The 57,671-nt window shown below is 45.0% G+C and carries 45 protein-coding genes, 1 tRNA gene and 1 CRISPR repeat array; of the genes, 21 read left to right on the top strand and 25 right to left on the bottom strand.

Annotation, left to right across the window (positions count from 1 at the left end; all coding sequences use genetic code 11):
• Positions 1-491: 491 nt before the first annotated feature.
• The 4 genes from QZ938_RS20570 to QZ938_RS20555 all read right to left on the bottom strand — a co-directional run bounded on the left by QZ938_RS20570 (position 492) and on the right by QZ938_RS20555 (position 2,517).
• A complete protein-coding gene (locus QZ938_RS20570; RefSeq protein WP_293353063.1) occupies positions 492-1,556 on the bottom strand; it encodes a folate-binding protein in 1,065 nt (354 codons plus the stop codon).
• A 218-nt stretch (positions 1,557-1,774) separates the two neighbouring features.
• Positions 1,775-2,173: a hypothetical protein gene (locus QZ938_RS20565; RefSeq protein WP_293353061.1), complete on the bottom strand. Its 399-nt coding sequence runs from the start codon at positions 2,171-2,173 to the stop codon at positions 1,775-1,777.
• Between the two features lie 38 nt (positions 2,174-2,211).
• A complete protein-coding gene (locus QZ938_RS20560) occupies positions 2,212-2,367 on the bottom strand; it encodes a hypothetical protein (protein ID WP_293353059.1) in 156 nt (51 codons plus the stop codon).
• Positions 2,368-2,445: 78 nt separating this feature from the next.
• Positions 2,446-2,517 (bottom strand) — tRNA-Val (locus QZ938_RS20555).
• Positions 2,518-2,588: 71 nt separating this feature from the next.
• Between QZ938_RS20555 and QZ938_RS20550 the strand changes: the two genes are divergently transcribed.
• Positions 2,589-3,179, top strand: a complete 591-nt coding sequence (locus QZ938_RS20550) for a metal-binding protein (protein ID WP_293143470.1) — start codon at positions 2,589-2,591, stop codon at positions 3,177-3,179.
• Between the two features lie 237 nt (positions 3,180-3,416).
• A complete protein-coding gene (mazG, locus tag QZ938_RS20545; RefSeq protein ID WP_293143469.1) occupies positions 3,417-4,244 on the top strand; it encodes a nucleoside triphosphate pyrophosphohydrolase in 828 nt (275 codons plus the stop codon).
• A gap of 378 nt (positions 4,245-4,622) precedes the next feature.
• Here the strand turns inward: mazG and QZ938_RS20540 are convergent, their stop codons facing one another.
• Positions 4,623-5,762, bottom strand: coding sequence for a transposase (locus tag QZ938_RS20540; RefSeq protein WP_293353057.1), 1,140 nt, complete (start codon positions 5,760-5,762; stop codon positions 4,623-4,625).
• 551 nt (positions 5,763-6,313) lie between these two features.
• On the bottom strand, positions 6,314-6,799 hold the full coding sequence (locus QZ938_RS20535) for an allophycocyanin subunit alpha-B (protein WP_293143458.1): 486 nt from the start codon (positions 6,797-6,799) through the stop codon (positions 6,314-6,316).
• 469 nt (positions 6,800-7,268) lie between these two features.
• Between QZ938_RS20535 and rlmD the strand changes: the two genes are divergently transcribed.
• The 7 genes from rlmD to QZ938_RS20500 all read left to right on the top strand — a co-directional run bounded on the left by rlmD (position 7,269) and on the right by QZ938_RS20500 (position 18,870).
• Complete coding sequence (rlmD, locus tag QZ938_RS20530; protein WP_293353055.1) at positions 7,269-8,693, top strand: 23S rRNA (uracil(1939)-C(5))-methyltransferase RlmD; 1,425 nt, start codon at positions 7,269-7,271, stop codon at positions 8,691-8,693.
• 492 nt (positions 8,694-9,185) lie between these two features.
• Positions 9,186-10,235, top strand: a complete 1,050-nt coding sequence (locus QZ938_RS20525; protein WP_293353052.1) for an aldo/keto reductase — start codon at positions 9,186-9,188, stop codon at positions 10,233-10,235.
• Between the two features lie 1,144 nt (positions 10,236-11,379).
• Positions 11,380-12,681 carry a glycosyltransferase family 1 protein gene (locus QZ938_RS20520; protein WP_293353050.1) on the top strand — a complete coding sequence of 434 codons (1,302 nt, stop codon included), beginning with the start codon at positions 11,380-11,382 and terminating at the stop codon, positions 12,679-12,681.
• A 113-nt stretch (positions 12,682-12,794) separates the two neighbouring features.
• The gene (gene glf, locus QZ938_RS20515) at positions 12,795-14,036 is read left to right on the top strand and encodes a UDP-galactopyranose mutase (protein WP_293353048.1); all 1,242 of its coding nucleotides are present in this window, start codon (positions 12,795-12,797) and stop codon (positions 14,034-14,036) included.
• Between the two features lie 233 nt (positions 14,037-14,269).
• A complete protein-coding gene (locus QZ938_RS20510) occupies positions 14,270-14,626 on the top strand; it encodes an STAS domain-containing protein (RefSeq protein WP_293143439.1) in 357 nt (118 codons plus the stop codon).
• A gap of 701 nt (positions 14,627-15,327) precedes the next feature.
• The gene (locus QZ938_RS20505; RefSeq protein ID WP_293353046.1) at positions 15,328-17,208 is read left to right on the top strand and encodes a glycoside hydrolase family 2 protein; all 1,881 of its coding nucleotides are present in this window, start codon (positions 15,328-15,330) and stop codon (positions 17,206-17,208) included.
• Positions 17,209-17,751: 543 nt separating this feature from the next.
• The gene (locus QZ938_RS20500) at positions 17,752-18,870 is read left to right on the top strand and encodes a beta-glucosidase (RefSeq protein ID WP_293353044.1); all 1,119 of its coding nucleotides are present in this window, start codon (positions 17,752-17,754) and stop codon (positions 18,868-18,870) included.
• A gap of 148 nt (positions 18,871-19,018) precedes the next feature.
• On the opposite strand, the gene QZ938_RS20495 is transcribed toward QZ938_RS20500, so the two are convergent.
• Both QZ938_RS20495 and QZ938_RS20490 read right to left on the bottom strand, forming a co-directional pair.
• A complete protein-coding gene (locus QZ938_RS20495) occupies positions 19,019-19,294 on the bottom strand; it encodes a colicin immunity domain-containing protein (RefSeq protein ID WP_293353042.1) in 276 nt (91 codons plus the stop codon).
• Between the two features lie 67 nt (positions 19,295-19,361).
• A complete protein-coding gene (locus QZ938_RS20490; RefSeq protein WP_293353040.1) occupies positions 19,362-19,694 on the bottom strand; it encodes a colicin D domain-containing protein in 333 nt (110 codons plus the stop codon).
• A gap of 373 nt (positions 19,695-20,067) precedes the next feature.
• Between QZ938_RS20490 and galT the strand changes: the two genes are divergently transcribed.
• Both galT and QZ938_RS20480 read left to right on the top strand, forming a co-directional pair.
• Positions 20,068-21,153, top strand: a complete 1,086-nt coding sequence (gene galT / locus QZ938_RS20485) for a galactose-1-phosphate uridylyltransferase (protein WP_293353037.1) — start codon at positions 20,068-20,070, stop codon at positions 21,151-21,153.
• 201 nt (positions 21,154-21,354) lie between these two features.
• Positions 21,355-22,455 carry a M24 family metallopeptidase gene (locus QZ938_RS20480; protein WP_293353035.1) on the top strand — a complete coding sequence of 367 codons (1,101 nt, stop codon included), beginning with the start codon at positions 21,355-21,357 and terminating at the stop codon, positions 22,453-22,455.
• Between the two features lie 141 nt (positions 22,456-22,596).
• On the opposite strand, the gene QZ938_RS20475 is transcribed toward QZ938_RS20480, so the two are convergent.
• Positions 22,597-23,043, bottom strand: coding sequence for a clan AA aspartic protease (locus QZ938_RS20475; RefSeq protein ID WP_293353033.1), 447 nt, complete (start codon positions 23,041-23,043; stop codon positions 22,597-22,599).
• Between the two features lie 221 nt (positions 23,044-23,264).
• Positions 23,265-24,293, bottom strand: coding sequence for a pyruvate dehydrogenase (acetyl-transferring) E1 component subunit alpha (gene pdhA, locus QZ938_RS20470; RefSeq protein WP_293143419.1), 1,029 nt, complete (start codon positions 24,291-24,293; stop codon positions 23,265-23,267).
• Between the two features lie 277 nt (positions 24,294-24,570).
• Between pdhA and QZ938_RS20465 the strand changes: the two genes are divergently transcribed.
• Positions 24,571-26,895 (top strand): IMS domain-containing protein, encoded by a 2,325-nt coding sequence (locus QZ938_RS20465; protein ID WP_293353031.1) that lies wholly within the window; start codon positions 24,571-24,573, stop codon positions 26,893-26,895.
• 308 nt (positions 26,896-27,203) lie between these two features.
• A CRISPR array of direct repeats spans positions 27,204-31,840; the repeat unit is 37 nt; unit sequence GTTTCAATCCCTAGTAGGGGTTTAGTTTGATTGCGGC.
• Positions 31,841-32,094: 254 nt separating this feature from the next.
• On the opposite strand, the gene cas2 is transcribed toward QZ938_RS20465, so the two are convergent.
• From cas2 to QZ938_RS20420, 9 genes are all read right to left on the bottom strand, one after another.
• The gene (gene cas2, locus QZ938_RS20460) at positions 32,095-32,367 is read right to left on the bottom strand and encodes a CRISPR-associated endonuclease Cas2 (protein ID WP_293353029.1); all 273 of its coding nucleotides are present in this window, start codon (positions 32,365-32,367) and stop codon (positions 32,095-32,097) included.
• A 16-nt stretch (positions 32,368-32,383) separates the two neighbouring features.
• Positions 32,384-33,388 carry a type I-D CRISPR-associated endonuclease Cas1d gene (gene cas1d / locus QZ938_RS20455; protein WP_293353027.1) on the bottom strand — a complete coding sequence of 335 codons (1,005 nt, stop codon included), beginning with the start codon at positions 33,386-33,388 and terminating at the stop codon, positions 32,384-32,386.
• 22 nt (positions 33,389-33,410) lie between these two features.
• Positions 33,411-34,004 (bottom strand): CRISPR-associated protein Cas4, encoded by a 594-nt coding sequence (gene cas4, locus QZ938_RS20450; RefSeq protein ID WP_293353025.1) that lies wholly within the window; start codon positions 34,002-34,004, stop codon positions 33,411-33,413.
• A gap of 367 nt (positions 34,005-34,371) precedes the next feature.
• Entirely contained in the window at positions 34,372-35,211 is an 840-nt protein-coding gene (cas6, locus tag QZ938_RS20445) for a CRISPR-associated endoribonuclease Cas6 (protein WP_293353023.1), read from the bottom strand.
• A 42-nt stretch (positions 35,212-35,253) separates the two neighbouring features.
• Positions 35,254-37,977: a CRISPR-associated helicase Cas3' gene (cas3, locus tag QZ938_RS20440; protein ID WP_293353021.1), complete on the bottom strand. Its 2,724-nt coding sequence runs from the start codon at positions 37,975-37,977 to the stop codon at positions 35,254-35,256.
• Positions 37,970-38,794 carry a hypothetical protein gene (locus QZ938_RS20435; protein WP_293352984.1) on the bottom strand — a complete coding sequence of 275 codons (825 nt, stop codon included), beginning with the start codon at positions 38,792-38,794 and terminating at the stop codon, positions 37,970-37,972. The genes cas3 and QZ938_RS20435 overlap by 8 nt, the downstream gene beginning before the upstream one ends.
• A gap of 3 nt (positions 38,795-38,797) precedes the next feature.
• A complete protein-coding gene (locus QZ938_RS20430) occupies positions 38,798-39,739 on the bottom strand; it encodes a hypothetical protein (RefSeq protein ID WP_293352982.1) in 942 nt (313 codons plus the stop codon).
• Between the two features lie 2 nt (positions 39,740-39,741).
• A complete protein-coding gene (locus tag QZ938_RS20425) occupies positions 39,742-42,201 on the bottom strand; it encodes a hypothetical protein (protein WP_293352980.1) in 2,460 nt (819 codons plus the stop codon).
• Positions 42,202-42,286: 85 nt separating this feature from the next.
• Positions 42,287-42,451 (bottom strand): hypothetical protein, encoded by a 165-nt coding sequence (locus tag QZ938_RS20420; protein WP_293352978.1) that lies wholly within the window; start codon positions 42,449-42,451, stop codon positions 42,287-42,289.
• A 415-nt stretch (positions 42,452-42,866) separates the two neighbouring features.
• Between QZ938_RS20420 and QZ938_RS20415 the strand changes: the two genes are divergently transcribed.
• Entirely contained in the window at positions 42,867-43,736 is an 870-nt protein-coding gene (locus QZ938_RS20415; RefSeq protein ID WP_293352976.1) for a WYL domain-containing protein, read from the top strand.
• 373 nt (positions 43,737-44,109) lie between these two features.
• Here QZ938_RS20415 and QZ938_RS20410 read toward each other — a convergent pair whose 3' ends face one another.
• Positions 44,110-44,319: a hypothetical protein gene (locus QZ938_RS20410; RefSeq protein ID WP_293143386.1), complete on the bottom strand. Its 210-nt coding sequence runs from the start codon at positions 44,317-44,319 to the stop codon at positions 44,110-44,112.
• 256 nt (positions 44,320-44,575) lie between these two features.
• Here QZ938_RS20410 and grxC point away from each other — a divergent pair, with 256 nt between their 5' ends.
• Positions 44,576-44,890, top strand: coding sequence for a glutaredoxin 3 (grxC, locus tag QZ938_RS20405; protein ID WP_293143384.1), 315 nt, complete (start codon positions 44,576-44,578; stop codon positions 44,888-44,890).
• Between the two features lie 175 nt (positions 44,891-45,065).
• On the opposite strand, the gene menD is transcribed toward grxC, so the two are convergent.
• Together menD and QZ938_RS20395 are read right to left on the bottom strand one after the other, a co-directional pair.
• Positions 45,066-47,225: a 2-succinyl-5-enolpyruvyl-6-hydroxy-3-cyclohexene-1-carboxylic-acid synthase gene (gene menD / locus QZ938_RS20400; protein WP_293352974.1), complete on the bottom strand. Its 2,160-nt coding sequence runs from the start codon at positions 47,223-47,225 to the stop codon at positions 45,066-45,068.
• A gap of 272 nt (positions 47,226-47,497) precedes the next feature.
• Positions 47,498-48,928 carry an isochorismate synthase MenF gene (locus QZ938_RS20395; protein WP_293144007.1) on the bottom strand — a complete coding sequence of 477 codons (1,431 nt, stop codon included), beginning with the start codon at positions 48,926-48,928 and terminating at the stop codon, positions 47,498-47,500.
• A gap of 568 nt (positions 48,929-49,496) precedes the next feature.
• On the opposite strand from QZ938_RS20395, the gene menA reads away from it, so the two are divergent.
• From menA to QZ938_RS20370, 5 genes are all read left to right on the top strand, one after another.
• Positions 49,497-50,393 (top strand): 2-carboxy-1,4-naphthoquinone phytyltransferase, encoded by an 897-nt coding sequence (gene menA / locus QZ938_RS20390; protein WP_293352972.1) that lies wholly within the window; start codon positions 49,497-49,499, stop codon positions 50,391-50,393.
• Between the two features lie 147 nt (positions 50,394-50,540).
• On the top strand, positions 50,541-50,786 hold the full coding sequence (locus QZ938_RS20385) for a hypothetical protein (RefSeq protein ID WP_293143353.1): 246 nt from the start codon (positions 50,541-50,543) through the stop codon (positions 50,784-50,786).
• 25 nt (positions 50,787-50,811) lie between these two features.
• Entirely contained in the window at positions 50,812-51,612 is an 801-nt protein-coding gene (gene menH, locus QZ938_RS20380; protein ID WP_293352970.1) for a 2-succinyl-6-hydroxy-2,4-cyclohexadiene-1-carboxylate synthase, read from the top strand.
• A gap of 200 nt (positions 51,613-51,812) precedes the next feature.
• Positions 51,813-52,811: an o-succinylbenzoate synthase gene (locus tag QZ938_RS20375; RefSeq protein ID WP_293352968.1), complete on the top strand. Its 999-nt coding sequence runs from the start codon at positions 51,813-51,815 to the stop codon at positions 52,809-52,811.
• Positions 52,812-52,939: 128 nt separating this feature from the next.
• A complete protein-coding gene (locus QZ938_RS20370; RefSeq protein ID WP_293352966.1) occupies positions 52,940-54,523 on the top strand; it encodes a 2-succinylbenzoate--CoA ligase in 1,584 nt (527 codons plus the stop codon).
• A 308-nt stretch (positions 54,524-54,831) separates the two neighbouring features.
• Here QZ938_RS20370 and QZ938_RS20365 read toward each other — a convergent pair whose 3' ends face one another.
• Positions 54,832-55,803, bottom strand: coding sequence for a putative 2-dehydropantoate 2-reductase (locus QZ938_RS20365; RefSeq protein ID WP_293143341.1), 972 nt, complete (start codon positions 55,801-55,803; stop codon positions 54,832-54,834).
• On the opposite strand from QZ938_RS20365, the gene QZ938_RS20360 reads away from it, so the two are divergent.
• Entirely contained in the window at positions 55,790-55,975 is a 186-nt protein-coding gene (locus QZ938_RS20360; protein ID WP_293143338.1) for a hypothetical protein, read from the top strand. The genes QZ938_RS20365 and QZ938_RS20360 overlap by 14 nt on opposite strands.
• A gap of 340 nt (positions 55,976-56,315) precedes the next feature.
• On the opposite strand, the gene QZ938_RS20355 is transcribed toward QZ938_RS20360, so the two are convergent.
• Complete coding sequence (locus tag QZ938_RS20355; RefSeq protein ID WP_293143335.1) at positions 56,316-56,729, bottom strand: thioesterase family protein; 414 nt, start codon at positions 56,727-56,729, stop codon at positions 56,316-56,318.
• A gap of 155 nt (positions 56,730-56,884) precedes the next feature.
• Positions 56,885-57,331 (bottom strand): tellurite resistance TerB family protein, encoded by a 447-nt coding sequence (locus tag QZ938_RS20350; RefSeq protein WP_293144004.1) that lies wholly within the window; start codon positions 57,329-57,331, stop codon positions 56,885-56,887.
• Between the two features lie 31 nt (positions 57,332-57,362).
• On the opposite strand from QZ938_RS20350, the gene QZ938_RS20345 reads away from it, so the two are divergent.
• The gene (locus QZ938_RS20345) at positions 57,363-57,539 is read left to right on the top strand and encodes a hypothetical protein (RefSeq protein WP_293352965.1); all 177 of its coding nucleotides are present in this window, start codon (positions 57,363-57,365) and stop codon (positions 57,537-57,539) included.
• The last annotated feature ends 132 nt before the right edge of the window (positions 57,540-57,671 follow it).

Here is a 57,671-nt window from a genome sequence, read left to right as displayed (position 1 = left end):
AGACAATATTATTTTACTATTTCAGCCTCCTCATTGTTCTGAAGTAAATCCAACAGAAAGAGTGTGGGAATACATCAAAGAATTTTAAGCGAAAGTTAGTTTTTAGTGATCTTGACAAACTCCGCGTAAAAGTTCAGGAAATCTTAGCATCTTTAACGAATCATGTCATTGGTTTTCTCACAGGATGGTCTTTGATTTTACATTATTTATCTCTAGTACATCTTTAAAAAAAAATCGTATTACGCGACAAAAAAGCAGGATATCTAAGCACTTGAATCACATCTGAAAGCTTATCGGGAAGGTTTTATTAAACATATTGACACTTATTACAGCGACCCTGTAGAGCCGGAACCGCAGGTTAGTGAAGCTGTTTTAAGGGAGGGATATGTCATTATTTAATGTCCACTAAAACAGGCGCTCTGGGTTCGTAGTGAGGACTTCAGTCCGCATAAATTCAGAGGACTGAAGTCCTCACTACGAACCTATGCTGATTAACTTAAATAAGGTAGGTTTACTACTTCTCCGGCAATTTCTCCTAGCTGCACTTTCAGTCCTTCGCCTCCGGCTTTGGTGCGGATGTAAGCAAGTCCAAAATAGCCGGATTCGGTTTTGACAAAACTGGTGAGTTTGCCGACTTTTTCTTCTCCAATTGTGATGAGAGTTCCGGGTTCAACGGGGCCGCTCAATTGCACGCCCCAAAGTTCTTGTTTGACTCCTTGGTAGGTGTTCAACCGGGCAATTGTTTCTTGGCCGATGTAGCAGCCTTTGTCATAGGTAATTGTGTGTAAAAGGCGCGCTTCTAGGGGGTTGTAATCGTCTGTGAGTTCAAAATCGGGTGCGGGGCGTCCTTGTTCGATTCTCAGTTGTTCCCAAATTCGATCGCCCATTGGTACGGCCCCAGCTTTAACTAACTCAGTCCACAAGCGGGCTGCGTCGCTGGCTGGCGCAATTAACGTGTATCCAGGAGTTGCTAAACCGCTACCAACAGCAACTCGAACCTCCCCTTCATCCGCCGAAAGAGGGGGGGTTTTTATCGATTTGTGAGTAGCGTAGGATTGATTGTCTAGTTCGGTAACTCCGAGTTTTTCTAGTAGTTGAGTGCTTTCGGGGCCGAGGAGACTGAAAGCAACGGTTGTATCGGTTATATCTGTTAATTCTACGCGATCCATTGGGAAAATATAGCGATCGAGCAATTCGAGCAATTGGTGGCGGCGGTTAGCTGAAACTAGCAATATTACGGCATCTTCTGTAGCATAGGCTGTCGCGAGGTCGATCGTCCGTGCGGTGGATGTGACGAACACGGTGTCGCAACCTTGACCGGGTTTGAGTATGTTAAAGTTATTGGTACTTTGATTGTGCAAGAACCGCAGGCGATCGCTATCGGAGATTTGAATGCGTCCCCAGTGAGTGCGATCGCACAAAGCCACACCTTTTTTAGTTGCTGCGATGGCGGCAGCGTCGTTACCAAAACTGATAGGGACTGTTTCTGTGGTTGCTAACTCTGCAAAAGTAGCGCCTGCTGCGGCTTGAATGTCGTGCAATTCTTGAATTAGCATAGGATTTGAGATTTGAGATTTAAGCTTTCAGCGTGTATTGAATTATTAATGCTTGGTTTTGAGTTTGCGATCGTACTCCGAGGCCGAGAAACCGGGTTTTTTACATAATCTTCTGCTGTAACGCGTTTTGTCATGAAAAAACCCGGTTTCTGACTACCCATGACAACTGTCAACTTACAACTAAGAGGGCTCTCCCGGGGGCACTGCCCCTACAACTGTCAACTGTCAACTGTCAACTGACTCAAATTAGCAAAAACTTCTTGTATTAATTGACTCGCTTTGGCATCAAGACGATTCCAGTCTACATCGCCAGTGTCCTCGTCTATTAAAAAAGTGTCAATTACAACTTCTTGGCTTTGCATTGGAGTGTGGGCTGGCTGGTAGTTGACAAAGCAGACTCGATAGCAAAGTTCCCAAATATCGACGGATCTGCGATCGCCTTGATGCTCTAAAATTAGTTGATAGCCGGGAATCGGAACCTGCACTTCTTGATAAGTTCCTGTCCAGACTGACTCCTCTAGTTGTTTGCGGATGTTGTCTAGCACTCGGATCATCGCCGGCTGCATGAGAAGTTCAGCTTGTTTCCAGGCGATCGGGCTAGTTATTTTAGGCTTCATATATCTGACGATGTTAAAAAGGAAAATCAATCAATAGATTAATTTTCCAGCATTGAGTGCCTACTTGTGGGACATCCGCCACAAAATGTTAAGTTTGGTCGATCGCACATCTTGCACCATTCCCAATAAGTTTTTTTAACAACAGGCTGTCCGGCCTGTTCCACAACAGATTTAATTTCTTGTGGAATAGGCATCTTGCCTGTTCCTAAGGAAAGGCCCAGAGCCAATGGTTTAAAAATTCAAGGCTTTGGTAATAGCTTTTCAATTGGATATGGGCGATGTAGGATTTGAACCTACGGCATCCTGCGTGTAAAGCAGGCGCTCTACCACTGAGCTAATCGCCCAATTGCGCTTACAGGGACTTATCATATCACAGTATCCCAGAAAGATCAACTAAAAAAATCATAAACTTTTAATGCCCTCTGGCCGCACGCACGATCGAATCACCCTATGGTGTTTGCCCCTAGTGGCAGGCGTCACCTTTGGCCACACTCAAAACAGCAACCTGACTTTGCTCGTTTCCGGCAGCTTCCTAGTCGGCGGACTGATGTTTGGCCCGGATTTAGATATTTACTCCTGTCAGTACCAGCGCTGGGGATGGTTCAAATTTATTTGGCTTCCCTACCAAAAAAGCCTGCGCCACCGATCTTTTTTGTCCCACGGGCCTCTGATCGGCACGGCTTTGCGAATCTTGTACCTCGCTACCTGGATCGCCGTTATAGGAGTCTTGGGATTGACGATCGCCGAAAAAATTGGCAACTTAGCCGGAAATTGGCAGGAAGCGGTTTTGGGTTACGGTCGATCGCTCTTGGAACACTATATCGAATTTATAGCCATCTACGTCGGTCTGGAATTGGGCGCGATGAGCCACTATCTCAGCGATTGGGGCGGTTCGGCTTACAAACAGTTCAAAAAGAAAGGATTGAGCGGGTTACACCCTCCTAAGACTATTAAGAGGCGCAAAAGCAAATCTCCCCGCCGCACGTCTAGCAAATCTAAGAGGTGAACAAGTAAATCCACCTAATAAAATGTAAAATATCGCTCGCGATCGAGCTGGCTGTCTATGTATTCCTTCTTCCTTCTTCCTTCTTCCCTCTTCCTTCTTCCTTCTTCCCTCTTCCCTCTTCCTTCTTCCTTCTTCCTTCTTCCTTCTTCCTTAGGAGTGACATCCGTGACATCCGTTACATCCGTTACAGAATCCGTTGCCGAACTTCCTTCTTCCTTCTACTTAAGGTAAATTCTCATGTCTAATTCCCACAGTCGATCGCTCGTAGCACTCGAAAACCTGATAGAAGTTGTAGCATCATTGCGATCGCCCGACGGCGGATGTCCTTGGGATTTAGCCCAAACTCCCGAAACTCTGATTCCGCATATCATCGAAGAAGCCTATGAAACCGCCGACGCGATTCGTAAAGGAGACAAAAGTGCGATCGTTGAAGAATTGGGCGACTTATTATTACAGGTAATTTTGCAAGCTCAAATTGCCAGCGAATCCGAACAATTTACCTTCGCCGAAGTCGCTGCGGGAATCACGGAAAAACTGATTCGGCGCCATCCCCACGTCTTCGGAGATGTAGAAATTAACAGTGTCGATGAAGTTAACGAAAACTGGGAAAAAATCAAAGCAGCAGAAAAGGGCATAACTGCGGAAAAGCCACCAACTTTAGCCTCAAAAATGAGCCGTTATGCTAGCACTTTGCCGCCAATTACTGCCGCTGCAAAAATCTCTCAAAAAGCTGCGGAGGTGAGTTTTGATTGGGACAGTGTAGACGGCGTTTGGGATAAGTTTCACGAGGAAATGGCGGAATTTGAACACGCTCTCAAACACGAGGATAAGGCCGCCCAGCAGTCGGAATTGGGAGATATTATGTTTGTGTTGGTTCAATTGGCTCGCTGGTACGACTTAGATCCGTCGGCTGCTTTGCAGGGAACGAACGATCGCTTCGTGCAGCGGTTTGCTAAAGTTGAGGCTGCGTGCGATCGACCTTTGTCGGATTATCCGCCCGAAGAGTTAGACACTTTGTGGCAAAAAGCTAAGGCTTTACTGGCCAAGCAAAAGAGCGATGATTAACATCAAATCCGTTAGTATCAGAACGATCGCTCTCTCTCTTTTCTCCTCCTCTGCGCCCTCTGCGCTCTCTGCGGTTAAAAACTCCAAATCTAACTAATTTGGTTTAATAAGTTCAGATATCAACTACTCATAGAGCTTCGCATCGTTATACGGCGGATGTTCGCAGGCGATATAGAGAGCGTTTGTCGGTTCGAGGGGTTGATTTGTCACAGGATCGAGCGGCTTTAGGACAAAGCATAACAGAGAGAGCGATCGCCAATCCAAACTTTCTAGCTTTCCGTTCTATGAAACCTACTCAAATCTACTCATAGCAGATTTGATGTTCACTTCCTGCTTCCACCAAGGGAGTCGGCTCGCAACTTGTCCACAGGCTTAACTTCAGACCGAACTGGCCTTACCAGAGAATGAATAATGAGCCAAGTTAATCGCGGCATTTAAGTCACGATTAATAATTGCACTACAATTTTGACAATAAAAAACTCGTTCTTTCAGCGGCATTGACTGAATATTACCACAATTTGAACAAGTTTTTGATGACGGATACCAACGGTCAACCAATTCAACTATCGTACCGTACATGGCCGACTTATATTCCAGCTCGCGCCGAAATTCAAAGAAACCGCAATCTGAGATAGCAGCCGCTAATTTATGGTTGGCTATCATCCCACTTACGTTCAAATCTTCGATGCGAATGTGGGCATATTTTTTGCTAATTTCTGTCGTGGTTTTCTGCAAGAAGTCTCGACGTTGATTAGCAGTCTTCCCATGAATTTTGGCGATTCTACGATAATGTTTCTGGGCGTTATTGGATGCTTTTAGACCCAACTTTCTCTGGCCCAATTGCTTGTTGCGATTTCTCCACTGTGTTTTACTCAGCTTGGTTTTCGCTTTGGTGAGCGGACGGGGAGATTCGTAATAATTGCCATCGGAAAGAGTAGCAAAAGTTGACACACCCAAGTCAATACCTACCGTTTCAACAACGGGGTGAAACAAAGGTGGAATCTTTTGGGCTTTGATAGCGAAGGAAACATACCATTTATCGGCGGTTCTGGAGACGGTAAATGTCTGCGCCATACAAGGAAACGGGATAGCTTCTTTCAGTCTAAAAGTTCCTAAGGTGGGAATTTTAATTGACTTTTGCGGTTTGAGCAAAATTGCATGATTCCAGTCAGCAGTATCCACCGTAAAAGAGTCGCCATCTTTTTTCCTTTTGAACCTGGGGAATTTTCCTAATCCTTTAAAACATCGGGATAGTGCTTCACCGAAATGCCGGAATGTGGTTTTATAAACTCTGGAAGACAGAGTGGTAGTCCACTGATATTCGGGTAATTTCTTGACATGGTTGGTAAAAACTCGTTCAATTGCCGCCACTTTTTTACTACTAGCGCCTTGGAACTCTTTAACTCCTTGGTAAAGAGATAGGGCGTAGTTATAGCAAAATCTAGCATAACCAGAATGTCTTGCCATCAAGGTACGTTCTTTATGATTAAGTTTTAGTTCTCGCTTGATGGCGTACATAGCTGATTAAAATTTGTGAACGATTTCTTTAAGTTCGGCTGCTTCCGAAGGGGTTCACTTGCTCATTTAACCATCAAGTGCACACTTAATGGGCAAATTTAGTAAGATTTAGGTATATTTTTGTGAACTGTTCTTACCCCATCAAATCCAAACCTGCCCCACCCTTCCCCAACTCTCGCAACTCAAAACATCGATTCAGTACGACAGTCGGAAATTCAACAAACAATATCTCCGAAAAACTCTTGACTTTTTAATTGAAATGTGCATAGAAAGACAAGACATTTTAGAAATCTGGGAAAGTTCAAACTGCATTGCTTCATAGGAGAAATCAGGCAGATTTCCTAAATTTAAGAACCGCATCCGACGGTGAGAACGCTGTTAATTGCTCAACCCATTGCCTTCAATTCAGTCAACTGTCAACTGTCAACTGTCAACTGTCAACTGTCAACTGTCAATTGAAGCGAAACATTTGCGAGCAATTGCGAGATGAAATCACCCCAAAATCACCCGCGAATGCTCCGCCACATCCACAAAAGCGATCGCCTCTTCAATTAAGACATTGCTTGAGCGATATAATCAAAATAAGGAGCAGCTTCCCTAGCATCATCCTGATTGAGCAAAGCCAAAGAAGCTTCCTTCAAACAGCGAATAGCTTCAACCATGCCAGGAACAGGAACGCCCAGAGAATTGTACATTTCCCGAACGCCAATCAAACCGATACTTTCGATCGGTTCCTTGTCACCGGCCAAGATACCGTAGGTAATCAGGCGCAAATACCAGCCGTAATCGCGCAGGCACAAAGCCCGTTCGCGCTGGCCGTAAGCATTGCCCCCTGGGGAGATAAAATCAGGGCGTTTTTTCCAAAGTTTTTTGCTAGCTTCTTCAACAATTTTTTTCTCACTGTCAGACAGCGCAGTAGCAATACGCACCCGCTGTTCTCCCGTCTTAAAAAAATCATTGATGCTTTGGAGTTCGCCGGTACTGGGATAACGAAGTTCGTCATCGGCTTGGAGAATAAATTGGCTAACTACGCTCATTGTTATTCAAAATTTGAGGATATTTGAGGAAAAGATTGATTGACATTCCCATCTTTTTAAGATGAGATTCTTGCTGGGGCGACTTACCTTGCTGCTAACATTAATCGATCTTAGAAGCAGGCGGTCAACCTCCGCAAGCGTTATGCTTAGTCACTAAGCCAGTTTCCTTGTGTCCCAAGGTACTCTGGGAAAAATTCAAAAACTGCGATCGAGAGTTTGGATGTCGGCAGACATTTAGACTGTTTCACGAGTTTTAGCCCATCAAGCCCCCATAGCATATCGCACAGGCTCGATCGAGGACAATGTTCTCTTATGCAAGCTTTGGCTGTAGCAGAAAGGGGTTCGGAAGCAGGAAGACTGCCTGCACTTGAGCTTGAGTGCGATGGCTTGCGCCTCGCTTCGCTACGACTCATCAGAAACAAGAGAGAGCGATATTGCATTACCATATTAAATCCTACCACGACTACTTGTGAGCAAATCTAAATTCCCCACCCGAAACTCGACGAAAGTGGCAAACCCTTGCCAGCAAGGTCAACTGATTGAGATAGAGATTACCGACTTGACAGACACCGGAGACGGAGTTGGTCGTTTTGGTGAGTTAGTGGTGTTTGTGCCCGATACCGTCACGGGCGATCGCATCCTCGTGCGCCTCATCCAAGTCAAATCCAGCTATGCTACAGGCAAGCTGGACACACTTCTGGAAGCCTCCGAACACCGCATCCGAGCCAACTGCATTGTCGCCGACAAGTGCGGTGGCTGTCAGTGGCAGCACGTAGACTATCAATACCAACTTGCAGCCAAGCAAAATCAAATCATTCAAGCTTTAGAACGAATTGGCGGATTTAGCGATGTGCAAGTCGATGAAATCTTAACGGGAAAAATCGAAGGATTTCCCCAATTTTTGGGATACCGCAACAAAGCGACTTATCCGGTAGCAATTTCTGCGACTGGTCAAGTGCAAGCAGGTTACTATCAAAAAAGCACCCACAAATTAGTCAATCTAAATCAGTGTCCGGTGCAAGATCCGCGCCTCAATCCTTTGTTGAAAGAAGTCAAAGAAGACATTCACTGGCGGGATTGGCCAGTCTATGACGAAAAGAAACATACAGGAGAATTGCGTCATTTATCCTTGCGAATCGGACGGCGCACAGGAGAAATGTTGCTAACTTTAATAGTTCGCACGGGAGAGTTGCCGGGAATTGAAGCACAAGCCGCTGAATGGCTGAAACAATATCCTCAACTTGTAGGTGTTTGTTTAAATGTGAATGCAGCTCAAACTAATGTAATTTTTGGTGCAGAAACTCGCTGCATTGCTGGCCAGTCTTATCTGCGAGAAAAGTTTGCAGGATTGAATTTTCAGCTAAGAGCAGATACTTTCTTCCAGGTAAACACAGAGGCTGCTGAGGCTTTGTTGGAGGTGATTGTCGGGGAGTTGAATTTGCACGGAAGCGAGGTTTTGGTTGACGCTTACTGCGGAATTGGGACTTTTACTTTACCGCTGGCAAAACAAGTCAAAATAGCGATCGGTTTAGAAGTGCAACCTGCGGCGATCGAGCAAGCCAAATTAAATGCTGAGTTAAATGATTTGAAAAATGTCGATTTTCAGGTGGGAACTGTAGAGAGTTTGCTGCCTGCTTTGGGATTGACACCGGATATTGTGCTGCTCGATCCGCCTAGGAAAGGGTGCGATCGCGCGGTGTTGGAAACAATCAAGGAAATCAAACCGAATCGCATTGTTTATGTTAGCTGCAAACCTGCGACTTTGGCTCGCGACTTGAAGATTTTGTGCGAAAATGGGGATTATAAGTTAGCGCGGGTGCAGCCGGCAGATTTCTTTCCTCAGACTTCTCATGTTGAGTGTGTGGCGTTTTTGGTGAAGCTATCCCCTGTATGATTCGGCGATTGACATCCTTGTCGCAAGTCAAACTCTCGTCCGCCGATATCGCGCTTAGCGCTGGCTGCGCCGATCTCGCGGACTAAGAGATCGAGGGTAATGTTTCACGGGGTGACAGACTTCGCATTTTACGCCGATCGAAAAGGTTAAAGAAGATTAATTATCTCGCAGTCCAGTTGCGTGCATCTGATTTTGCAGTGCCAGCATTAATTGCGATCGTCCAATCAGTAAGTTATATCATCTCCCCTCAATTACCATAACAATGAAAGTCCGCAAAAGCGGACTTCAGTCCGCATAATGCGGACTGAAGTCCGCACTACGAACCGCAATCTGTATCGCTTCAGTTATTTAATTGCAATTCCTAAATTGACAAAAGATTCAAAATCCAACTGGGAACTCTTGGCACTCCCAAAACTCCTCACCTCCGACTGATGCGTACACAGCAAATTCAGATATATACTCTTAAGCGCAATGAACTAACAGATAGGTGACATGAGATACAAACTACTAGGTCACAGCGGACTTCGCGTTTCCGAAATCTGCCTCGGAACCATGACTTTTGGTGAAGAATGGGGTTGGGGCGGTTCCTACGACGAAAGCCGGAATATGTTCGACGCCTTTGCAGAAGCGGGCGGCAATTTCATCGATACCGCGAATCTCTACACCAACGGTACCAGCGAAAAATATGTCGGTGACTTCATCGGGGGCGATCGCGAAAAATGGGTAGTTGCCACCAAATACAGTCTTAACATGAAAAATGGCGAAATCAACGGTTTCGGCAACCACCGCAAAAATATGGTGCAAGCAGTAGAAGCCAGTTTGAAGCGATTGCAAGTTGAATACATAGATTTGCTGTGGCTGCACGCTTGGGATTTTACGACACCCGTCGAAGAAGTAATGCGCGCCTTTGACGACTTGGTACGCGCCGGCAAAATTCTTTACATCGGCATTTCCGATACACCGGCTTGGATTATTTCTCAAGCAAATACGATCGCCAACCTGCGCGGCTGGACACCATTTATCGGCTTGCAAATCGAGTATTCTTTAAAAGAGCGAACTCCCGAACGCGATTTGCTCCCCATGGCAAAAGCCTTCGATATTGGCGTCACAGCTTGGAGCCCCCTAGCAGGCGGTTTGCTAACCGGAAAATACAACATTTCAGAAACCGCAGGCGAAGCTAAACGGCTTAATTCATCTGAATCTGGAAAAATTAGCGAACGAGACCTCAATATTGCGGCTGAAGTTAGTAAAATAGCAGCCGAAATTGGCAAACCTAGTTCTCAAGTAGCCCTGAATTGGTTGCGACAACAGTCAGTCGATGTGATTCCGATTGTTGGTTCCCGCAAACTCTCGCAACTTCAAGAAAATCTGGCTTGTTTGGAGTTTGAATTAACTTCCGAACAAATGCAGCAGCTAGACAAAGTAAGTGCAATTGAATTGGGTTTTCCCCACGATTTCTTAAAGAGTTCGATGGTGCAAGATTCTGCCTTTGGAGGGGGAATCGCCAAAATTGACAGCCGCCGACTTTCAGTTGACAGTTGACAGTTGACAGTTGACAGTTGACAGTTGACAGTTGTAGGGGCAGTGGATGGTGCGGGCCTGCCCTCTTAGTTGACAGTTGACCAATTGAGGGCTACCTCTCCATAAAAGTCCGAGGATTGAAACAGTGAATAATTTTGTTTTATTTCCCTCTAGCTAGAAGGAAGAGGCTTTAAACCCATTCTTATTGGTAAATTTCCTGCTATCTTCTAGTCGCGGGTTTGCGTCGATATTTGGTGCGGGAATCGCAGATATTGACAAATCCGCCCTGAGACGGATGATGGAGATTGGTGCTGTAGGTGTCAGTTTAACCTCACATCTTGCACCAATCTCGTCACCTTGGTTTCTTGTAGCAGACTCGCGTAAAATCCTAGGTTTCTCGTCGCTGTTACCTGGTTTCTCCGGTATAGTTGAGAAGGGTACTAGATGTGGGTTCAACCCAAATACATAAACTGTCAATTGTTAATCTATCGGAAGTCATAAATGTCGGCAAAGCAATTGTATATGAAGATACAAATTTTGTAGGTGTGCGATCGCATAAGTTGAAAAAATGCGAAGTTTGTTAAAGCAAATAGCAACAAAAACTCGATGGCAAATTTTCTCTACTCTCCAAATAAAAACATAAAACTCCCTCAGTTTTAACACCTGTTTAAAAACACAATGCAACGGTAGGCAAGCTTCAAACCCTTAATTCATAAGTCATTCCCAATTATTCAATCTCAAACCTCAAATCTCAAATCTCAAATCCTAGAGCCCTGTACCTGCCAGTTAAGAGTCATTTTACAAGAGCGATCGCCATTTTAAACGCTTTTGAAAAGCGTGCAAGCTAGGCACAGCGCTCGAAGTCATCCTTCAGATAGAAGTAATCGCAGAAAAACTGAGTTAGATTTAACAACAATAGCAAGTCTAAGAATATTAACTTATCTCCAGTTTCACTTCTGAAAAAAGCAGATAAGCGTGTTTTTCCGCACCTAAGCAGTTGCTTTGTTTGAGCCAATAAATGCGGCGCTTGCTCGTCAACTAAAAATTCTCAGATTGATGCTTGCGAATTTCAGTAAGACACTGCTGAGAAGGATATTTTATTGACAAATTTTCACTAACCAATTTTCATTAACAAATTTTCATTGACAAATTCCAGAGGCTAATTATGTCCCCCCCAGAAAACTCAGCAAACAAAAATTATAGCAATAAAGGTCGAGCATGGGAGATCCGATTTACCTCGATAGATCCCGCAAAATCTCCCTCTCAATTCGCACCCTCACCCGCATTGCGCGCTAACTTATCAAAACCTGCTGCTTTAGATGCACCGGATTTAGTTTGCCTGTCTCATTTGCGGTGGAATTTCGTCTATCAGCGCCCGCAACATCTCTTGGGCCGCTGTGCCAAAAATCGCCGCGTATTTTTTGTAGAAGAACCTGTTTTTAGCTCGGCTACAGATTGGCGGCTTGATGTCAGCATTCACGAAACCGGAGTCTGGATAATAGTACCGCACCTGAGCGAAGGAATCAGCGAAGAAACTGCACAAACTGCTCAGCAAGCCATGCTTGATGATTTGTTTCAAGCAGCAGAAATTAGCCAGTACATCCTCTGGTATTACACACCAATGGCTGTCAGTTTCACAAACCACTTAAAGCCGCTAGCTGTAGTCTACGACTGCATGGATGAACTGTCAGCATTTCACGGCGCGCACCCGGATTTAAAAGCAAATGAAATCCAATTATTAAAGCGGGCAAACGTCGTATTTACAGGCGGGCACAGCCTCTACGAAGCAAAACAGCAGCAGCATCCAAACATTCATGCTTTCCCCAGCAGCATCGAAAAAGAACATTTTGCTATAGCGAGAAATCTTTCAGAAGAACCGACCGATCAAAAAGATATTCCTCACCCGCGTTTGGGATTTTTTGGGGTTATAGACGAACGCATGGATATCGAACTGCTGCGCGGCATTGCCGAAGGGAAGCCGGACTGGCATTTAGTCATAATTGGCCCGGTGGTGAAAATCGACCCGGCTACTCTCCCAACTCACCCAAACATACACTATCTCGGCGGCAAATCTTATCAAGAACTGCCAGCGTATCTGGGCGGATGGGATATAGCAATGCTGCCTTTTGCGATTAACGAATCGACTAAATTTATTAGTCCGACGAAAACTCCCGAATACCTCGCTGCCGGCAAACCGGTGATTTCTACTCCGATCCGCGACGTGGTGCGCCCCTACGGAGATAACGGCTTGGTTCGGATTGCGAGCAATGTTGCAGAATTCGTTGCTGCTGCTGAAGAAATCATGGGCGAAACTTCGGAAGCTCGGGCCAAGTGGGTGAGCGAAGTTGACGCCTTTTTAGCAGACAATTCTTGGGACAATACCTGGAGCGAAATGCTGGGGTTGATCGAAAGTGCGATCGAAAGTAAGAAGTCAGTTGGCAGTTGGCAGTTGGCAGTTGGCAGTTGACAGTTGATAGTTGGTAGTTTGGAGTTGCTACCAATAACTAATAACTAATAACTAATAACTAATAACTAATAACCATTCCCCATTCCCCATTCCCCATTACCAGAGGTGTTTTAATGTTTGACTATTTAATTGTCGGAGCAGGATTTGCAGGTAGCGTTATTGCCGAAAGACTAGCAACTCAGGCGGGAAAAACAGTCTTGATAATTGATACCCGCAACCACATAGGCGGCAACGCATACGACCATTACGACAATCACGGCATCCTCGTACACAAATACGGCCCCCACATTTTTCACACCAATTCGCGCCAAGTTTTCGAGTACCTTTCGCAGTTCACCGAGTGGCGGCCTTACGAACACCGCGTCCTTGCCAGTGTTGACGGTCAACTGCTGCCAATTCCGATAAATCTCAACACCGTCAACAAACTTTACGGACTGAATCTGACATCATTTGAAGTTGAAGATTTTTTCGCGAAGGTAGCGGAACCAAAGGATTACATTCGCACTTCCGAAGATGTCGTTGTCGGCAAAGTCGGCCGCGAACTTTACGAGAAATTCTTCCGCAACTACACTCGCAAACAGTGGGGAATGGATCCGTCGGAACTCGACAAATCAGTGATTGCGCGCGTGCCCACCCGCACTAACCGGGACGACAGGTATTTTACCGATACCTATCAAGCAATGCCACTCCACGGCTACACTCGGATGTTTGAAAAGATGCTGTCTCACCCAAACATCAAGGTGATGCTGAATACCGACTACCGCGAGATTGAGGGTTTTATTCCTTACGGGGAAATGATTTACACCGGGCCGGTGGATTCCTATTTCAATTATTGCTATGGAAAACTGCCTTACCGTTCCTTGGAATTCAAGCACGAGACGCTGAACGTACCCGTACACCAAGCTGCACCGGTGGTAAATTACCCGAACGAGCATTTATATACTCGCTGCACGGAGTTTAAATACCTCACCGGACAAGAGCATTCAAAAACGAGCATTGTCTACGAATATCCCCAAGCTGAGGGAGACCCTTACTACCCGGTTCCGCGTCCGGAAAATGCGGAAATTTACAAGAAATATAAGGCTTTGGCTGATGCGACTCCCGGAGTTTCTTTTGTGGGAAGGCTGGCGACTTACAGGTATTACAACATGGATCAAGTTGTCGCTCAAGCTTTGACAACTTATACTCAAATTACGACAAATCCGGTGATTGAATTGGCGGCAAATCTTAACGATGCTGCCTCTAATTTGAGTTCGTCGAACCCAGTTGCTGAACTCCCAGCCGCTGCTTCTCTAGAAGTTGCTGCGGTCAACGGCAATGGCAAATCTGCTAGCAAGTATAACAGTCCCAAATGAGTCTTCAACAGTTGACAGTTGACAGTTGACAGTTGACAGTTGACAGTTTGAGAGCGAACTCTACCCTTAAGTCCGAGGATTGGGGTAATGAATCGTCTGATTTTAATTTCTTGCGATCGGGCTTGGGGCTTTCAACTAATTTTTTTCTGGTAAAAATGTAAGGTGCGCGCTCCGCACTTTACTCTGCTTTTCTCAAAAGTTATTAAACAATTCAAACAAGGGTTAAGGTGAACATGAGCACTATCGTTAAAACTGTTTTGTCTCATCAGGTTTTGGAAGGTTCTCAATTTCCTCAGTTTCAGAAAGAAATAGAGCGCCTAATTGAAAGGGGTGGCAAAATTCTGATGCTCGATTTCTCAAATATCATTTTCCTTAAAAATTCGGAATTAATGGCTGTAGTGGCGATTATGAAATTAGTTAGAGACAGCGGATGTATACTTTTGATATCTGCCATGAGCGAACAAGTTAGAATGCTATTTGAACTCACGGGACTAGAACAGATATTTCAGTGTTTGCCACCTCCGGAAGAAGTTCCTTTCACAGGTGACCTAACTGAACCTTTAGAAGGTTTGCAAAGTGTTGCTAACTAGGAGAGAGTGGGAGTATTTCTAGGGTACATCGAAGCCAGACAATCCCTATGGCATTTTTCAGATATAGCCTTTCTCAAAAAGATGAGGTATGGCTGACAGCTTACATAACCGCTTAAATCAAGAGGGCTCTCTTCCCAACAACGTCCGCTAATCTTTGTGAGAACCGCTATAGATGAGGCACGCTTATGATAATTGGTAATTGGTGAGGGGCTTCTGGGCTTTTAAACCTGAAGCTTTTTTATAATTGCCGATTTTCTTTTAAATTGATTACTTGAAAAACAGGCATATAGCCTTTCTCAGATAGATGAGGTATGACTGTAAATGGAGTTGTTAGGTGCATATCTTGCTATACAACAAATTCAAAGAGGGCTGAAGCCCAACAACATACCTCATCTTTTTGAGAAAGGCTATACCTTATCTTTTTGATCGAGGCTATAATTGTGGGATTTTTTGGTACGAACTATTCAAGAAATCAGGTGCGTCGCTACTCGAAAAGTCGATTTTTTTTAGGGATTTTTAACGGATCCGCACCCTACGACTTAATAATTTGTTCGCTTAAGGTTCAGTTTGTTTGATTTAAAGTTCAGGCTGTTTGAAGTGAAAATTTTTAATTATTGAGGGATAAATTAGATTGCAAAAAACTTGTCAAAGTCGCGGGAATAGTCGCTAACCTATACATATAACTTCGGGTAGATGTGCCGATGAGTTGGTTAGGTAGAGAACTAGAAAATTGTGATATAGAAGAGTCTTCCACTCTAGACAATAAGGTGACTGTTCAAGGGCGGAAAACAGGTTATCCGCGCCCCCAATTGCGCCGCAGCAACTGGATTTGTCTGAACGGTAAGTGGAGGTTTGCTTATGATGACGCGGGACGCTGCGTGCAGCCGATCGACATTACGGACTGGAGTCACACTATAGAAGTGCCGTTTGTTCCCGAATCAATCAAAAGCGGGATCGGCGACACGAATTTTCACGCTAACTGTTGGTACGATCGCGAATTTGACGTGCCCCACACAGAAAGCAGAGTTCTCCTCCACTTCGGCGCCGTAGACTACCGCGCCCGCGTCTGGGTAAACGGTCAGTTTGTCATCGAACACGAAGGCGGGCACACTCCTTTCACGGCAGACATTACAGCAGTTTTAAACCCCGCGGGGCCGCAGCGAATTACCGTCTGGGCCCAGGACGACCCGCAAGATTTGGCAAAACCGCGGGGGAAGCAAGATTGGCAAGTTGAACCGCACAGCATTTGGTATCCGCGCACAACTGGCATTTGGCAGACGGTGTGGGTAGAATTGGTGCCTCATACTTATATCGATCGCATCCGCTGGACTCCGCAGTTTGAACGCTGGGAAATCGGTTTTGAGGCGTTTGTGGCGGGCGATCGCCAATCTGGGATTCAAATTAAGGTTAAACTGTCGATCGGCTGTATCCTGCTCGTCAACGACACCTACGAAGTCATCAACGGCGAAATCCACCGCCGCATCGCCCTTTCAGATCCGGGAATCGACGACTACCGCAACGAACTGCTGTGGAGTCCCGAAAAACCTACATTAATTAACGCACAGGTGGAGCTCTGGGCCGACGGCAAACTGCTTGACGAGATTAAATCCTACACCGCGATGCGGACTGTCAGCATTCAGCGCGATCGCTTCATGCTGAACGGCCGCCCCTACTACCTGAGACTGGTACTCGACCAAGGTTACTGGCCCGATACCCTGATGACGGCCCCTTCCGACGAAGCCTTGCGCCTGGATGTCGAATTAGTCAAAGCAATGGGTTTCAACGGCGTCCGGAAACACCAGAAAATCGAAGATCCGCGATTTTTGTATTGGGCCGACGTGTTGGGGCTGTTAGTTTGGGAAGAAATGCCCAGCGCCTACCGCTTCACTCCCAAGGCCGTTGACAGGTTGACGCGGGAGTGGACGGAAGCGATCGATCGCGACTCCAGCCATCCCTGTATCGTAGTCTGGGTGCCGTTCAACGAATCTTGGGGAGTTCCGAATTTAGTCGAAGCGGCAGCCCACCGCCACTACGTGCAAGCCCTATATTTTTTGACCAAAACCCTCGATCCGACTCGCCCCGTAATTAGCAACGACGGCTGGGAAAGCACAGATACCGACATCCTGGCGATTCACGACTACGACAACAACCCGCAAACTGTGGCAAAACGCTACGGGCCGGAAGTCCAGTTAGCCGATTTGTTCGATCGCGGGCGTCCCGGCGGGCGAGTTCTCACCCTCGACGGACACCCACATCAAGGACAGCCCGTGATGCTGACAGAGTTCGGCGGCATCGCCTGCGCCGGCCGCGAAAACCCAGATTTTCAGAGGGTTTGGGGCTACGTGCGCGCGTCAGACACCTCTGAATTGCGACACCGCTACAGCGCGCTGCTGAAAGTGGTAAACCAAGTGGAAATGTTCAGCGGATTTTGCTATACACAGTTGACCGATACTTTCCAAGAAGCTAACGGTTTGCTGTATGCCGATCGCACTCCTAAATTTCCCATAGAGGCGATCGCGGCGGCAACTCTCGGCTGGGATATTCCGGAAGAAAGTGCACAGCAAACTGCGACTCAGTGCTAAATAGACTTATGGCGATCGGGTTTGTAGTAAGGACTTTAGTCCTTTCTTAGATTAAGGACTAAAGTCCTTACTACAAACCTTATAGACAGGTTTGTAGTAAGGACTTCAGTCCTTTCTTAGAGATACAACGTATTCCAGGTTAGTAGGGACACCGCACCGTGCTCATTAGTGTCAGTTTAAGCTCAAACCCAGTCACAGATTGCTGTTTAACTATTAAAGCCCGATCCCCCCTAGCCCCCCTTAAGAAGGGGGGGACAAGAGTCTTTTCAAAGTCTCTCTTCTTAATGGATTATTTAGCCTCCTGCTTTGGTGTTTATGCGGGTGATATTGCAGGAGACAAGAGTCTTTTCAAAGTCCCCCTTTTTAAGGGGGATTTAGGGGGATCTAGACAAGAAATGAAAACGATATTTATCAAGTCTTTCAGGCTTAATTTGACACTCCTTGGCTTCTTGGAGTGTCTCTACTACAGGGATTTCCTTCTTAAACTACGAACCTTAAAAACTCGCTGTCAACTGTCAACTGTCAACTGTCAACTGTTTAACCATGTTTCAAAGTTTTTTCATGGGCGGTTTTGAATGTTCCACCCACAAATTGCGATCGGGAAAACGCCTCGATGTCACAGCCGCCACCGGCCACGATAAATTTGCAGCAGCCGACTACCAACGCTTGCAAGAACAGGGCATTTACACAGTCCGCGAAGGCCTCCGCTGGCATTTGATAGAACAGACTCCCGGAAAATACGATTTTTCCAGTTCCCTACCAATTATCCGCGCCGCCCGCGACACCAAAATGCAGGTAATTTGGGATTTGTTTCACTACGGCTGGCCCGACGATATTGATATTTTCAGCCCCGAATTCGTGACCAGGTTTGCCAATATGGTGCGTGCTTTTATGCAAGTGCTAACGGAGGAAACAGACCAAACACCTTTCGTGACACCTGTCAATGAAATTTCATTTATTGCTTGGGCCGGCGGCGATGTTGCTTATATCAATCCGTTTGCAAAAGGGCGGGGAGACGAACTCAAAATCCAGTTGATCAAAGCGTCGATCGCAGCGATAGAATCAGTTTGGGAAGTCAATCCCAGCAGCCGCATCGTTCAAATCGACCCGGTAATTAATATTATTGCCGACCCCGACAAACCGGAGGATAAAGACGCGGCGGAAGGCTATCGTTTATCTCAATATCAAGCTTGGGATATGTTAGCGGGACGTTTTCGCCCCGAACTCGGCGGCCAGGAAAAGTATCTCGATATTATTGGGGTGAATTATTACGATCGCAATCAGTGGATTCACAATGAAAATCCGATGAAATACACCGATCCGCTGTACCGCCCGTTTAGCGAAATGCTGCAAGAAGTGTTCGATCGCTACGGCCGGCCCTTATTCGTTGCAGAAACAGGTACTGAAGACGATTTTAGACCTGTCTGGTTCAATTATGTGTGCACGGAGGTAGCGGCGGCGATCAAAGCCGGAGTTCCGGTGGATGGAGTTTGTTTGTATCCGATTGTCAACCATCCTGGTTGGGATGACGATCGCCACTGTTACAATGGTCTGTGGGATTATTGCGATGAAAAGGGCGATCGGGAAATTTACCAGCCTTTGGCGGATGAATTGCAGTTTCAAAGGCAGCAGATTGAACCGTTGATGAAGTTGCAGGATTGACAATCTGGGCGATCGGCGATTTAAAAATAGGCGATTTCAATCGGCGATTGAAATCGCTTCTATACAAACGAAGTCCGCCTTCGCGGACTAAGAGATTGAGGGGGTATTTAAGCCGGATTTGGGATTAGATATAAAAGACAGTGCCGAATCACATATCCGTTTTCGCAAACTCTTCTTCTAAGGCATTTAATGCTTGTTGGACGGATAATCTTAGTTCAGCTTCATCAATATCAAATTCAGAATCGAATAAATCAGAATCCCCGCAATAAGCATCTACGTCACCAAACAACTTGTCTAAAATTTGGAACTCTCTTTCTGAGTCGAAAAGTTTTTCGTTTTGAAAAATCTCCAGAAATTGGGACTCAAATTCATCGCTGCTGATTTTATTATTAACAAAATCTTTTAGCAATCTAATATATTTCATATGGAGCAATTTCATACAATCTAGTATTCTTAGAAGGGCAGGAAACAAATTCCCGCCCTTTTTATGATTATGAGCCTCCTCCAATATTACCAGTATCTATAATCGCCTTAAGTTGGCTTTCATTAAGTTTCCAGCCACTTACAAAATATCCCTTATCATCAAAAATTACTTTTAAAGCTGTTTGCGGATCAAAATAACTAACTACTGACCTTCCTCTGAAATTTTCTCTTCTCACTTTCGTAGTGCTACTTTGTAAATGATTTTCAATAGCCATTTTAAATTTTATTATATTGTCTAAACTATAACTTCCTCGGATGCCAAAAGCACTAGCGTGCTTAAATTTTCTTTGAAGTTGCTTCTCTTGAATAATATATACGGGTAATTTTATACAGCTTATCATTTGAGTTCCTTATCAACGACTTTTAAACCTCAATATTAAAAAAATATTATTTTGGTAAAAAACTTGCTGTACCATTTGGCAGTTTTGAGGCTTGCGGGCCATCGGAATAGCTCCGGTGTCTGCGGCATCAGCAGTTTGCCCTCTGTCTATCCAGATCGTTTTATTCGATTGTTCTCTATTATTAAGGTAGCACATGAAAAACACCATGTCAAATAGAAGCTGGGGTTGAAACCCCTGGCGGACTGTCGGCTTACGTTGCTACTCCGAACTACACTTTTTAACATAATTTGCGACTTTAGGTAGGGGCGAATTCTCCAAGCACAAAGTTATACTCCTAACATCTATTAAAAGCGATCGCCCGCCCCAACAAAAAATGTACGTCCAAACATTGCAAAAACCCGACGGCCGCCCACTGACACTCTACAGCCGCTACCCAATCCCAGAAGGTATCGCGGCCGTAAGTCCCAGCAATGAACCCGTACAAGCAAACCCGCACTTTCGCTGGCATCCTTTGCGCGGGGAATGGGTAGCATACGCCAGCCACCGTCAGGGAAGAACTTTCATGCCGCCGCCGGAATACAACCCGCTGGCTGCGACAATTAATCCCAAATTTCCGACAGAATTGCCGCCGGGAGATTACGATGTCGCAGTGTTTGACAATCGCTTTCCTTCGATGACTTTGCAGGCGAACAACGCACCTCCAAATATTGTCGAAACTCTGCCAGCTAAGGGCATTTGCGAAGTCGTTGTTTTCACTCAAGATCCGCAGGCTTCCCTCGGTTCTTTAGAGTTATCTCACTTAGAATTGCTGTTAGAAGTATGGGCCGATCGCACTTCAGCAATCGGCAGCAATCCCGAAATTCAATACGTCTTGCCTTTTGAAAACCGCGGCGTCGAAGTTGGAGTAACTTTGCACCATCCCCACGGTCAAATTTACGCTTATCCCTTCGTGCCTCCGGTGCCCGCGCGGATGTTAGAATGTCAGTCGGTTTACTATCAAAAAAACAGTTCCGGTTTGCTGCAAGATTTGATTCAAAAAGAGATTGCTGACAAACAGCGAATTCTTTATTTGGATGAAGAGGCGATCGCCTTTGTCCCCGCTTGCGCCCGCTACCCCTACGAAGTGTGGATTGCGCCCGTAACTCCTGCTGCCACATTCATCGATCTTACCGAAAAACAACGTCAATCCCTCGCTAAAGCCTTAAAAACAGTCACCCTCAAATACGACGGTTTGTGGCACCGCCCGTTTCCTTATTTGATGGCTTGGTTTCAAGGCCCGACAGACGGGAAACCGCATCCCGAAGCGCATTTGCACGCTCAATTTTATCCGCCCTATCGATCGAGCGATCGGCTAAAATATCTAGCAGGAACCGAACTCGCCGCCGGAATGTTTGCCAACGACGCATTACCCGAAGAAAAAGCCAAAGAATTGCAAGCCGTAGCCGTAAATCTATTTTAATAAAACAGGTTCGTAGTAAGGACTTTAGTCCTTTCTTCAGAGAGGACTGAAGTCCTCACTACGAACCTTTTAGAGAGGACTGAAGTCCTCACTACGAACCTTTTAGAGAGGACTGAAGTCCTCACTACGAACCTTTTAGGAAGGACTGAAGTCCTCACTACTAACCTTTAGGAAGGACTGAAGTCCTCACTACTAACCTTTATGATAAACTCATTAAACCCAGAAGTCGATCGCAAACTCGAATTCATCCGCCAAACCTTAACAGAAACCGGATCGAGCTCCCTGCGCTTGCGCGGTACAGACTGGTTTGCTTGGGCTACAGCGGGCGCTTCCAACACAGTATTGCTAACCGCAGAAACTGGAGTTGCAGAAATATTAATTACCGCCGATACAGCTTGGGTACTGACAGATGAAATCGAAGCCCAACGCTTGCAAGATGAAGAATTGCCAGCCAACTTTCAAATGCACATCTATCCTTGGGCGGATGTTGCACAGCGCGAAGCTTTTGTCAAAGAAATCGCTGGTGGCGGTAACGTGATGTGCGATCGACCAATTCATCATAACGAAACTGCGATCGTCACATCTTTACAGTCTCGCAAACAGACAATGATGTCAAGCGAATTAGAGCGGTATCGGCGAGTCGGGCGTTTAGCCAGCGAAGCGATGACAGAGGTACTTTCGGCTGCTAAACCAACCTGGACAGAATATCAATTAGCGGGTGCCGGTGCAGAAGCTTTGTGGGCGAGAGGTTTGCATCCAGCCCTGACGTTAGTGGCTGGAGAAAGGCGTTTGCCGCTATACCGCCACGCCACCGCTACCGCCGAACAAATCGGGAAGCAAGCGATGTTAGTATTTTGCGCGAGAGGATGGGGTTTGTATGCAAATTTGACCCGATTTGTCTGTTTCGATTTTCTGGACGCAAAGGATGAGGAATTGCACCAAACAGTCAGAGAAATTGAAGCCGCCGCGCTGAATTCATCCCAGCCTGGAGTATCGCTAAGTGCTGTTTACGATACGCTAAAAACTGCTTACGAACAGCACGGATATCCTGAGGCAATTCGGGAACACCATCAAGGCGGAACTACCGGATATTTGGCGCGGGAAATTGTGGCTAATCCGGCTACTTCGGATATTTTAGCAGAAAATACGGCTGTGGCTTGGAATCCGAGTTTGTCGGGAGCAAAAATTGAAGATACGTTTGTAATTGGTAGCGATGGAACTTTGGAAAATTTGACATTCGATCGCAATTGGCCGAGTGTAGAAGTAGATGGCCGGTTGCGCCCGGTGCCGCTGGAAATATAGCCGAAGGAAGAAGGAAGAAGGAAGAAGGAAGAAGGAAGAAGGAAGAAGATAAATGCAATTCCCGCAATGATTGCAGCAATTAATCAGGTTATAAAAACCGAGAATGTTTCTATATCTGTAAACCCGCCCGGAATGTTGTTTTTATACTCTCAATACAGCTCTTTCGGGATTTTCAGGATTGGGAACTATACGCTGATTCTTGCAATCTACTAGCAAATCTAATGTTTCTAACACGGTTTGACCGATTAACACCATATCCCCTAAAACCATTGCCGCCTCAATCGTCTCGCGCCCTTCCATTTCAATAATCATAGGTTCAGTTAAGCCCACTGTTTCTTGTCGGCCATCAGCATACTTTGCTATTTCCTGACTCCGAATTCTTAAACCTAGGTGTTCGCAAACTTCTACAGGAATTGCTGTGCGTACTGCACCAGTATTTATCACTGCTTCTGCTTCGCAAACGCGCACAAAATTCGGTTTGAGCAATCCTCGATTAACCAAGCCTTCATCAATTGCATTCGTGAGCTTGACTTTGACTCGAACTGCAACCTTATTTTTATTAATCTGAATTCGATCGCAATTTATCATAAAAATTGCCTCTTTTTTCGTCTCCAAAGTCTACCTTTAATTTTAGCTTTAAATTCGTGCAGCCACAAGTTAGAACCTGTGGCTGCAACCGCACCCCAAATATAGCCTTTCTCAAAAAGATGAGGTATAACTGACAGCTTATATAACCACTCTACTCAGAGGGCTAAAGCCCAACAACGTACCTCATATGAGAGCTCGATCGACTATATCTCTAAAAATTACTAATCTTCAGCATAGATATACCGATACAATTCGCTCGGATCTGGCTCGGGGCTTTTCTCCGCAAACTCTACTGCATCATCAATTACAGCTTCGATCTTTTTGTCGATCGCCTTTAATTCCTCAGCAGTAGCCAAAGTGCGATCGATCAAATCAGCAGCCAACTTCTTAATCGGATCGCGGGGGAACCAATATTCCTTCTCTTCCTTCGATCGCAATTCGTCAGGATCTGCCAAGGAATGGCCGCGAAAACGATAAGTCAAAGCCTCGATCACAGTCGGCCCTTCGCCGGCCCGCGCCCGCGCTACAGCTTCCTTCGCGACTTCCCGCACCGCCAAAACATCCATCCCGTCAACCTCAAAACCGGCCATGCCAAAAGCATGAGCCTTCTTGTAAATCAGCGGGTCAGAAGTAGCTCGCTCGTGGGCCATGCCGATCGCCCATTTGTTGTTTTCGATAACATAAAGAATCGGCAATTTCCACAAAGCAGCCATGTTCAAACACTCGAAAAACTGCCCGTTATTCGCAGCACCATCGCCAAAGAAACAAGCAGTCACGCCATCGGAACTTTCATCCCCCAAAGCTTCGCGCCGGTACTTCGATTGAAAAGCCGCCCCCGTAGCTACAGGAATCCCCTCAGCCACAAAAGCATAGCCTCCCAAGAGCCGGTGTTCGGCTGAAAACATATGCATCGAACCGCCGCGGCCCTTCGAGCAACCAGTTTCCTTCCCGAACAACTCCGCCATTACTTCCCGCGCCGGTACGCCCGCGCTCAAAGCGTGAACGTGATCGCGGTAGGTGCTGCTGACGTAATCCGTACTATCCCGACGCATCGATCGAATTACGCCAGTCGAGACTGCTTCCTGCCCGTTGTACAAGTGGACAAAACCAAACATTTTGCCCCGGTAGTACATTTCAGCGCACTTGTCTTCAAAGTAGCGCCCCAAAACCATATCCTCGTAGAGCATTAAGCCCTCATCCCGAGAAATAGTTACGCTTTGTGCGTCAAAAACTGGTAAAGTCCGTTCCATAAAAAATTAATACCCGATCGGCTTCTTAGACAGGTGATATCTTGCAATACTCAACTCAATGTAAACCGAGAGTGGACACAACCGCAGCAGAAAACGATCGCACATTTTCTGTGCAGCCGATAGTTCGTTGTTAAAATGAACTTTGGGGTGTCAAAGGTGAGTAGGGGGAGAACCAACCCCATCAAAACCCGATTAAGTTGTCAGCAATGCTTTTGTTACAAACCAACCTTAGCTAAGATAGGCTAATTCAGTTGCTAGCGCTTTGGGGAAGTGGACAGTGCTCATTCCACTAGATTACTACCGTATTTTGGGTCTACCGATTCAAGCTACTGCCGAACAGTTGCAGCAGGCTCACCGCGATCGAACTTTACAGCTTCCACGCCGGGAGTATTCCGAAGTTGCGATCGTCGCCCGCAAACAACTGATCGATGAAGCCTGCGCCGTTCTGTCAGACTCAGACGGGCGCAAAGCTTATGATGCCAGTTTTTTAGCCAAAACTTACGATCGAGAGTCGGAAGCAGCCTTGGCTGCCAAGCAGAGGTCGAAAACCTCTACTGGGCCGGCCACAGTCCTGCAAGATGCAGGAGAAACCGTTGCGGCAGAGTCTAAGGCTTTAGACGCTGCTCCTGACCCCCACACTCCAAGTATTGAAATCGATGACAACCAATTCGTAGGAGCCCTGCTCGTACTGCAAGAACTGGGGGAATACGAACTCGTACAGAAGCTGGGGCGCCCGTATCTCAACAATGGCAGCATCGCGATCGACGAAGGCCGCTTCGGCGACCCGCAGCTCGTGCGGCCCGATATCGTTTTAACCGTAGCCCTGGCCTGCCTAGAACTCGGCCGCGAACAGTGGCAGCAAGGTCAATACCAAAATGCGGCAAAATCACTAGACGCAGGTCAAGAACTGCTGCTGCGCGAAAGCTTATTTCCAAGCGTGAGGGGTGAAATGCAAACCGATATATACAAACTCCGTCCGTACAACATTTTAGAATTACTATCGCTCCCCGAAGAAAAAGTCTCCGAGCGCCGCCAGGGACTGCAAATCCTGCGAGAAATGCTGGAGGAACGGGGTGGCATCGATGGCTCGGGGGACGATCGATCGGGTTTAGGAATAGAAGACTTCCTCCGCTTCGTCCAGCAACTCCGCAAACACCTAACCAGTAGCGAGCAGCAGACCCTATTTGAAGCTGAAGCCGGCCGCCCCTCCGCAGTGGCCACTTACCTCTCGGTCTACACTCTGTTAGCCCAAGGATTTGCCGCCAGACAGCCTTCGATGATCCGCCGCGCCAAGCTGATGCTGATGCAGCTCGGCCGCCGCCAAGACGTTCACCTCGAAAAAGCCGTGTGTTCGCTGCTGCTGGGCCAGACAGAAGAAGCCAGCAGATCTCTCGAACTCAGTTCGGAAAAAGAACCCCTCGCTTTCATTCGCGAACATTCCCAAGATTCTCCCGATTTGTTGCCGGGACTCTGCTTGTACGCCGAACACTGGCTGCAAGAAGAAGTGTTTCCTCACTTCCGCGACTTGGCAAACCAGTCAGTCTCTTTGAAAGATTATTTTGCCGATCCCAAAGTCCAAGCTTACCTAGAAGCTTTGCCATCGGATGCCGAAACTGCCAACGAATGGGTCGTCGTGCAACCGAGATCGGGCAAACCTCAGGGGAAACTGCAACCACCGGGCGATCGCCCGCCTGCACCTCCTCTGCCTCCGGCAGCCAAACAGGCAGCCAGTAGTCTCACCTTGACCCCCGTACCGACTGACAGCTCCAGCGCAGCTTCAGCGCCGAAATATCAGGCAACGGCGGCAGGAATCGGGGCGGGGGCGGCGGCGGTCTCTCTCCCGACAGCTACGGCGGGACGGCCTGCCGCCTCGACCTCAAAACCGCGCAGGAGCCCGAGTTCGAGCCGACGCAGCGGAGCGATCGGCCAGGGGTTAACAGGTTCTTTTGCCGATCGGGCGCGCACCCTAGGATCCCAAATTTCCGCCCAAGTCAAGTCCCTGCCACCAAATAAACTGGCTCTGCTTGTCGTCGCAGCCGTCCTGAGCCTGTTAATTCTGTGGTTAATACTCAGTCTGTTTTTGAGTGCCTTGCAAGCCCTCTCAGGCCCATCTCTCGAAGGAGAACAAGCCCGCGTCAGCCTGGATGCACCGCCCATAGAAATCCCCGCACTAGCCCCGGCCCCAGAGCCTGGTGCCCCGGCCCCCGCGCCTGTGTCGGGAGCAATGACGGAAGAAGGAGCCAAACAAATAGTTCAAGACTGGCTGTCAGCGAAAGCAGCGGCCTTGGGCCCCAATCATGCTGTCGAAGAATTACAGAAAGTTCTCACAGAACCGGCTTTGTCTCGCTGGCAATTGATGGCAGATGCCCAACAGAAAAACAACGCCCACCAGCGTTACGTGCACAAGCTAGAAGTGAAAGGAGTTAAGACGAATCCGACTAATCCCGATCGCGCCGAAGTAGAAGCCCAAGTCAGTGAAAAAGCCGAAACCTTCGATCGCGATCAGCTAGTGACTTCCCGGGACGAAAACCTGCGGATCCGCTACGATTTAATCCGCCAAGACGGACAGTGGCGGATTATGGATTGGCAGGTGATGAAGTAAGGAATTGGTAATGGGTAATTGGTAGTGGGTAATTTGTGGTTGCTAGTTACCCGAGGATCTCAATGAATGTGAAAAGCATTTTTTTGTTAGTAGTGCGAGCGTCTTCGCTCGCTATACATACAAGATTTGCGATCGGCGAGGCTGGCACGACAAAAGCACTGATTGAGATACTCCCACTAATTGCCAATTACCAATTCCTATATATATTGAAAATATTAATTCTTAAAGCCGGAGTTGTGAATTGGAGATAATTGTTGAAGGCGGGCGTTTTATTTATGATTCCTATGGGGTAGCCAATAAAGGTTGAGATTTCAATCCCTAGTAGGGGTTTAGTTTGATTGCGGCGTTTGCCGCTAATATGGCTGCGAATGCTTGGGGTAAGTTTCAATCCCTAGTAGGGGTTTAGTTTGATTGCGGCCCAACACCTTTACTTCTGTACGTGGGGGAAACTCACCGGTTTCAATCCCTAGTAGGGGTTTAGTTTGATTGCGGCATGAAAAAAGCGGGAATAAAGCTAAGGCTAAGGCTGTTTCAATCCCTAGTAGGGGTTTAGTTTGATTGCGGCTTAATCAATGCCGCAAACGCGGCGTTGAACTTTTTTAGTTTCAATCCCTAGTAGGGGTTTAGTTTGATTGCGGCTCACAACATGATAATGGCTTATGAAATTCAAATGCAAGTTTCAATCCCTAGTAGGGGTTTAGTTTGATTGCGGCAATTTTTCTAGCAGCTCCTACCCGGTGCGGCAAGTTTCAATCCCTAGTAGGGGTTTAGTTTGATTGCGGCGTAATAGCTGCCTGGCATTGCCTATCAGTTCTATTGTTTCAATCCCTAGTAGGGGTTTAGTTTGATTGCGGCAGGAAGACCCATGAGAAACCACCACAACTAATTGCTGTTTCAATCCCTAGTAGGGGTTTAGTTTGATTGCGGCCTTCCAGTCGATCGCACAGCAGTTTGATATTCCAACGTTTCAATCCCTAGTAGGGGTTTAGTTTGATTGCGGCATTGAATAGTTAATAATTGCCCAATGAAACTCAAAGGTTTCAATCCCTAGTAGGGGTTTAGTTTGATTGCGGCAAAAGGGTGCTAAAGGTGCCGAGAAAATAGACAAGGCGTTTCAATCCCTAGTAGGGGTTTAGTTTGATTGCGGCGTGGTGGTGAATCATCCTCACCGCCACTGCTAATTGTTTCAATCCCTAGTAGGGGTTTAGTTTGATTGCGGCTCTGGAGTGTGAGATTTATCATCTAATTGGTAAAGTTTCAATCCCTAGTAGGGGTTTAGTTTGATTGCGGCAAGAGCAAAAGCTATTGGATTGATGTTTGGCGCTGGTTTCAATCCCTAGTAGGGGTTTAGTTTGATTGCGGCTCGCGCCACAGATTACAGCAATCAATCAGGGCTTGTTTCAATCCCTAGTAGGGGTTTAGTTTGATTGCGGCCGGGTGTGGCCATAAGTTTGTGTATAATGTTGGGTTTCAATCCCTAGTAGGGGTTTAGTTTGATTGCGGCTTGACGTACTCGTCTCAATCCTAAATGGGAAGTTGGTTTCAATCCCTAGTAGGGGTTTAGTTTGATTGCGGCTGAAATAGCCGAAAGAGTCCGATCACACCTATATGTTTCAATCCCTAGTAGGGGTTTAGTTTGATTGCGGCGAGTAGTTTGAGCTTGATCTCGTAGCGAAAAATAGTTTCAATCCCTAGTAGGGGTTTAGTTTGATTGCGGCAAAATACTGGGATTCACTGCTACACCGTGTCGAGTTTCAATCCCTAGTAGGGGTTTAGTTTGATTGCGGCCTGATTAAGGGAATTGAGTTAAGCAAGTCTTGCTCGTTTCAATCCCTAGTAGGGGTTTAGTTTGATTGCGGCTGACAAGTTAATTGATTTCATACTTAATCATCCAGGTTTCAATCCCTAGTAGGGGTTTAGTTTGATTGCGGCGAAGATTTCGATGCAATAGTTGAGATCCTGCAAGTTTCAATCCCTAGTAGGGGTTTAGTTTGATTGCGGCTATTAAACAAAACACAAAACAGTAACACCATGCAGTTTCAATCCCTAGTAGGGGTTTAGTTTGATTGCGGCCCGGCAACGCCTTTGCCTTGCAAAAGGCAGTACACGAGTTTCAATCCCTAGTAGGGGTTTAGTTTGATTGCGGCTAACTGAGGTTCTGATGAAGATTCTAGAAATGTTTCGTTTCAATCCCTAGTAGGGGTTTAGTTTGATTGCGGCGTTACGCCCAGAAGTTGGGACATCTCCAACTGCGTTAGTTTCAATCCCTAGTAGGGGTTTAGTTTGATTGCGGCGTAAACCTTGATTAGGATATATCTGTATATATTAGTTTCAATCCCTAGTAGGGGTTTAGTTTGATTGCGGCCCGATTGAAGCTCTCATGGCTTTATCTCAATCTTTAGGGTTTCAATCCCTAGTAGGGGTTTAGTTTGATTGCGGCTGGCGTTTCTCGTGCCAACATTCGAGTCATTAATGTTTCAATCCCTAGTAGGGGTTTAGTTTGATTGCGGCTTGCAAAACAAACTGCGCTAATAAGCGCCAGAACTATGTTTCAATCCCTAGTAGGGGTTTAGTTTGATTGCGGCCATTTTGATTCCTAAAGATAATGTTTTTACCGGCTAGTTTCAATCCCTAGTAGGGGTTTAGTTTGATTGCGGCCCGATCGCGCCTAGTATCACTATTGCCAGCAAGTTTCAATCCCTAGTAGGGGTTTAGTTTGATTGCGGCAAATATTGTAATGAATTAATAGTAAATCAAATAGTTTCAATCCCTAGTAGGGGTTTAGTTTGATTGCGGCTAGTCTCTCTTGCTTGATCCAATCTCTCAAGATTCGAGTTTCAATCCCTAGTAGGGGTTTAGTTTGATTGCGGCATTCACCGCCCCGCCGTTTTTCTCGTAATTGCCTGTTTCAATCCCTAGTAGGGGTTTAGTTTGATTGCGGCGCAATTTGCCTTGAATTAATCTCTCAGGCTTTTGTTTCAATCCCTAGTAGGGGTTTAGTTTGATTGCGGCACCGATCCCAACTCTGGCTATGGCTATAATGCGAGTGTTTCAATCCCTAGTAGGGGTTTAGTTTGATTGCGGCATTTAGGGATTAAGCGCCGATCGCCTGCGCTTCAAGTTTCAATCCCTAGTAGGGGTTTAGTTTGATTGCGGCTTCAACGATCTACAATTAATAGTGTAGTGGGAAAATGTTTCAATCCCTAGTAGGGGTTTAGTTTGATTGCGGCAAAGTTTTGATTGAGGGCAAATATCGTTGACTCTCGTTTCAATCCCTAGTAGGGGTTTAGTTTGATTGCGGCCCGAACGAGCGTTATTTCTTAAGCCAGTAATTCAGGTTTCAATCCCTAGTAGGGGTTTAGTTTGATTGCGGCTTGAGCGATCGCAAATTGTTGGCAGTTCGACAATCAAGTTTCAATCCCTAGTAGGGGTTTAGTTTGATTGCGGCTCTCGGTCGCCCGCCATCTTGTCCAACTCCGTCACCGTTTCAATCCCTAGTAGGGGTTTAGTTTGATTGCGGCTGAGAGCTTGCAGCCTCAGTATTCAAAGATCTGGTTTCAATCCCTAGTAGGGGTTTAGTTTGATTGCGGCAGTCGCGACAGCGTATTTTTGCAAGAAAATGAACCCGTTTCAATCCCTAGTAGGGGTTTAGTTTGATTGCGGCCAACCGGAAATCAAAAAAGCCATCTGGGATTCCCTGTTTCAATCCCTAGTAGGGGTTTAGTTTGATTGCGGCTGACAAAACCACGGGCGAGGGCATTATTTACCAGTTTCAATCCCTAGTAGGGGTTTAGTTTGATTGCGGCGAAAGGTGCAAAAGTTGTCATCGCCCCCGATCGAGTTTCAATCCCTAGTAGGGGTTTAGTTTGATTGCGGCAATAATAGACTACTTACAACAATCTCAAGCTCATCGTGTTTCAATCCCTAGTAGGGGTTTAGTTTGATTGCGGCCGGTGCGCGATCGCGCGCAACTCCCGACAGATCGTTTCAATCCCTAGTAGGGGTTTAGTTTGATTGCGGCTTTGGAGGTAAAGATGATTAACGATTTTGACGAAGTTTCAATCCCTAGTAGGGGTTTAGTTTGATTGCGGCATTCCATTTCACTGGAAAACCCCTTAAAAATTATTGTTTCAATCCCTAGTAGGGGTTTAGTTTGATTGCGGCGTTACCCGGGAAGCTGCGATCGGGGATTTGGATGGTTTCAATCCCTAGTAGGGGTTTAGTTTGATTGCGGCCATAATTTACCTGTTTTGTTGTGAAAAAGACTTGTTTCAATCCCTAGTAGGGGTTTAGTTTGATTGCGGCCTTGCTCACTTCAACACAAATCCACTAATTGGCAAGTTTCAATCCCTAGTAGGGGTTTAGTTTGATTGCGGCAGCAGGATAAGGCGGCGATCGGGCAGAATAAAGTGTTTCAATCCCTAGTAGGGGTTTAGTTTGATTGCGGCAAGTCAACTCCGGTGAAATTCGAGTCATCCTTGGTTCGTTTCAATCCCTAGTAGGGGTTTAGTTTGATTGCGGCAAACTTGTCGATCGCCGGCATTCCAATTGTCAACGTTTCAATCCCTAGTAGGGGTTTAGTTTGATTGCGGCTCGCCTGTACCGCCTCTCTCTTTCGCTATGGCTTGTTTCAATCCCTAGTAGGGGTTTAGTTTGATTGCGGCAAAAAATGAGCTCATTTTCATCGTTGAGGGTGAGTTTCAATCCCTAGTAGGGGTTTAGTTTGATTGCGGCCCTTTGACCTGCGGACGCACTTATCCGTTGCTGGTTTCAATCCCTAGTAGGGGTTTAGTTTGATTGCGGCCATTTGCCCTGAGCGCTGAAGCCGCTAAGTACCGGTTTCAATCCCTAGTAGGGGTTTAGTTTGATTGCGGCGGGAGTGTAGGTCGCTCAACTTGGTATGGTATCGTTTCAATCCCTAGTAGGGGTTTAGTTTGATTGCGGCCGCCGGGGTCTGGGAGGCTTGAAATATATGGTTTTCAAGGTTCAGTTGCGTCTGACTGCAATCAATATATCGTTTCACCGATCGCCTGTCAAGAGGGCAAAATCTTAAATAGACCTCAAACTCTATCCCAGTAAAGCTTTCAGCATTTGCGTCTGACCCCCAAGAGGCAAAAACCACTGCAAACCCAGTCCTAGTAAAGCTTTGAGCCATTAAAATTCACCCCCTCCGTTTTACACCCACAGCCAGACGCAAAATCAAACCATAAAGATCGTAGTATCCAGCGGTGCCCGGCCGCCAATCCGCTCGATCTTGCCCTGACAGCAAGCGCACAAATAGTGAAACATGATACTGTCCTCTTCCGACTTAATCACCCTGTTGAGACGTTGGCGCATCCGGGCATACTGCGTATCCGTCACCTCGCAATGGAACACCGAATATTGCTTCCATTCCCCATAAGACTTGAGAATCTTGTGAATCTTAGTGCGACGCTTGTCCTCAGATATATCATAGCAAACCAGAACAAACATAACTTTATTCCTCTCTCTATTTCAAAACCAAAGGCGGATACTTGTCAATCTCACCCATCAAATACTTAGCCATCAGCCGCCCTTGAATTTCAAAAGCTTCTTGATAAGTACACAACTTTCCCATCACTGGATGCTTGAACTTTGACTGTTTCTTTTCCTCATAAAGCCGCAAGAATTTGTGCAGCGCTTCTTTTGTCAAAGAAACCGCACCGCTCAACGGTTCTGCTGTAAAATCATTAGGAGAAACTTTCTGCAAATTGATCGCAGACAAAACTACAGCATCAACTACCAAAGGTCGAAATTCTTCCATCAAATCCAGTGCTAAGGAAGGACGCCCATAGCGCTCGAAATGCAAATATCCCAAATACGGATCGAAGCCCACAATATTCACTGCACTTTGAACATCGTGCCGCAGCAGAGAATATCCCAAACTTAACAGAGAATTTACCGGATCTGTCGGCGGACGGCGACGACGAACTTCAAAGCTAAATTCCGGCACCCGAATCAGCCGATTGAAACAGCCAAAATAAGTTGCACTCCCCGCCCCTTCTAATCCTCGCAGGGAATTAATGCTGGAAGTTTTATCAATAGATGCGATGACTTGTTTCAATTGGGCGATCGATTTTTCAAAATCTTGTGGAGAATATTTGCGCTGACATTCTAACAAAGTAGTGCGGTAATTTTTGAGCTTTCCCCGTACAAAACCCCTGACTAAATGCACCGCTTGTTCCGATTCCCCAGCCGCTTGCCATTGAGCTTTTCGCACAAAGAGATTTTTTGTCATTTCTGGTTCCAACCTCCCTAAATAACGTCCATTTACAGTCAAAAAACTTAAAGGAATGTGGCGTTCCAAAAGTTCTACAACCACAGCCGGAGAAACTGTGGCGCGTCCCAAAGCAACAACGCCATCAATTTTAATTAACGGCACATCCAACAGATTTTTTTTGTCTGCTTTAACGGTAAGGCGTTCGTCAACTTTGCCGATAAACGCATCTTCTTGAGTGATGTAAACAGTTCCCATTGTGAATTCTCCTATTTGTCGGTTAACTTGCTTCTTGATAGCGCCGGACTTTCTCAGCAGCTTGCGGCAAGCATTGCTGATAAAGGCTGCAACCCTGACACCGCTTGCTGTAATTCGCCGGAGGCATTTTGCCGGTTTGCAGTAAAATTTGGATAGCGTTGATAGTTGCGATCGCCTCCAATCTCAACTCTTCAGAAATCTCCACCAATTGCCGCTGATGCGACTGCGCGTAATACACATATCCAGTCGCAATAGTTTTCCCAGTCATCTCCTCCAAACACAAAGCTTGCGCGCAAACCTGCAACTCGTCGTTATCCCATTCGCCCTTGCGCCCGCGCTTGTACTCGACGGGATACAACTCACCATCCGTTGATTCAATCAAGTCGGATTTCCCAATCAGCATATACTTTTCAGACTTCAGCCAAATCGCCCGCACCTGCCAAGTTTCATCGCGGTTGATTTCGCCCATCGTGTGGACGCGATCGTGCAAACTCGTCCCTTCGATGGTATACTGGTTGTCGGTGAACTCTCCCGCGCAAGACATCCGCCAGCAGCGGTGGGGACAGTAAGAGTATTGGTTCAGAAGTGCGATCGAAATGTAATCAAAATCGTTCATAATTTTGATGGTTTGTAGAAGATTGGTAATTTGAAATTAGGCCCCCGGCGATTGGAAATCGCGGCTACACAAACGATGTCCGCCTCCGCGGACGAAGAGGGTATTTGGAGATGAGAAATCATCGGTGAAATCTTCAACCCGCGGAGGCAGGTTTTGTGTGTGTACACGCGGTTTCAACCGCCGGGGAATCGATGAGAAATCATCGGGTGAAATCTTCAACCTGCGGAGGCAGGTTTTGTGTGTGTAGCCGCGGTTTCTAACCGCCGGGTAGAATCGATAAGGAATCATCGGTGAAATCTTCAACCCGCGGAGGCGGGTTTTGTTTGTGTAGACGCGGTTTCTAACCGCCGGGTCGAATCTATGGGTTTTACGTTAAACTCTTATTAACAGCAATCCGCCGAGTCATTCCCATCCCCATCGGAGTTTTCCTCCCCACCCCGCAGTAAAGCGCAAAATCCGCCAAAGCATTAATTTGCTTGATAACCAAAGGCTCCACATCTCCCAAAATCCGATAACTAACCTCCCCAACCATCCCAACAAAATTGATTTCATAATTAGTCACTCTTTCGCTTTTGATATTGACAAATGTCGAAAAAAGTGCATCTAATGAAAGCTCAGGAATCTCAATCCCGCTGTACTTATTCCAGCGACTGAGAAGACTGTTAAAAACGCATTCCCTAGTCGGAATCACCGAATCGAACTTGCCCTGTCGAAAAGTAGTCGGAGTCGCAAAACTGAAGGCAATTAAGCGGTTTGTTTCCGAGGCTTGTTCGTAGAGTTGAGCATAAGTACAAGCATTAACCCAAGGGCGATCGGGTTGAGGCGTACCGAAGATATTGGCGATCGACAAATCAGCCGGCCCCAAATGCCACGGCTTGGAGGGATTGATGTTCAGCCAAAGGTGAGTTAATTTGCCGAATAAAGAGTCATCAAGCAGACTAATTCGCCACCAACAGGGAGTATATTCGGGAATCGATTCTGCGTGTTCCCATTGCAAGGAATGGTGTTTTTTGAAAGGGCATTTTTTAGTTTGCAAAGGACTGAGGGTGAAAGCTTTGTCTGCTGCTGCATCGTGGAGGCGATCGCCGAGTTGCTTGTCAACGGAGCTCACGAGGGTGAGGAAGAGGGCGTGCAGGTGTCTTCCCGTCAGGTATCCGGGGGGAATTGGGGCCAGGGGAAGGATGTTGAGGATGAGGCTGTGCGGCATGGTTGTTAATGGTTGGTTGTGTGGATTAGGGTGCGATCGATGTTAAGTCGTCTCCTCTAATGCCTTGGTGTAGGTAATAATTACTGATTTTTTCTGAGCCGTACTGCCATACTGATATAATAATTTTTCATCAAACCCATTTGTTTTCAGCTTGATGAAAACTCCCGGCAGTTCTACAAAACCTAGTTCTGGGTTATAGGAATATTCTGGATTGCCATCTAGCATGGATGCACTATCATTACTTCGATGTATTTTGATGAGAATATCTTTTTGATAGGCAAAGCCCCAACGTAAATCACGCCTTTCCCAGGATGTCTTTTCTTGGTCATAGTAGCGTTCATAAACATGGGTATTTGCATACTGATTAGTTTTATCTTTTTTGATAGTTAAACGGTCAATTGGCACTGTAACTTGAGGCATATTCTCAATTTTGTCGCCGTGAGTTCCATCGTCATAAACTAATGTTGCAGATGGTGTCCAACTCCGAGTAACAACTAACCCTTTTTCGTGAGCGGGTTGACAAGTTAAGTCAGCACTGTAAACATAGTCATGAAGCATCGAAAATAGTTCTACTACTCGGTAGTCATCAACTTGTTGCGATCGCACAATACATTCCGAAATTTTCGCAGTGTTAAAATCAGTTAGCTGTTGTAGAGTATTTTGATAATTTTCCCATCCAGATTCATCCAGCGTATTAGCAAATTCTTGGATAGTATTCCCCACCAATATCACCTTAGCATCTGGAACATTACCCCGACGATTGCAGCGTCCAGCCCTCTGAATCAAGTTTTCTGGCGGACACATTTCGGAAATTAATATCTCACTATTCAAATCGCAGCCAACTTCGATCGCACTCGTAGTTATCAAAATGTAAGGCAAATCGTTTTCATCGCGATTTTTGACGTTTCTGTAGCGCGTCGATCGAGAAAATTCTGACTCTTTTGGAATATCAGAAATTCGACCATGATAAAGGAACAAAAATTGTCCTTGAGTATCAGTATTAAATCCCAACTCATCTTTAACCTGTGTGTAAATTTCGACTGCATCTGTGACAGTTTCAACTACAGCAATAATGCGACGGTTAGGTTGAGATTTCCACTCTCTTAGAACAATTTGAGCAACTTGAGTTTGGAACTCCAGAGGATTAGTTAAATTGCGCTGAACTTCATTCCGCCATTCAAAAGCTTTTGTTTCATAGCTTTGTTGCTGAAATTCGCGCAGGGCATTAACATTTTCAGGATTATTGATGTAATCAATTACTTTCAGATAATCAAAGCGATCGAGATGTTGTTGTGGCATTGTAGCAGTCATTAAGACGATCGATCGTCCCGCTTCATAGAGCGACTTAACTAAACTCTGAAAATTAGTAAAAGCAATTCGATCGTAGCTATGTGCTTCGTCAACACAAATGAGTGTCTTTTCACTATGAGTTTTATCCCGATGAATCCTCAAAGGAAAGACAAATGACTTTTGCTTGTCTCCAAAAGCAAAATAGCGATAGAGAAACTTGTCCAGTGTTGTTAAAATGACATCTCCCTTATAAAGATGACGGCGAGAATTGATTTTGCGATCGACTCGCTCCCCGTTTTGGTAAATTAATCGTTCCATTTGGGAACCCGTATCTACTACTAACGAAAATTCCCGGTTGAGATTTTCAGGTAAGGCAGAAAATGTCTTGATATACTGCTCAATCCTTTGTTTCTGATCTTCTACTAAACTCCGGGCTGGCAAAGGTAAAATTAAGCGATAACCTTTAGCTAAACATGGGAATACAACAGCCTCCATTTTGCCCGAACCAGTTGGAGCTTTGAGTAAAAATGCTGGGTTGGGATTGGCGATCGCATCCCAGACATCTTGTTGCATGGGGTTAGGAATATACTTGCCTTTGCTGAGTGCTTGATACGCAGTCTCGCAATTCCAATCCTTAGAACTATCTACTAACGAGTGAGATGTAATAACAACCCTTTTGGGCTGCTCTTTTTTAGCTTTTCCTTGATGAAATTGCCACCATTTTTTGACAATATCGTTGATTTTATCTTCCAGCTTATGAGGCTTATCTAACAAATTTTCTAGCTCTTTCTTGTCCTCTTCACTAAGTTTTAGTGACCAATAGGCAAAAGACAAGGGAATTGCGTCATTATTAAAAGGAAAAGGATCTATCCGATAAGTTGAATTGTCTGATTCGATCGTGGTATAATCCATGAATGCACGAGACTCTGCTTGTTCATCATTTCCAATCACTCGGCAAGCTAACTCTGCCTCAATCTGATCGCACATTTCCAAAATGTACAGTTCACGGGCATAAGTCAGAGGTTCTTTAGTCAAAATTTCTTCATATTTTTGTGACTCTTTTTTCAATTTATAAGCATCACGACTAATATCACCCACAGAGAAATCGTGATGTCCTATAGCCAGATACTTTGCCCAAAGATCGGGACTATCAGCTAAGAATCTATGCCCTTTGAAGGAGTAAATATATTCTTTAAATTTACCTTCTTTCGTGGCTTTAGCCTCCAGTTTAAATTTAGGCGGTTTGCCAATGTCATGAATTCTAGCAGCTTCATCAACTCGTGCTTTTGATTCTTCCCGTTCAGTTTCCGTGTTTCCTGGAAAATCCTCAACTTTCCAAGCTTTGACTAGCTTTCTGACATTACCAACATGATTGCCAAGAGGCTGAAAGTAAACTACATCAGGAATAGGATTAGTTTTGTCTGGGAAAAATACTCGACCGAAATCGAAACTGCGCTGGCGTTTTTGCTTAGACATTAACTTCACCTCTTAACAAGTTAACAAGGGATACGGGAATATAAATTTCCCCATCGGTGTAGTAATCAAGAGTTGGAGTCTCATCCCCTTGTTTTGGGTAATAGGCAGTAACAAAGGGAATAAATCCATCTACAGGAGTTCGAGTATTATCTAAAAATCCTGCCTCTTCTGAATCTGTTTCATCATTAGTTTGCCAGTGGTAGCGGTAGAGATTGTAAATATCACAGCCGCCGATAAATTGACCGCTTTGCAACAAGGCTTCCATCGGTACAATGGTTGATGGATAAGCTTGAACTATCTCGCATTTCAACTCAATGAGTTCAGAAACTTCTGTGACTACAGCAAAACCTTCTTTACCAAGTTTGCACCCATAGGTTTCTAAGTCTTGGAAATGTTCTAAACCTTGTAAAGATTCACTGACAACATAACCCGTCAGTTCTTCTACAATTAAATATTCCCAAGTGTGAAGTTGAAAGTTTGCTTTGTCTTTCTCCACATACAAGCGGGAAAATACATCGTGATTAAATTCGCGCATTCCTTTGCGATAGGTTTTATGAACTCCTCGCCAAGTGTTCAAGCTAGGATAAGCTCCTAGCGCTACATAATGACGGGGTAAAGCATAAAACGGTGGGTCATCTTTGTTGATTCGAGTTTCAGGAATTTCTAACCCTACACTGAGCATTCCTAGTCTTCGTAAAAATCCCGATAGAGTTGTTGGCGGTACAAAAGGATAGGTGGCAATATTAAGAATTGACCCCGGCAGAATGCGGAATGTCATTGCTGCCGTAGGTGTGATGGTGAGTTTTATGCAGTACATAGATCACGCTTGTAAAACGGTTTCAACGAAGTTCGCGGCGCATTCTTGTAATTTCTCTAATGCTGCATTGCCAATCCAGCGATCGAAGTAAGTTGCTTGGATGCGATCGGTGTTATTTTCTGGATATTGGGCAAGACGGAGGAAGTCTGCGATCGCCTGTTGTGGATCTGTGACAGATGGGGAGACGATCGGGCGTTTTCCTCTGGGTACTAAGTAGCGATCGACAACTAATAATGGTTGATTTTCTGATTCGGCGATCGCAATCCCCTTGGGGTTTCCTGAACCAATACGTGGTAAAGAATCCAAAAAAGCATAGGCGACAGAGGAAAAATCTCGATCGGTAATACTCAACGCATGATTAGAAACCGGATAGAGAATACCAGGCTGATTATACTGACGCTTAAATGGTATGGGTGTTTCATCCTTTTGATTTACCAGACGTGCCGGGTGCATTGCCCGTTGCTTTTCTACTGGATAAATATCTTGAACTGCAACACCGCCACCGTGGGTAACGCGACCAATTAAAGTGCTTTTTCCGGGGTCAAGTGCGCCATAGGGAGCGCAAATTGGACAGTCTGTTTTGGCGCAAGTTTTAGGAATGCCACACTGTTGTTTATCTCCTAGGAGTTCCCCACTTTTTACAGGAGCCCACAGCAAGCAGCGACGTTCAACTCCTCGCCGTTTTGTTGGGGAAATATAACATTTTTCGATAGATTTCCCATCCTTAGTAGTGAGCTTCACTATCTCCACCAAGTTGACATTAACTTGCACTTCATGTCCAAAATAAAGCTCCTGCGAACCTTCAAGAATGGCATAAATGTCAAAGTGCATCCGAGGATTGTTTTCATCAGTTTTAGGTAATCCACTCGTTACTTTGGATTGCTTAACCGTCTCAGAAGTATTTTCAGATTCGTCATTAGTTGTTTGACTTTTTTTGGCAGGCATGATTAGTTTTTCTCCGTTGTAGATTTCAATTTGCGAACCAATTCAGGAAAACGAGTATAGAGAGAAAGTTTTAAGTTATAAGTTAACTCATTCCACTCTCGATCTTGACTGTAACCATTTTCAGCAAAGTAGGTATAAGCTCTCATCACATCATCAGCATAAAGAGTCAGCCAAGTCTGCTGTTTTTCTGCATCTTTTTCTTCTCGGTTGGTGATTTTTAATTCCTCCAATAAGTTTTTTGTCTGTTCATAAACAAAGTAGTTTTCTGGGTTGCAATAAAGTCTTGCTTGGACATTTGTTTTTTTCTGATCGCCAAGGGTGGCGTAGTAGCAAAAAGCAACTGCATCATCAACTTTTTCAATGATTTTACTTACTTCTCTTTCTGCATCTTCTGTTTTCATTGCCTTTTTAGCTGTACTTTCCAAAGATTGAGCAAAGGCATAGGTTAAACCAGTTAAAGATGTCACATCCCTATATAATTTTGCTCTTTTAGCGATTTGGTTTGATGAATCCATATCTACTCCTTGTGATTCTAAGTTTTCTTCAAAGATTTTCCAGTAAAGTTGGCGAACTTTCTCTAGTTGCAAAGAGTTAACTTTAGCAGCAGCCTTTGTCACATCATATTCAGCAATAAAGGGTAAATCATCCTCTATATAGCGAACAGCATCGCCCAGAGTCATATTAATTTCCTTACCAGTAATTATAATTGATTGACTATAACCTTCGATCAGTCCCTTGATGAATACTAGATGTCTACTGGCTAGTTGTTTTGACTGACTTCCCTGAATAATCAGCGAGAATTTAAAATCAGCTAAAACCTCAACGGGAAAGATTGATGCTACTTTGGCTAGCGCATATTGAACCTGACCAAGTTTCTGAGATGCTAAATCACCGCCACCAGTTCGATCGGATGCTAAAACTACATATCGACCCGCACTTAAATGTAACTCTTTATTAGTTAACATTCTAATGTAGTCTTTAACTTTGAGTTTAGCAGGTTCACTTTGATTCACTGGTTCAAGTTTCAAAATGATACTTTCATCAGTAACTTTTAGAGGTGAAGCAAAGGCTAATGCTGAACAAGAACCACAAATATAAGGTCGATCTTCGCTTGATGATGATTGACGGCGCTGGGACGGCCGCTCAAACATAAATCTGGCTACTTTCCATTTAGCATTTTCCAGAGCTACGCCGCAGGAATAGCAAAAATGTTTACCGTCATCTCCAGCCGATCGCACTTCTGTGATACTTGGCTGTTCGCTCAGCAATGGTTCAGGGAATGGATCGCTTGGCGGATTTTCTAAAAGGCGATACATCTCTAAAATACACTGAGTAAAGATGTCTCCACGAGTTGCATTGATCTGGTCTGTAGCCGTTTTAGTGAAACTTTTAGAAATGTTAACAATGTCTTTGAACCGAGCGGGGTTTTGTTGGCGATCGTACTGAATAAACTTAAATGGTTCACCATCTGCCTCTGCAAGCAAGCGAATCTTTTGTTGGACAGACTCTTGAGTGAAAATGGTTTGAGCAACCAACTTTTCTTGCTGTTTGTGTAACTTGTTTATCTGTGCTGTTTTTAACCCTGAGTCTGCCAATTCACTTTTGATTTGATTTAGCTCTTGCGTTATAGACTGTTGCTCTTTCAGGACTTTACCAAAGGACTTTTGAAAAGCTTCGTTGTACTTTTTCGCTTCCTTTAACTGCATCTCCTCCTTGTCTAGTAACTTTTTTGCTGAAGATGTGCGGTCTTTTTCACTTAGTTCGGGATCATCCAGTTCTTTTTTGAGATAGTCAATATCATTTTTACGCTTTGTTTGACGCTGTTCTACCTCCCGAACAACTGCCAAATACCAAGCCGCTAAAACATTCGATTGCTCCTGTGTCAAAATCGGAATTTCCAAGGTACTGAAACCGCGTCCAGCCAGAGTGACACTATTGAGCATGACAATGAATGTCTGTACTAATCCTGGTAAATTGTGCTTGGTGTGGCCATAAGTTGAGAAAGCTACATTTTCGATAAACTCTCGCCAATATTGACTAAAATCTGCTGGTTCTTTTCGATGGGGAATGAAAACCTGTACGTGATAGTCACTTTCATGGAGTACCGTTATTTGATATTGCTTCTGCAAATACTCTAAAAATCTATCTATGGCGCTTTCAATAGATAACTTTGCCTGTAATTCTCCTGGTAATGGCGATTTGTACAAAATCTTGGTTTTGCCAATATCTTGACCTTGATAGATTACTCTATTTTCTTGAAAATCAAGTTGTGGTAATTTGTTAGTATTTAGGTTGCGGGTGAGTCTTAATTCTCGAATTAGCTTGGAGTTTGCAAAGGTTTGCGCGATCGCCACCACATCTGACTGACTCGCTAATGCTGCAATCAACTCTGATTTCTCAGCAGATATGACACCCGCAGTCAAGGCACTAATCAGTATTGTCGTTTGATTGCTCTTATTCATCCGATTTTGTCTCTTGATGAAGTTTTTGTATGTGGGAGTCTGCAAAAACGATGCCGACTCCCATCTTCTCGTTGCTCTAGAGCTTTTACTGACAGTCGGCGTAGGATGTCACATCACCTTCAGAATTAGTGATGTCGAGCCACATCAAATCTGTAACTCGCCTTTTGAGCTTCTCAACCTGCATCAGAAGGTTCTCAATCTGTTCCTGATACTCAGCAATTTCTCTTGCAATCAAATCTGATTCGTACATTAGCCGTCTCCTTAGTAAAAAAGTTTTCACCAGGGCCAGTCGCCATGCTACCTTTGAGATTGCGAGTCTACATTGGTAGTCTGAGCTTCCTGCTCTGGCTGCCTTTCAGATTAACACAAAATTTTAAAGTCCGTAGCATATGGAGGTAGTCACCGAAGCTCAGTTATGCTATGATGGTATGTAGCCTCTCAAAAATCCCTCTATCAGAGATTGAAAATCGAGACATATAGAGGTTGAGAATTTTATTCTCTAAAAACATAAATACCTATCAGGGGTCGCTAGCCAGAGTTTTGCTCTGGCTTTTTTAATAGCCTGTGTAAAACCCTCATACTCTATCCGTAAATAACTTATAATCTGAGAATAGCGCGACTCACAGAGGTTGTCAAGCAATTACACTATAAAAGTGTCCGTATAAATGACTCGTCAAGATCAGTCCATTACCCTCTCCGTTTCCGATCGCGACAAAGCCGAGTTAGAAGCCCTAGCCCTAGAATTCGGCATGAAGTGGGGCGATCGCCCGAATATCTCTAAGCTGGTAAAAGCGATCGCCCAACATAAACTCCTAATTGCCACTAACAATGATTGGAAAGACAGCCGATTAAAAGCCCTCAAACACGCCGTCGATGCCTTAACAGATATCGGCAAAATTCAAGAAGCCAAAATTATTGCTCAACTGCTACTCGATCGCAGTGAACTTCCAGAGCCCCTGCGGAGAGAAATAGAGGCATTTTTAAATAAAACCTCTATTCCTTGGCGGTTAGAGATAGACCGTTATATGAAGCGGAACCAACCCTTTGAACTCACCTACCAAGATGCAGCCGATCGCACTTGGCACTTCCACATCCGCCATGCTCAAATCAACCCGCATGAAGATCGAGAATATCTTGATTGTTGGTGTGAAGAAACAGAGGGGAATTACGATTTGCCAGAACTGAAGCATAATCGGTGTTTCCGTTTAGATCGGATTCCAGAAGCCGCGATCGCACCTATTGACGGAAAATGGTTGCCCAGTTTAGCCGAGATTGAGGTAGAAATGCACCTTTTCCGAGGTTTGGCGTTTGCCTACAAAACGAAAACGGGTGAAGATACGTTCAATGAATGGTTAACAGACTCTCCGCAAGTGCGACGAATAGTTAAGAAAGTATCCAATACTTTTTGGTTTTTCCGAGAAATATTGCGGTATGGGGAAGATTGCGTCATTGTCTCTCCAGACAGCGTGCGCGATCGCTTCCAACAAAAACTGATCGCCCTCTGCCGTCAGTACAACATCAACATCCCCGATTAGCCGTTCCCCGAAAAACGCACAGGAACTCAAGAAACCGTAATATCGTGTCCCGTCGATTGACAACGATCTGATCGGTTCGTAGTGTGGACTTTAGTCCGCAATCATCAGCGGACTAAAGTCCACACTACGAACGAACTGTTTTTGTTACGACGATTGATCGGACATGATATAACTCCAAAAAAAAGCAGCCCGTTACAGGCTGCACATCGAAAAAACCGTTGTTTAGTTGGAGGAGAAAACTTTTAAATCGAATTCAAGTTGCCGTTATATCAAGTCTCTGGGACTCCGGCAGGGCGATCGGCTGCCAACCGATTTTGCCATCTTTATCTACCGCTGACTCACCTTACCATCAGAACAAAACTGCAAATCCTCGTTACGCTGAAAGTTCGTTGACCATTTTCACCCGGCCTCTGATTACTGCCCGCAGCAGGCGGTTGACACAGCATCTATCTTCGTCATTCAGCGACTCGTCTAAGGTGGCTGCCATCAAACCGTAGCGATCGGCTAAAGTCAAAACGCCTGTATCGGTTACAGAAGCGAGGATTTCAGAGATAGCGCCGGGGAGGAGTTGTAAAGCGTTCATGGCAGTGCGGTTGAATTCGATATATTCATAATCCCTCGGTTTCCTCAAAAGATCAGTGATATTAAGGAGGTTCCGCAGGTGATTATTTTGGATGAAAGCAAGTGATCCGAGTAGAGTAAATGTGTGACGCGAATCACGGCGCTACAGGTGCGGCGAATTGCATCCCAGCCTAACCTTTGGTAGGACGCGGGATTGATGGCGTTTCGCTAAAATGATTTAATCTCTCAACCAGTTCAATTTTTACCCTGTACCGAAAATGCTTGATTTTCTCAATCCCATTTTGGGCCGCAAGCCCGATCGCATCAAAGCCCATGTTGAAATTTATACTTGGCAAACCTGTCCGTACTGTATCCGCGCCAAAACTTTGCTGTGGTGGAAAGGCGTCAATTACACGGAATACAAAATTGACGGCGACGAAGCTGCTAGAAATGCCATGGCCGATCGCGCTAACGGCAAGCGCAGCGTGCCCCAAATATTTATTAACAACCAACACGTCGGTGGCTGCGATGACATTCACAAACTTGATGGAGAAGGACAATTAGATTCGCTGCTAGCTCAAGCAGCCGTTTAAATACTCTTTGTATTAGGTTCGTATTAGGTTCGTAGTGAGGACTTTAGTCCTTAAATTTCCCAAGAAAGGACTGAAGTCCTTACTACGAACCTTGGGAAGGACTGAAGTCCTTACTACGAACCTTGGGAAGGACTGAAGTCCTTACTACGAACCTTGGGAAGGACTGAAGTCCTTACTACGAACCTTGGGCAAATTTACTTAGGTTATCTTGCCGCCATTTAGCATCTGTACGCCTGTTTGTTTGCAGTTCTAAGACCCGAATCCTGTTATTTGCTAGAAAACTTAATTTTTCTTTGAACTGCTCCCAATCGTCGATTATCTCGTGTTCCACGCCGTAAGTTGCACACAATTGAGCAAAATTGATATCCTGCGGCGTAGCAAAAAACTCTTCAAATGGCGGGTCAAATTTAGCAACTGGCAACATTTCAAAAATCCCGCCACCGTTGTTATTAATTAAAATAATTGTCAGATGACCGACAAATTTATTTTTAATTAAAAAACCGTTTGTATCGTGCAAAAGTGTTAAATCGCCTGTTAACAAAATGCTGCTTTGATTGCGGTGGGCGACTCCTAAAGCTGTTGACAATGTGCCGTCTATGCCGTTGGCGCCGCGATTGAAAAATGGTTTTATTTCTAAGTTGTTTGGCTTCCAGAAAAATTCTACATCTCTAACGGGCATACTGTTGGAAATAAATATTGGTGTGGCTGGTGGCAATATTTGGGAAAGCAGCCAGGAAACTTTGGGCTCGATGATGTTGTGAATTGCTGCAAAGTTTCGATCTATTGTTTGTCTGATTTGGGTTTCTGTGTTGTGCCACAGTTGGATGTATTCGTGGGATGGAGAGATAAGAACCCCCCCTAGCCCCCCCTTGGTAAGGGGGGGGACATGAGGGGAGTTCCCCTTGGTAAGGGGGAGGATTTGAGGGGAGATATTATTAGTGGTAGCAGAGGTTTGAACCCCCCCTAGCCCCCCCTTGGTAAGGGGGGGGACAAGAGGGGAGTTTCCCTTGGTAAGGGGGGGGATTTGAGGGGAGATATTATTAGTGGTAGCAGAGGTTTGAACCCCCCCTAGCCCCCCCTTGGTAAGGGGGGGGACAAGAGTTAATAGAGTTGCGAGGTTTTCTATGGAGGTTCGTAGGTGAATTGTTGGGCCGTGTAGGGGATCTAAGTTGTGGTGGCTGGGGTCGATTATGTAGCGTTTGGGTTGGGTTTTTTCTAGCCAGTTTCGGAGTTCTTTACTTGTGGGTAAGTCTCCGATTTGAATGGCGATTTCTGGGGTTAATTTTTCTGCTAGTTCGCGGTTTCGCAGGATTAAGTCGTAGGTGGAAATTAGATGAGGGTTAAGTTGGGCGCGGTTTCTTAAGGGCGATAGTCCTTCTGCTAATACTGGCCAGTTTAATAGTTGGGAAATTTTGCCGATCGCACTACAATACTTTTCTGCATTTTCAGGCTGGGCTACACCTGCAATAATTATCCCCCTGCTGCACTTCTGCCATTGTTCTATTGCACTTCTTTCTCCCCCCCTTAGCAAGGGGGGGCTGGGGGGGGTAGAAGTTTCTGCTGCAACAATAGATTCTATTGCACTTCTTTCTCCCCCCCTTAGCAAGGGGGGGCTGGGGGGGGTAGAAGTTTCTGCTGCAACAATAGATTCTACTGCACTTCTTTCTCCCCCCCTTAGCAAGGGGGGGCTGGGGGGGGTAGAAGTTTCTGCCGCAAAAAAGGGTTCTAATCCTGCAAAGAAATCTGCGATATCGAATTGTGTTTCTAATGATTCTACAGCAATATCTGAAACGGGTACCAGGGGATCGCGCAGGGGGATGTTGAGGTGCACGGGGCCGGGTGTCGGAAAGGTCGATCGCTCGATCGCATACACGATCGTCTGTCGCAGATAGTTTAGCATCCCAATGGACGCAGCAGGGATGGCTAATTCCGCTTGCCAGTTCGGATAATTGCCGTATAGTTTAATTTGGTCGATCGCTTGTCCGGCATGACAGTCGCGCAATTCGGGGGGTCTATCTGCTGTGAGAATTAGCAGCGGAATTCGACTTTCACGGGCTTCGATAATCGCCGGATAAAAGTTGGCTGCGGCGGTTCCAGAGGTACAAATGAGGGCGGTTGGTACACCGGATTTTTTGGCGGTTCCTAAGGCGAAAAAACTTGCAGATCTCTCGTCAAGTATAGGGATAGTTTCTATTAACTTATTCTGGGCGAAGGCTATGGTTAGCGGGGCCGATCGCGAACCGGGACAAATTACGGCTGTGGTTAGTCCCAGTCGCTGCAATGTCTCGGCTATTATGGAAGCCCAGAGGGTGTTTGTGTTCCGAAAGTCAAGCATTTTGTTGTTTTGGCGATCGCTAATATTTTATGATATATAACGGTTCTCAATCAAAGCTCAAGAAACCAGGTTTTTTCGAGATTGAGGGTTTTTGGCTAGTATTGGCTGAAAAACCCGGTTTCTGGCTACCCATATCTAAATCTTAAGTTACCAAATTTGTCGCTACATAGTTATGAGATATAGCAGTTATCGCAAAAGTAAGGTATGCCCTATGCCCTATGCCCTATGCCCTATGTCTTATCTCATTTTTCGCTCGAAAGGCTATATTATTCTTAAACTAAAGCATTTAAAAGTGCTTGCAGTTTCAGTTGAATTTCTGCTAGTTCTTTCTCTGGTTCGGAACCTGCCACAATTCCAACACCAGCATGAAGTATAGCCCGAGATCCGTCGATTAAAGCCGATCGAATGCCGACAGCAAATTCGCCGTTACCAGTGCGATCGATCCAGCCCAGGGGTGCTGCATACAAAGAGCGATCGCAGCTTTCGCCGCCCCGAATTTGCTGTAGGGCGATATCCCTCGGTACGCCCGCCACGGCTGGCGTTGGATGCAGTTGGGCTAAAATTTTCAACAAGTGAATATCTGGGGGAATTCTAGCCCTGATTGGTGTCCACAAATGTTGAATGTTGGATAGTTGCAGCAGTCTCGGTAGCGAGGAAAAGTCGGGATGGATGCCGAGATGCAACAGGCGATCGACTATAAAGTCAATCACAGCTTGATGTTCTCGAATATCCTTTTCGCTGTTGAGTAAATCTTTGCCTAAATTACCATCTTCTGCTTCAGTTTTTCCCCTCGGTGCAGAACCGGCTAAAGCATCTGCGATTAACTGATTGTTGTGAATGCTAATTAAGCGTTCTGGACTGGCACCGATAAATTGCTGACCTTTGCCGTTACTGGTAGAAAACACGTAGCAACCTGGATAGGTGAGGCGCAAGTTATTTAAGGAATCTATTACGCTAAAAGGTGTTTGGCAAATGACATTTATAGCTTGGGATAACACAATTTTACTGAAATATTTAGACTCGATTAATTCTAAAGCGGACTTGACAGATTTTTTAAATTGAGCGGCATCATTCACAGGAATTTGTTTTAATGGAAGTGAGTTTTGGCTGTTAATTAATTTGATGTATTTTTGAGAGGCAATTTTATCAAATTGTTTGCTAATGGTTTCAGTAATAATTTTAACATTTATATCTCTATCTATTTTGGCATTGGCGACAATTGTACAGCTATCGTTGAGGCGAGTAATCTGCCATTTTGGTAAAAATATGGTGCCGGGGGGAAAGTAAGAATTGGTTGCGACATTCTCATCAAAAAAAGCAAAGCTACAAAAAAAGTGCGGCCCGCTAAAGGGCAAACGTTCCGTACCGATGGTAATTGTCCGGGCTAGACAAGATTGAATAAAATTTTGAGCGAGGGCAAATCGATCGCTTCCTGCTACTGTGAGATGGATTGCCGAATCTAGGGCGGCGATCGCAAAACTGTTGCCGGCAATGGGGTCTCTTTTTTCAAAATAAAAGTGTCTGTCATCGGGTGTGGCAATTTCTTGCAGTACCGCTAGCGGATCGACGGGGGAAAATTCCTGAGAAATACTAACTATTTTTGTTTGATCTTTTTCGGTTAAAGACTGCTGGCAATCTAACAGCAACTGATGCAGTTGATTGCGGTCTTGCAAAAGATTGGCGCGGTGCGGTATTACTGTCATGAAATCGAGAATAGCAGATTTGTCAGAAAGAGTGCGGTTTTGTCCCGCTATAATCGAATACGCGATTGATAAGTCGGCGGTTGAAACCGCCACTACACAAACGAAGTCCGCCTCCGCGGACTGAAGAAGATAGCGTAATTTTAACCGCCCACTCTTCAACCCGCGCACCATCCGGGTTTTGTTTGTATAGACGCGGTTTCAACCGCCGGGTCTTCTTATCCCAAGCGTATTGCGCTATAATCCCTATTTCGATCTAACCACGCTCGGGCGATCGCCAAACATGACCTTTCGAGTTTCCCGACTGTTTGGGCGCGCTGGAGGGAGAAAACAGACGATTGCGCGATCCATCGAAACATTTAGACATAAAACTTAAGATTGAGAGGGCGACTCTCGCTAAAAGGCGATCGACCCCGCAGAGGTTTGCAGGTGGGCATTACCGGGCGTGCGAGAGCCCGCAAAGGCTATCAACGGATGCCGGAGGCGCACTCAAGCGGAGACTTAGCAGACATTCTTCACCAATAAAATTGTAAAATTACCAAGCTGCTATCAATTGCATCAAGTTTGTGTAATGACAACAAAGATAATTGAGCGTTCAAATAGTAAATTGTGGCTGGCGGCAATCAAGCCGCCCATGTACAGCGTTGCTGTCATTCCTATTTCTGTAGGAACTGCAATTGCTTTTGCCGAAACTCAAACGATTAATGCGTCAATTTTTTCGACATTTTTAATTTCAGCCATTTTAATTATAGCATGGCTGAATCTCACCAATGATGTATTTGACTCGGAAACAGGGATAGATAAAAATAAAGCACATTCCTTGGTCAACTTAACCGGAAATAAAGCTTTAATTTTCTGGCTTGCCAATCTATTTTTAGCAATCGGAGTGTCGGGAATCTGCGGTATTTCCTGGTGGCAAAAAGATCCAACAGTAATTTTGCTAGTAGTTTTGTGCTGCGCCCTCGGCTACACTTATCAAGGGCCGCCGTTTCGTTTGGGCTATCAGGGTTTAGGCGAAATTATTTGCTTTTTTACCTTCGGCCCGCTGGCTTTAGCTGCTGCTTATTACAGTCAATCTCAAACTTGGTCTGCTACTAATTTTGCAGCTTCGGCTATCGTGGGAATTACTACGAGTATCATCTTATTTTGTTCTCACTTCCATCAAGTTGAGGACGATTTGGCGGCGGGTAAAAAATCGCCTATCGTGCGACTTGGTACGCAGAAAGGCGCGCAGTTGTTGCAGTGGTTGTGCGGCAGCGTTTATGCTTTGACTGTGCTGTTTGTGGCGCTGCGAATCTTCCCAATTTGGACGCTGTTGATTTTTGGAAGTTTGTTTTTTGCGATCGACCTTTGCCGCCATGTCGCAAACTATCACGACCAACCCGCAAAGGTCAGCAACTCTAAGTTTATCGCAGTGACACTGCATTTTACGAGCGGTTTGCTGCTAGCGCTGGGGTTTGTTTTGTAGTTTGGGCGACGATCGAGAGTTTCGGTAAAATAGAACTATGGTTTGTAGTGAGGACTTTAGTCCTCTCTCCAAGATTTTAGTCGATAAGGACTAAAGTCCTTACTACAAACAGTTTGATATTGAATCGAAAACAAGGAGAAGCAAATCATGAGTACGCCAGTAGAAACTAGCCCAATCCTCACCCTAGAAGAAATTTATAGTCTGTATCCTGATGAGTGGGTACTTATTGTCAATCCTGAATTAGATGAAGAATTAAGTGTGATTCGAGGTGAAGTTTTAGCCCATGCAACAGAACGCGATGAAATTTATAGTAAGCTGTCATTAAGAAATGGAAAATCGGTGGCAATAGAATACACTGGCGCTATCCCTGATAACATAGTAATGATATTGTAATAAAAATAGGAGCTTAACGGTGTAGATGAACAAATCTAAAAAATATCAATTTCACTATTCGTTAACTGGCAACAAAAATCAGCCACTAATTTTATTACTCCACGGATTCACGGGCAACAGTCAAGACTTTAGCAGCGTGATTTCCTTACTATCTAAAAATTATTGCTGTCTCGCCGTTGACCTTCCCGGTCACGGACAAACCAGAGTCAGCGGCGACGAAAGTTGCTACAATATGTCAAATACAGCCCAAGCATTGATCCACTTATTAGATGATTTACAAATAGACAAATGTTTGTTGTTGGGCTACTCAATGGGCGGGCGACTGGCGCTGTACATGACATTACATTTTCCTGAAAGATTCGAGAAAGTCGTGTTAGAGTCAGCTTCTGCGGGATTGAAGACGGAAAAAGATCGATCGCACAGACGGCAAGCCGATTCACAAACAGCACAAAACCTCGAAAATAGCAACATCAAAGATTTTATCTTAAACTGGTACGATCGCCCTTTATTCAAATCATTACAAAAATCCCCCAAATTCCACCAACTCATAGAAAGCCGCTTAACCAACAATCCCTTAGAATTAGCCAAATCTCTGCGTAACATGGGAACCGGCAACCAGCCTTCTCTATGGGGAAAACTCGCCCAAATTCAAATCCCCCTTCTCTTGCTAGCGGGAGAAGATGATGATAAATTTCAACGTATCAATGCAGAAATTGCCAGCTTGTGTCCGGCTGCTACTCTGAAGATTGTACCAAACGCCGGTCACAATATCCATTTTGAAAGTATTGATAAGTTTGGAGAAGTTGTGAGACAATTTTATGATTAACGAGTATTCAGAAACCAGGTTTTTTACTAAAATCATTCGTTGTTACCGACAAATTAGCTAAAAACCCGGTTTCTTTCGTCTTAGTGATGATTAACGGGTAGTCAGAAACCGGGTTTTTTACGAAAATTCTTCGTTGTTACCGACAAATTAGGTAAAAAACCCGGTTTCTTTGGCCTTGGTGACAATCGACTAAAAAGTAAATGTTATATCAATTCGACTTTCGCACCTATCAGCGAAAATTTAAGCGTCCATTGCAAACAAGTCACGGTATTTGGGATATGCGAGAAGGAATTATCCTCCGATTGATTGACGAAAATAATCGCATTGGTTGGGGAGAAATTGCCCCGCTGAGTTGGTTTGGTTCGGAAAAGTTTGAGGAAGCATTAGATTTTTGTCAACAGTTACCCGCTAATATTGATTCTGACATAATTTTTGCGATTCCCGCTGAATTACCAGCCTGTCAATTTGGCTTTGAGTCAGCTTGGGAAAATCTGGGCAAAGCAATCGAAAATACACACAGTCAAGACAAAATTCCGAAAAATCAGTGTAGCGGTTTATTACCCGCAGGTGAAACAGCTTTGCAGGTTTTACCAATGCTTTGGTTGGAGGGATATCGCACGTTTAAATGGAAAATTGGCGTTTCTGCAATTGAGGAAGAATTAACTATTTTTCAGCAGCTAATCGCAGCAATGGATGATTTAGCCGATCGCCAAACAGCACTTTTGCGCTTAGATGCTAATGGGGGACTCACCTACTCCCAGGCTGAAAAATGGCTGGAAGCTTGCGATACCGTGACAGCAACACCCGACTTGGGCGCCCAGATTGAATTTTTGGAACAGCCGCTGACGATCGCACAGTTCCCAGAAATGGTACGATTGAATGCTACCTATGCAACGGCGATCGCCCTAGACGAATCCGCAGCCAATCTCGATCGCATCCAAGAATGCTACAACCAAGGCTGGCGGGGAATTTTCGTCATCAAACCTGCGATTGGCGGTTCCCCATCCCAACTCCGCAAATTTTGTCAAACTCACAATATAGACGCAGTTTTCTCATCCGTATTTGAAACCAAAATTGGCAGACAAGCCGCCTTAAACTTAGCAACAAAATTATCTGTAAATAATCGAGTCCTAGGCTTCGGTACCGATAGCTGGTTCGACGACAATCAAGACACCTGGTTATCAGAAAGAATTGGTTGAAAGCCCGAACCATTTGAGGGAGAAATTAAAATCAAACTATTCACTACTCCAATCCTCTGACTTCTAGGTAGAGTTCGCTCTCGAACTGTCAACTGTCAACTGTCAACTGTCAACTCTTAAAAGCATCTATGGCAGAAAATATAACAGTAAATATTCACGATATCCCGTTAGAATTGCCCGACAATTGGCTAATCGGTGGTGACAGCGGCGAATTTGCTCGAATTGTCGATCGGCAATTGCAACAAATTACCCAAAATCAAACAGGAGAAACACCCCCAAAAATTTGCCTAGCCGAACCAGAACCCCTGCAATTTCTTGCCAGTTTTATCGCCGCCCGCACCGCCAAATGCCAAATTTTTCTCTGCAATCCCAACTGGGTAAAAGAAGAATGGGAACAAGTCTTTGATTTAGTCCAACCCGACCTAATTTTAAAACAAGATACTGACATAAAAAACACATTTCCCCCTCTCCCAGTCCGCGGAGGCGGACTTCGTTTGTGTAGCCGCGAATTCCATTCGCCGGGATTCCATCATTCACCCGAATTCCATTCGCCGGGATTCCATCATTCACCCGAATTCCATTCGCCGGGATTCCATCATTCACCCGAATTCGATTCACCCGAATTCCATCATTCACGACAATTACCTTCACCCGAAATTGACGAATTAGCTACAATAATGATTCCCACGGGCGGTTCCTCGGGAAAAATCCGTTTTGCCATCCACACTTGGGAAACCCTCACAGCCTCAGTCCAAGGTTTTCAAGAATATTTTCAACTTGACAAAATTAACTCATTCTGCGTCTTACCATTATACCACGTCAGCGGTTTCATGCAATTTGTGCGATCGTTCACAACCGGAGGAAAACTGGCAATTGCATCATTCAAAACACTAGAAGCAGGCGAAAAATGCGATGTCAAACCAGAAGAATTTTTCATTTCCTTAGTACCAACTCAACTGCAACGGCTGCTGCAAAAACCAGATACAACTAATTGGCTATCCCAATTTCGTGCCGTACTTTTGGGCGGTGCTCCCGCTTGGCCGGAACTTTTAGCCACAGCTAGAAAGCATCAAATCAAATTAGCGCCGACTTACGGCATGACAGAAACCGCCTCGCAAATCGCCACACTCAAACCCGAGGATTTTCTCGCGGGGAATAACACTTCCGGTCAAACTTTACCCCACGCGAAAATAACTATTTGCAGTGCTAGCGGCGAGATTTTGTGCTACAATCAAATTGGCAATATTAGAGTTAATGCTAAATCTTTAGCCTTGGGCTATTATCCTGAACGATTTGACGATTCCCCCTATTTCCAATTAGATGACTTAGGATTTTTCGATAAAAATAACTGCTTAAATATCGTCGGGCGCAGCAGCGACAAGATTATCACGGGCGGAGAAAACGTATTTCCTGCCCAAGTCGAAGCTGCCATTAAGAATACTAATTTAGTGGCAGATGTTGCTATAATTGGCTTACCAGACAAAGATTGGGGGCAAGTCGTTACGGCTGTTTGGGTTCCCGCTAATTCCGAAGTTACTGTCAAAAACTTGCAAGCAGCAATAGAAGATAAGTTGAGCAAATTTAAACGACCAAAAAATTGGGTTGTCGTCACACAATTGCCCAGAAATGCTCAAGGCAAACTCAATCGAGAACAATTACAAGAACTAGCACTCAAAAAGGTTCGTAGTGAGGACTTTAGTCCGCATAAATAAAAAAACTAAAAGGTTGGTTCGTAGTGAGGACTTTAGTCCGCATAAATCAAAGGACTAAAAGGTTCGTAGTGAGGACTTTAGTCCGCATAAATTAAAGAACTAAAAGGTTCGTAGTGAGGACTTTAGTCCGCATAAATCAAAGAACTAAAAGGTTCGTAGTGAGGACTTTAGTCCGCATAAATCAAAGAACTAAAAGGTTCGTAGTGAGGACTTTAGTCCGCATAAATAAAAAAACTAAAAGGTTCGTAGTGAGGACTTTAGTCCGCATAAATCAAAGGACTAAAGTCCTCACTACGAACCTATATCTATTAATCTACACCTAACAGCCTTCTAGTCTTCTCAGCTTCTTGCCTTTGAAAGTCCACAAACTTCAACATTTGGTAAAGTACCTCTATTTGCGGCAACTTAATACCTGCTTTTTGGGCTACCCGCATGGGATTGCCAAAAATTGCCTCAACCTCCAGAGGACGCGATTCATCGTAATCAATTTTCATGCTGGTGCGGTAAGGCTTCATTTTATGAGTGTATTCCAGCATATGCGGGATAAAATCATCGGGAATAATGCGATCGCAACTTTTGGCCCCTGCTACCACTTCCCTCATGATATGCTCAACTAAAATCAGAGTATTCGGATTCGCCATCAGTTCGTCGGTTCTCGCATCCAAAATCACAGACAGTCCGTTATAAGGAATATTCCAAACCAGCTTTTTCCACCTAGATAACAGCAAATCTTCGCTCATTTTAATGGGAATGTGAGCGCGTTTAAAATCCCTAGCAATATGGTGCAATCTATCAGTAATACCGATGGGTTTGTAGTCTTTGGCATATTCGCCTAGCGTGATCGTACCGTAATCTAGGTGGCAGATATGACCGGGGCTGACTTTATAAGAACAGAGAAAACACAGCCCGCCCACCACTCGTTCTGCACCGACAATTTTAGCTACTTCCGGTTCGGTATTCAGTCCGTTTTGCAATACTAAAACCGCGCCGTTATCCTTTAATAGAGGAGGCAAAAGTTTTGGCAACAAGTGATTTTGAGTTGTTTTCAACGCGACAATTACTACGTCGCACTTAGGCATTTTGTTCGCGTCGCGGTAGGCGCGGACTTGCGGGAGGGTGAAGTCGCCTTCGGGAGACTCGACAATCAAACCATGTTTTTTGACGCGCTCGTAATCGCTACGCAGCAAAAAATTAACTTCTAAACCAGCTTTTTGCAGTCGAGCACCGTAGAATCCGCCTAAAGCTCCCGTGCCGACTATGGCATAATTGCGATTTGTCATAAGAAGAAGGAAGAAGGAAGAAGAAAGAAGGAAGAAGAAAGAAGGAAGAAGAAAGAAGGAAGAAGGAAGAAGAAAGAAGGAAGAAGAAAGAAGGAAGAAGGAAGAAGGAAGAAGAAAGAAGGAAGAATGCTTATACCAGCTCGTTTTTGATTCTTCTGTATTTTACGTTTAATTAAGTGGAAATACTTAATATATCGCCTTTCTCAAAAAGATGAGGTATGGCTGGCAGCCCACACAACCTTTAGACTAAGAGGGCCCAAGCCCAACAACGTACCTCGTCTTTCTGAGAACCGCTATAAATAAGTCAGAAGAACTTTTAAACTGGGAGCATCTCAGTTTTTGTAAAAAGCATTTTTTTTATTGTAGTGCGAGCTTAAGAGCTCGCGTATTGTACAATATGCGAGCTCTTAAGCTCGCATTATAAATGCAAAACAGAGATGCTCCCTTTAAACTAAACAGAAATTTGACTGTCATTCCCTGCGATTATTTAAATATTGAAGTTATCTAAAATCTCAACTCTCAAATTGCCTCATCCACTGCATTAAGTCTTCAGATAGCTGTTTTTTGGTTCGGCTAACTGCATCGATGCAGACGTGCTTAGTCAGAGCTTTAGCCGAGCTTCTTCCTGCAACTTCCCCTGAAAATACTTGATAGGCAATTTCAAATTCATCGCCTCCAACTTGTGTGGGCGTCAATTGAATCGTCAGCCGATCGCCCGCAAACAGTGGACGATAGAAATCTACACTAGCATGAATTATCGGAAACGCAACCTCTCGATCGCCAAAAAATGCTCTGAGATTGACTCCCGATGCTGCTAGAGATGCCTCGTAAGCTTCGTGGCACATCGCCAAAACGTTTGCAAAGTAAACGACTCCAGCAGCATCGGTATCTTGAAAGCGCACAGTGCGGGTGTAAGTAAAAGGCATTTGAGGTAGTCGCGGGCGATCGCAAATTAAAGCTGAATTTTACCAACTATCATATAGGTAAACCAGCACTTTTGCAGCGATCGCCTGACTCAGAAGGCGCTAATTTTGATATTCTCAAACTCACCCTCCTCACTCCTGCCCCTGCCCCTGCTTTCTTAACCTTTGTTTTTAATCAACATCACGTCTATAATCTTGAGGGCAACTTCTTCGGAAAGATCCAATGCACAGTAAAGATCGTTCAAAAGTTGTTCTTCTTCTTCTGAAACCTCGCCATCTGCTAAAGCGATATCAGTTGTCACAGCAAAAACTGTTTCTTTAAGTTCGTCGGGAAGTGTTGCCAAAGCCGCATTAAACAGTACCTGAACTCCTTGCCGTTGCAGAATGTTCAGCAGCCGATCGAGCATTTTTCGCATCACATCATCTGGATAGCTGCGGAAAAGTTGCATCCGAGATAGTGTCATGCTAATCGCTTTACTTTCGCTGTCATTGATGTAACCGTCGGCTGCTACGGCAATTAGCGCGATCGCCGCAAATGCTTCGGCAGGCCCTAACGTGACATCAGTTTGTTGGCGAGTCTGCGATACTTTGTCAAATAAACCCATAATACTTTCCTCATTCTTTAGTAGTGGATTCATGGAGTCCCTATGGGCTCTGGCTTTGGAAGCTTCCTTGGCTTGGCATTTAGATGATTATATCAAATCTGCTGAGTTATTTATTATTACTAAAATTATGAAAAAGTTAAGATTTTTAATTTTTGTCTTCAGTGCTGTAAGGGCGGGTGACAGTTGGCGGTTCACAGTTGACAGTTGATACCAATTTTTGGCGTTGCTGAATCAAGGTATGAATGCTCCAGGAATGGGAATATCGTCAAACTTCAAGTAATGTATTAATAATTTAATAGAATGCTTGAGCATTTCCTCACATTTAGAATAACAAAGAGTC

Source organism: Microcoleus sp. CAWBG27 (genome assembly GCF_020883145.1).
In the GTDB taxonomy this organism is placed as follows: domain Bacteria; phylum Cyanobacteriota; class Cyanobacteriia; order Cyanobacteriales; family Microcoleaceae; genus Microcoleus.
Note: the sequence above shows the minus strand (reverse complement) of the source record. Positions and strands in the feature narration are given on the sequence as shown.

Coding starts and splice junctions, on each gene's coding strand:
- QZ938_RS20570 (WP_293353063.1), bottom strand. CDS start 1,556: ATGCTAATTCAAGAATTGCACGACATTCAAGCCGCAGCAGGCGCTACT.
- QZ938_RS20565 (WP_293353061.1), bottom strand. CDS start 2,173: ATGAAGCCTAAAATAACTAGCCCGATCGCCTGGAAACAAGCTGAACTT.
- QZ938_RS20560 (WP_293353059.1), bottom strand. CDS start 2,367: ATGCCTATTCCACAAGAAATTAAATCTGTTGTGGAACAGGCCGGACAG.
- QZ938_RS20550 (WP_293143470.1), top strand. CDS start 2,589: ATGCCCTCTGGCCGCACGCACGATCGAATCACCCTATGGTGTTTGCCC.
- mazG (WP_293143469.1), top strand. CDS start 3,417: ATGTCTAATTCCCACAGTCGATCGCTCGTAGCACTCGAAAACCTGATA.
- QZ938_RS20540 (WP_293353057.1), bottom strand. CDS start 5,762: ATGTACGCCATCAAGCGAGAACTAAAACTTAATCATAAAGAACGTACC.
- QZ938_RS20535 (WP_293143458.1), bottom strand. CDS start 6,799: ATGAGCGTAGTTAGCCAATTTATTCTCCAAGCCGATGACGAACTTCGT.
- QZ938_RS20525 (WP_293353052.1), top strand. CDS start 9,186: ATGAGATACAAACTACTAGGTCACAGCGGACTTCGCGTTTCCGAAATC.
- QZ938_RS20520 (WP_293353050.1), top strand. CDS start 11,380: ATGTCCCCCCCAGAAAACTCAGCAAACAAAAATTATAGCAATAAAGGT.
- glf (WP_293353048.1), top strand. CDS start 12,795: ATGTTTGACTATTTAATTGTCGGAGCAGGATTTGCAGGTAGCGTTATT.
- QZ938_RS20510 (WP_293143439.1), top strand. CDS start 14,270: ATGAGCACTATCGTTAAAACTGTTTTGTCTCATCAGGTTTTGGAAGGT.
- QZ938_RS20505 (WP_293353046.1), top strand. CDS start 15,328: ATGAGTTGGTTAGGTAGAGAACTAGAAAATTGTGATATAGAAGAGTCT.
- QZ938_RS20500 (WP_293353044.1), top strand. CDS start 17,752: ATGTTTCAAAGTTTTTTCATGGGCGGTTTTGAATGTTCCACCCACAAA.
- QZ938_RS20495 (WP_293353042.1), bottom strand. CDS start 19,294: ATGAAATATATTAGATTGCTAAAAGATTTTGTTAATAATAAAATCAGC.
- QZ938_RS20490 (WP_293353040.1), bottom strand. CDS start 19,694: ATGATAAGCTGTATAAAATTACCCGTATATATTATTCAAGAGAAGCAA.
- galT (WP_293353037.1), top strand. CDS start 20,068: ATGTACGTCCAAACATTGCAAAAACCCGACGGCCGCCCACTGACACTC.
- QZ938_RS20480 (WP_293353035.1), top strand. CDS start 21,355: ATGATAAACTCATTAAACCCAGAAGTCGATCGCAAACTCGAATTCATC.
- QZ938_RS20475 (WP_293353033.1), bottom strand. CDS start 23,043: ATGATAAATTGCGATCGAATTCAGATTAATAAAAATAAGGTTGCAGTT.
- pdhA (WP_293143419.1), bottom strand. CDS start 24,293: ATGGAACGGACTTTACCAGTTTTTGACGCACAAAGCGTAACTATTTCT.
- cas2 (WP_293353029.1), bottom strand. CDS start 32,367: ATGTTTGTTCTGGTTTGCTATGATATATCTGAGGACAAGCGTCGCACT.
- cas1d (WP_293353027.1), bottom strand. CDS start 33,388: ATGGGAACTGTTTACATCACTCAAGAAGATGCGTTTATCGGCAAAGTT.
- cas4 (WP_293353025.1), bottom strand. CDS start 34,004: ATGAACGATTTTGATTACATTTCGATCGCACTTCTGAACCAATACTCT.
- cas6 (WP_293353023.1), bottom strand. CDS start 35,211: ATGCCGCACAGCCTCATCCTCAACATCCTTCCCCTGGCCCCAATTCCC.
- cas3 (WP_293353021.1), bottom strand. CDS start 37,977: ATGTCTAAGCAAAAACGCCAGCGCAGTTTCGATTTCGGTCGAGTATTT.
- QZ938_RS20435 (WP_293352984.1), bottom strand. CDS start 38,794: ATGTACTGCATAAAACTCACCATCACACCTACGGCAGCAATGACATTC.
- QZ938_RS20430 (WP_293352982.1), bottom strand. CDS start 39,739: ATGCCTGCCAAAAAAAGTCAAACAACTAATGACGAATCTGAAAATACT.
- QZ938_RS20425 (WP_293352980.1), bottom strand. CDS start 42,201: ATGAATAAGAGCAATCAAACGACAATACTGATTAGTGCCTTGACTGCG.
- QZ938_RS20420 (WP_293352978.1), bottom strand. CDS start 42,451: ATGTACGAATCAGATTTGATTGCAAGAGAAATTGCTGAGTATCAGGAA.
- QZ938_RS20415 (WP_293352976.1), top strand. CDS start 42,867: ATGACTCGTCAAGATCAGTCCATTACCCTCTCCGTTTCCGATCGCGAC.
- QZ938_RS20410 (WP_293143386.1), bottom strand. CDS start 44,319: ATGAACGCTTTACAACTCCTCCCCGGCGCTATCTCTGAAATCCTCGCT.
- grxC (WP_293143384.1), top strand. CDS start 44,576: ATGCTTGATTTTCTCAATCCCATTTTGGGCCGCAAGCCCGATCGCATC.
- menD (WP_293352974.1), bottom strand. CDS start 47,225: ATGCTTGACTTTCGGAACACAAACACCCTCTGGGCTTCCATAATAGCC.
- QZ938_RS20395 (WP_293144007.1), bottom strand. CDS start 48,928: ATGACAGTAATACCGCACCGCGCCAATCTTTTGCAAGACCGCAATCAA.
- menA (WP_293352972.1), top strand. CDS start 49,497: ATGACAACAAAGATAATTGAGCGTTCAAATAGTAAATTGTGGCTGGCG.
- QZ938_RS20385 (WP_293143353.1), top strand. CDS start 50,541: ATGAGTACGCCAGTAGAAACTAGCCCAATCCTCACCCTAGAAGAAATT.
- menH (WP_293352970.1), top strand. CDS start 50,812: ATGAACAAATCTAAAAAATATCAATTTCACTATTCGTTAACTGGCAAC.
- QZ938_RS20375 (WP_293352968.1), top strand. CDS start 51,813: ATGTTATATCAATTCGACTTTCGCACCTATCAGCGAAAATTTAAGCGT.
- QZ938_RS20370 (WP_293352966.1), top strand. CDS start 52,940: ATGGCAGAAAATATAACAGTAAATATTCACGATATCCCGTTAGAATTG.
- QZ938_RS20365 (WP_293143341.1), bottom strand. CDS start 55,803: ATGACAAATCGCAATTATGCCATAGTCGGCACGGGAGCTTTAGGCGGA.
- QZ938_RS20355 (WP_293143335.1), bottom strand. CDS start 56,729: ATGCCTTTTACTTACACCCGCACTGTGCGCTTTCAAGATACCGATGCT.
- QZ938_RS20350 (WP_293144004.1), bottom strand. CDS start 57,331: ATGGGTTTATTTGACAAAGTATCGCAGACTCGCCAACAAACTGATGTC.
- QZ938_RS20345 (WP_293352965.1), top strand. CDS start 57,363: ATGGAGTCCCTATGGGCTCTGGCTTTGGAAGCTTCCTTGGCTTGGCAT.